Annotated in this window: 48 protein-coding genes; 31 read left to right on the plus strand and 17 right to left on the minus strand. The window is 71.0% G+C overall.

What is annotated here, in order from left to right; translation table 11 throughout:
* From AC1DV7_RS13125 to AC1DV7_RS13160, 8 genes are all read left to right on the plus strand, one after another.
* A partial coding sequence (locus tag AC1DV7_RS13125; RefSeq protein WP_477597578.1) for an NUDIX hydrolase occupies positions 1–871 on the plus strand: 871 nt, incomplete at its 5' end.
* 179 nt (positions 872–1,050) lie between these two features.
* Positions 1,051–1,716, plus strand: coding sequence for a peptidoglycan-binding protein (locus tag AC1DV7_RS13130; protein WP_477597579.1), 666 nt, complete (start codon positions 1,051–1,053; stop codon positions 1,714–1,716).
* A 21-nt stretch (positions 1,717–1,737) separates the two neighbouring features.
* The gene (locus AC1DV7_RS13135) at positions 1,738–4,134 is read left to right on the plus strand and encodes a zinc metalloprotease (protein WP_477597580.1); all 2,397 of its coding nucleotides are present in this window, start codon (positions 1,738–1,740) and stop codon (positions 4,132–4,134) included.
* A 38-nt stretch (positions 4,135–4,172) separates the two neighbouring features.
* Positions 4,173–5,063, plus strand: a complete 891-nt coding sequence (locus AC1DV7_RS13140; RefSeq protein ID WP_477597581.1) for a thioesterase family protein — start codon at positions 4,173–4,175, stop codon at positions 5,061–5,063.
* 90 nt (positions 5,064–5,153) lie between these two features.
* Positions 5,154–6,239 (plus strand): redox-regulated ATPase YchF, encoded by a 1,086-nt coding sequence (ychF, locus tag AC1DV7_RS13145; RefSeq protein WP_477597582.1) that lies wholly within the window; start codon positions 5,154–5,156, stop codon positions 6,237–6,239.
* 227 nt (positions 6,240–6,466) lie between these two features.
* Positions 6,467–7,003 (plus strand): hypothetical protein, encoded by a 537-nt coding sequence (locus tag AC1DV7_RS13150; protein WP_477597583.1) that lies wholly within the window; start codon positions 6,467–6,469, stop codon positions 7,001–7,003.
* Positions 7,004–7,168: 165 nt separating this feature from the next.
* On the plus strand, positions 7,169–7,924 hold the full coding sequence (locus tag AC1DV7_RS13155) for a DUF2510 domain-containing protein (protein ID WP_477597584.1): 756 nt from the start codon (positions 7,169–7,171) through the stop codon (positions 7,922–7,924).
* A gap of 28 nt (positions 7,925–7,952) precedes the next feature.
* The gene (locus tag AC1DV7_RS13160) at positions 7,953–8,327 is read left to right on the plus strand and encodes a hypothetical protein (RefSeq protein ID WP_477597585.1); all 375 of its coding nucleotides are present in this window, start codon (positions 7,953–7,955) and stop codon (positions 8,325–8,327) included.
* 14 nt (positions 8,328–8,341) lie between these two features.
* Here the strand turns inward: AC1DV7_RS13160 and AC1DV7_RS13165 are convergent, their stop codons facing one another.
* The gene (locus AC1DV7_RS13165; protein ID WP_477597586.1) at positions 8,342–8,635 is read right to left on the minus strand and encodes a DUF1905 domain-containing protein; all 294 of its coding nucleotides are present in this window, start codon (positions 8,633–8,635) and stop codon (positions 8,342–8,344) included.
* Positions 8,636–8,652: 17 nt separating this feature from the next.
* Here AC1DV7_RS13165 and AC1DV7_RS13170 point away from each other — a divergent pair, with 17 nt between their 5' ends.
* The gene (locus AC1DV7_RS13170) at positions 8,653–10,077 is read left to right on the plus strand and encodes a phytoene desaturase family protein (RefSeq protein ID WP_477597587.1); all 1,425 of its coding nucleotides are present in this window, start codon (positions 8,653–8,655) and stop codon (positions 10,075–10,077) included.
* A gap of 79 nt (positions 10,078–10,156) precedes the next feature.
* Here AC1DV7_RS13170 and AC1DV7_RS13175 read toward each other — a convergent pair whose 3' ends face one another.
* The 8 genes from AC1DV7_RS13175 to AC1DV7_RS13210 form a co-directional block, all read right to left on the minus strand.
* Positions 10,157–11,011, minus strand: a complete 855-nt coding sequence (locus AC1DV7_RS13175; RefSeq protein WP_477597588.1) for a trypsin-like serine protease — start codon at positions 11,009–11,011, stop codon at positions 10,157–10,159.
* 178 nt (positions 11,012–11,189) lie between these two features.
* Positions 11,190–11,918 (minus strand): VIT1/CCC1 transporter family protein, encoded by a 729-nt coding sequence (locus AC1DV7_RS13180; protein ID WP_477597589.1) that lies wholly within the window; start codon positions 11,916–11,918, stop codon positions 11,190–11,192.
* Complete coding sequence (locus AC1DV7_RS13185; RefSeq protein WP_477597590.1) at positions 11,911–12,216, minus strand: 4a-hydroxytetrahydrobiopterin dehydratase; 306 nt, start codon at positions 12,214–12,216, stop codon at positions 11,911–11,913. Before AC1DV7_RS13185 ends, AC1DV7_RS13180 begins: the two co-directional genes overlap by 8 nt.
* Positions 12,217–12,336: 120 nt before the next feature.
* Positions 12,337–13,518: an ABC transporter ATP-binding protein gene (locus tag AC1DV7_RS13190; protein ID WP_477597591.1), complete on the minus strand. Its 1,182-nt coding sequence runs from the start codon at positions 13,516–13,518 to the stop codon at positions 12,337–12,339.
* A complete protein-coding gene (locus tag AC1DV7_RS13195; RefSeq protein ID WP_477597592.1) occupies positions 13,515–14,537 on the minus strand; it encodes an ABC transporter ATP-binding protein in 1,023 nt (340 codons plus the stop codon). Before AC1DV7_RS13195 ends, AC1DV7_RS13190 begins: the two co-directional genes overlap by 4 nt.
* Positions 14,538–14,542: 5 nt before the next feature.
* Entirely contained in the window at positions 14,543–15,553 is a 1,011-nt protein-coding gene (locus AC1DV7_RS13200) for an ABC transporter permease (RefSeq protein WP_477597593.1), read from the minus strand.
* A gap of 4 nt (positions 15,554–15,557) precedes the next feature.
* Complete coding sequence (locus tag AC1DV7_RS13205) at positions 15,558–16,568, minus strand: ABC transporter permease (RefSeq protein ID WP_477597594.1); 1,011 nt, start codon at positions 16,566–16,568, stop codon at positions 15,558–15,560.
* A gap of 132 nt (positions 16,569–16,700) precedes the next feature.
* Positions 16,701–18,377 carry an ABC transporter substrate-binding protein gene (locus AC1DV7_RS13210; RefSeq protein ID WP_477597595.1) on the minus strand — a complete coding sequence of 559 codons (1,677 nt, stop codon included), beginning with the start codon at positions 18,375–18,377 and terminating at the stop codon, positions 16,701–16,703.
* Between the two features lie 184 nt (positions 18,378–18,561).
* On the opposite strand from AC1DV7_RS13210, the gene AC1DV7_RS13215 reads away from it, so the two are divergent.
* The 6 genes from AC1DV7_RS13215 to AC1DV7_RS13240 all read left to right on the plus strand — a co-directional run bounded on the left by AC1DV7_RS13215 (position 18,562) and on the right by AC1DV7_RS13240 (position 25,811).
* Positions 18,562–18,999, plus strand: a complete 438-nt coding sequence (locus tag AC1DV7_RS13215) for a (deoxy)nucleoside triphosphate pyrophosphohydrolase (protein WP_477597596.1) — start codon at positions 18,562–18,564, stop codon at positions 18,997–18,999.
* Positions 19,000–19,119: 120 nt separating this feature from the next.
* Entirely contained in the window at positions 19,120–21,003 is a 1,884-nt protein-coding gene (gene typA, locus AC1DV7_RS13220) for a translational GTPase TypA (RefSeq protein ID WP_477597597.1), read from the plus strand.
* Positions 21,004–21,016: 13 nt separating this feature from the next.
* The gene (locus tag AC1DV7_RS13225) at positions 21,017–22,735 is read left to right on the plus strand and encodes an ABC transporter substrate-binding protein (protein ID WP_477597598.1); all 1,719 of its coding nucleotides are present in this window, start codon (positions 21,017–21,019) and stop codon (positions 22,733–22,735) included.
* Entirely contained in the window at positions 22,732–23,631 is a 900-nt protein-coding gene (gene mshB, locus AC1DV7_RS13230) for an N-acetyl-1-D-myo-inositol-2-amino-2-deoxy-alpha-D-glucopyranoside deacetylase (RefSeq protein ID WP_477597599.1), read from the plus strand. The genes AC1DV7_RS13225 and mshB overlap by 4 nt, the downstream gene beginning before the upstream one ends.
* Positions 23,628–24,122: a flavin reductase family protein gene (locus tag AC1DV7_RS13235; RefSeq protein WP_477597600.1), complete on the plus strand. Its 495-nt coding sequence runs from the start codon at positions 23,628–23,630 to the stop codon at positions 24,120–24,122. The genes mshB and AC1DV7_RS13235 overlap by 4 nt, the downstream gene beginning before the upstream one ends.
* Before the next feature lie 12 nt (positions 24,123–24,134).
* Positions 24,135–25,811, plus strand: coding sequence for a VanW family protein (locus tag AC1DV7_RS13240; RefSeq protein ID WP_477597601.1), 1,677 nt, complete (start codon positions 24,135–24,137; stop codon positions 25,809–25,811).
* Between the two features lie 6 nt (positions 25,812–25,817).
* On the opposite strand, the gene AC1DV7_RS13245 is transcribed toward AC1DV7_RS13240, so the two are convergent.
* Both AC1DV7_RS13245 and AC1DV7_RS13250 read right to left on the minus strand, forming a co-directional pair.
* The gene (locus AC1DV7_RS13245; protein ID WP_477597602.1) at positions 25,818–26,231 is read right to left on the minus strand and encodes a VOC family protein; all 414 of its coding nucleotides are present in this window, start codon (positions 26,229–26,231) and stop codon (positions 25,818–25,820) included.
* A 34-nt stretch (positions 26,232–26,265) separates the two neighbouring features.
* The gene (locus AC1DV7_RS13250; protein WP_477597603.1) at positions 26,266–27,312 is read right to left on the minus strand and encodes a GNAT family N-acetyltransferase; all 1,047 of its coding nucleotides are present in this window, start codon (positions 27,310–27,312) and stop codon (positions 26,266–26,268) included.
* A gap of 21 nt (positions 27,313–27,333) precedes the next feature.
* Between AC1DV7_RS13250 and fdxA the strand changes: the two genes are divergently transcribed.
* The 3 genes from fdxA to AC1DV7_RS13265 all read left to right on the plus strand — a co-directional run bounded on the left by fdxA (position 27,334) and on the right by AC1DV7_RS13265 (position 30,301).
* A complete protein-coding gene (gene fdxA, locus AC1DV7_RS13255) occupies positions 27,334–27,660 on the plus strand; it encodes a ferredoxin (protein WP_299440694.1) in 327 nt (108 codons plus the stop codon).
* Positions 27,657–28,859, plus strand: coding sequence for a succinyldiaminopimelate transaminase (dapC, locus tag AC1DV7_RS13260; RefSeq protein WP_477597604.1), 1,203 nt, complete (start codon positions 27,657–27,659; stop codon positions 28,857–28,859). Before fdxA ends, dapC begins: the two co-directional genes overlap by 4 nt.
* Positions 28,860–28,993: 134 nt before the next feature.
* Positions 28,994–30,301 (plus strand): citrate synthase, encoded by a 1,308-nt coding sequence (locus AC1DV7_RS13265; RefSeq protein WP_477597605.1) that lies wholly within the window; start codon positions 28,994–28,996, stop codon positions 30,299–30,301.
* A 77-nt stretch (positions 30,302–30,378) separates the two neighbouring features.
* On the opposite strand, the gene AC1DV7_RS13270 is transcribed toward AC1DV7_RS13265, so the two are convergent.
* The 3 genes from AC1DV7_RS13270 to dapD form a co-directional block, all read right to left on the minus strand.
* Positions 30,379–31,278 carry an endonuclease domain-containing protein gene (locus AC1DV7_RS13270; protein ID WP_477597606.1) on the minus strand — a complete coding sequence of 300 codons (900 nt, stop codon included), beginning with the start codon at positions 31,276–31,278 and terminating at the stop codon, positions 30,379–30,381.
* A 164-nt stretch (positions 31,279–31,442) separates the two neighbouring features.
* Positions 31,443–32,255, minus strand: a complete 813-nt coding sequence (locus tag AC1DV7_RS13275) for a hypothetical protein (RefSeq protein WP_477597607.1) — start codon at positions 32,253–32,255, stop codon at positions 31,443–31,445.
* A 55-nt stretch (positions 32,256–32,310) separates the two neighbouring features.
* On the minus strand, positions 32,311–33,243 hold the full coding sequence (gene dapD, locus AC1DV7_RS13280; protein ID WP_477597608.1) for a 2,3,4,5-tetrahydropyridine-2,6-dicarboxylate N-succinyltransferase: 933 nt from the start codon (positions 33,241–33,243) through the stop codon (positions 32,311–32,313).
* 88 nt (positions 33,244–33,331) lie between these two features.
* Here dapD and dapE point away from each other — a divergent pair, with 88 nt between their 5' ends.
* The 8 genes from dapE to AC1DV7_RS13320 are packed head-to-tail and all read left to right on the plus strand — an operon-like array spanning position 33,332 to position 39,490.
* Positions 33,332–34,414, plus strand: coding sequence for a succinyl-diaminopimelate desuccinylase (dapE, locus tag AC1DV7_RS13285; RefSeq protein WP_477597609.1), 1,083 nt, complete (start codon positions 33,332–33,334; stop codon positions 34,412–34,414).
* Between the two features lie 47 nt (positions 34,415–34,461).
* Positions 34,462–35,256, plus strand: a complete 795-nt coding sequence (locus AC1DV7_RS13290; protein WP_477597610.1) for an LOG family protein — start codon at positions 34,462–34,464, stop codon at positions 35,254–35,256.
* A gap of 54 nt (positions 35,257–35,310) precedes the next feature.
* A complete protein-coding gene (locus tag AC1DV7_RS13295; RefSeq protein ID WP_477597611.1) occupies positions 35,311–35,565 on the plus strand; it encodes a hypothetical protein in 255 nt (84 codons plus the stop codon).
* Positions 35,566–35,603: 38 nt separating this feature from the next.
* The gene (locus AC1DV7_RS13300; RefSeq protein ID WP_477597612.1) at positions 35,604–35,990 is read left to right on the plus strand and encodes a DivIVA domain-containing protein; all 387 of its coding nucleotides are present in this window, start codon (positions 35,604–35,606) and stop codon (positions 35,988–35,990) included.
* A gap of 2 nt (positions 35,991–35,992) precedes the next feature.
* Positions 35,993–36,451: an SRPBCC family protein gene (locus AC1DV7_RS13305; protein WP_477597613.1), complete on the plus strand. Its 459-nt coding sequence runs from the start codon at positions 35,993–35,995 to the stop codon at positions 36,449–36,451.
* Positions 36,448–37,029 carry a DNA-3-methyladenine glycosylase I gene (locus tag AC1DV7_RS13310; protein WP_477597614.1) on the plus strand — a complete coding sequence of 194 codons (582 nt, stop codon included), beginning with the start codon at positions 36,448–36,450 and terminating at the stop codon, positions 37,027–37,029. Before AC1DV7_RS13305 ends, AC1DV7_RS13310 begins: the two co-directional genes overlap by 4 nt.
* Positions 37,026–38,216, plus strand: coding sequence for a hypothetical protein (locus AC1DV7_RS13315; protein WP_477597615.1), 1,191 nt, complete (start codon positions 37,026–37,028; stop codon positions 38,214–38,216). The genes AC1DV7_RS13310 and AC1DV7_RS13315 overlap by 4 nt, the downstream gene beginning before the upstream one ends.
* On the plus strand, positions 38,213–39,490 hold the full coding sequence (locus AC1DV7_RS13320; RefSeq protein WP_477597616.1) for a hypothetical protein: 1,278 nt from the start codon (positions 38,213–38,215) through the stop codon (positions 39,488–39,490). The genes AC1DV7_RS13315 and AC1DV7_RS13320 overlap by 4 nt, the downstream gene beginning before the upstream one ends.
* 10 nt (positions 39,491–39,500) lie before the next feature.
* Here the strand turns inward: AC1DV7_RS13320 and AC1DV7_RS13325 are convergent, their stop codons facing one another.
* Both AC1DV7_RS13325 and AC1DV7_RS13330 read right to left on the minus strand, forming a co-directional pair.
* A complete protein-coding gene (locus AC1DV7_RS13325) occupies positions 39,501–40,337 on the minus strand; it encodes an enoyl-CoA hydratase/isomerase family protein (protein ID WP_477597617.1) in 837 nt (278 codons plus the stop codon).
* 17 nt (positions 40,338–40,354) lie between these two features.
* Positions 40,355–41,128 (minus strand): PaaX family transcriptional regulator, encoded by a 774-nt coding sequence (locus AC1DV7_RS13330; RefSeq protein ID WP_477597618.1) that lies wholly within the window; start codon positions 41,126–41,128, stop codon positions 40,355–40,357.
* A gap of 177 nt (positions 41,129–41,305) precedes the next feature.
* Between AC1DV7_RS13330 and AC1DV7_RS13335 the strand changes: the two genes are divergently transcribed.
* The 3 genes from AC1DV7_RS13335 to AC1DV7_RS13345 all read left to right on the plus strand — a co-directional run bounded on the left by AC1DV7_RS13335 (position 41,306) and on the right by AC1DV7_RS13345 (position 43,469).
* Positions 41,306–41,479: a DUF3117 domain-containing protein gene (locus AC1DV7_RS13335; RefSeq protein WP_430214599.1), complete on the plus strand. Its 174-nt coding sequence runs from the start codon at positions 41,306–41,308 to the stop codon at positions 41,477–41,479.
* A gap of 116 nt (positions 41,480–41,595) precedes the next feature.
* The gene (locus AC1DV7_RS13340) at positions 41,596–43,116 is read left to right on the plus strand and encodes a leucyl aminopeptidase family protein (protein ID WP_477597619.1); all 1,521 of its coding nucleotides are present in this window, start codon (positions 41,596–41,598) and stop codon (positions 43,114–43,116) included.
* Positions 43,113–43,469, plus strand: coding sequence for a hypothetical protein (locus tag AC1DV7_RS13345; protein WP_477597620.1), 357 nt, complete (start codon positions 43,113–43,115; stop codon positions 43,467–43,469). Before AC1DV7_RS13340 ends, AC1DV7_RS13345 begins: the two co-directional genes overlap by 4 nt.
* Here the strand turns inward: AC1DV7_RS13345 and AC1DV7_RS13350 are convergent.
* Entirely contained in the window at positions 43,466–44,098 is a 633-nt protein-coding gene (locus AC1DV7_RS13350; RefSeq protein WP_477597621.1) for an O-methyltransferase, read from the minus strand. The two genes, AC1DV7_RS13345 and AC1DV7_RS13350, sit on opposite strands and share 4 nt — an antisense overlap.
* A gap of 148 nt (positions 44,099–44,246) precedes the next feature.
* Between AC1DV7_RS13350 and sigE the strand changes: the two genes are divergently transcribed.
* Positions 44,247–44,927, plus strand: a complete 681-nt coding sequence (gene sigE, locus AC1DV7_RS13355) for an RNA polymerase sigma factor SigE (RefSeq protein WP_477597622.1) — start codon at positions 44,247–44,249, stop codon at positions 44,925–44,927.
* The coding region (locus AC1DV7_RS13360) for an anti-sigma factor (protein WP_477597623.1) at positions 44,924–45,397 on the plus strand (474 nt) is incomplete at its 3' end. The genes sigE and AC1DV7_RS13360, both read left to right, overlap by 4 nt.

A 45,397-nucleotide genomic window follows, 5' to 3' on the forward strand; every position in this document is an offset into this window, starting at 1 on the left:
CGACGCCACCACCGGCGACGCCACCGCTGGCGACGCCACCGCTGACGACGCCCTCGCGTTCGAGGTCGTCTGGGAGGGCGAGCAGGTCGGCCGCGTCGAGCTGCTCGCGGACGACGACGGCGATGCCGACCTGCTGTGGGTCGTCGTGCCCGAGTACCTCGCGGTCGGCGTCGTCGAGCGAGCCCTGCGGCTGGTCGTGGGCTGGGGGTTCGAGTCCTTGGGGCTGCGGCGGATCGAGGCGAGGGTCGACGCCGACGACCGCGACGGCGTGCGCGCCGCGCTGCGCGCCGGGCTCGCCAAGGAGGGCGTCGCCCGGGGTGCCCTCGGGCTGCACGGCGACCGCACCGACGTCGTCGTGCTCGCTCGTCTCGCCGCCGACCCCGAGCCGCAGAGCCGCGAGGGCTTCATCGGGATGCTCAACTCCGCGCTGCCCACCAAGCGGGCCATCGCCCAGGGGATCCTGCGCGACGAGGAGGGGCGGGTCCTGCTCTGCGAGCTGACCTACAAGGCCGAGTGGGACCTGCCCGGAGGCGTCGTCGACCCGTCCGAGTCGCCGGCCCAGTGCGTCGTGCGTGAGGTGCGCGAGGAGCTGGCCGTGGACGTCGAGGTGCAAGGGCTGCTCGCGGTCAACTGGCTGCCGGCCTGGAGGGGGTGGTCCGACGCGGTCGTCTTCGTGTTCGACCTCGGTGTCGCCGACCCCGGCCTCGTGGCACGGACGACGTTGGAGCGCAGGGAGATCCGCGCTCTCCACTTCGTCGGCGAGGAGGACTGGGACCAGCGCGTGGCCCCCTACAACCAGCGGATGCTCGCCTTCCTCGCGGCACACACCGGCCCCACGGCATACCTCGAGGACGGGCTCCCAGCCCTCTGACCTCGGCTGGCCCCGTATGCCGCGGCACGGTCTCGGCCCCACCCGGCCAGCGCGGGCCGGGCGCGTCCCCCGCGCATCGTCGCAGGTCAGCGGGCAGCGCCGAGGTGCTCGCGCGGCCCGGGCCAGATAGGCTCACAAGGTCATAGAGCCGGGGAAACCGTACGAAAACGGAGTGCACCATGACTGACTCGAGCATGCCGAGGCTCACCGCCGAGGAGCTGGCCGCCGAGGGCGGCACCGCCCTGCCCGACAAGGAGGTCATCAGCATCCTCGACCTGAACGCCGACCTGGACATCGGCCTCGACGCCGCAGCACCCATCGACCTGGCTGTCGCGGCCAACGCCAACGTGGCGGCCCCCATCGACGCGGCCGTCGGCGCGAACATCCTCTCCGTGGGCTCCGAGGCCCAGGCCCTCGCCGACCAGGGTGTCGTCATCGACCAGGGCATCACCGGCGAGGCCGTGGCCGAGGGCAGCCAGGACTCGACCATCGACCAGGCCACCACCGAGGTGCCGCCGGCTGAGGCCCCCGCCGACGCTCCCGCGACGCCCACCGACGGAGCCATCGACCCCACGGCTCCTGTCACGGAAGGTGGCGCCCTCGACGGCAACCTGCTGAACGTCGACGTCGACCTCGCGGCCGACCTCGACCTCGCGGCGCCCATCGCCGGTGCCGTTGCGGCCAACGCCAACGTCGCGGCGCCGATCGACGCCGCGGTCGCGGCGAACATCGGTTCCATCGACTCCGACGCCGCGGCCCTCGCCCAGCAGGACGCGATCATCGTCCAGGACATCGACGCCGACGCGCACGCGACGACCGACCAGTCGTCGGACATCTCCCAGTAGCTGGTGCCAGGACCCGCTGACGTGACTCCTTTCGAGGGGCCCGGTGCTCCGGCCGTGCCCGGTTCCGCCCCGTCCGAGGCCACCGCACCCCCACCGCAGGGTGGGGGTGCGGTGCCCGCGCGCGCCGAGGGCGTGCAGCTGCTCGGGGCGGTGCCGGGGTCCGGCTACCGCGTCGCGCCTGCCCTCGTGCGGCGCGGCGACGGACAGACCATCCAGCTCACACCCCTGCTGTATGCCGTGCTGGACCAGGTGGACGGACGCCGGACCACGGCTGAGGTGGCCGAGGCGGTGGGTGAGTCCATCGGACGCGCCGTGTCGGCCGAGGACGTCGAGCTGCTGTGCGACACCAAGCTGCGCACCCTCGGTCTGCTGGTCAAGGCCGACGGGACCGACCCGGAGGTCCGCCGCTCGAACCCCCTGCTGGCCCTGCGGTTCAAGTACGTCGTCTCGGACCCGGAGGCGACCCGGCGCATCACGGCGCCCTTCAGCCTGCTGTTCGCGCCGGTCGTGGTGGTGGTCCTCGTGGCCGCGTTCCTCTGGGTGTGCGGGTGGGTGCTGCTGCACAAGGGCCTCGCGTCTGCGACCCACCAGGCGTTCGACCAGCCGGCCCTCCTCCTCGCGGTCTTCGCGCTGACCGTCGTGTCGGCCGGGTTCCACGAGTTCGGGCACGCCGCGGCCGCCCGCTACGGAGGGTCCACGCCCGGCGCGATGGGGACCGGTCTGTACCTCGTCTGGCCGGCGTTCTACACCGACGTCACCGACAGCTACCGGCTCGGTCGCGCGGGACGCGTCCGCACGGACCTCGGGGGCCTGTACTTCAACGCCGTCGTCGCCGTCGTGATGTTCGGGGTGTGGTGGGGCACGGGGTGGGACGCCATCCTGCTCATCATCGCCACCCAGGTCCTCCAGATGGTGCGCCAGCTCGCGCCGCTGGTGCGCTTCGACGGCTACCACGTCCTGGCCGACCTCACGGGCGTGCCCGATCTCTACCACCGCATCAAGCCGACCTTGCTCGGCCTGCTCCCCTCGCGCTGGAACCACCCGGAGACGACGGTGCTCAAGCCGTGGGCGAGGGCCGTGGTCACGGCGTGGGTGGTGCTGGTGGTCCCGCTGCTGCTGTTCTCCCTCGTGATGATGGTCCTCAGCTTTCCCCGGGTCGCCGGCACCGCCTGGGCATCCGTCGGTCGGCAGTGGGCGCGGCTCGAGACCCAGCTCGGCGACGGCGACCTGCTGGCAGTCGTCGTGCGGGTCCTGTCGATCGTCGCGATCGCCCTGCCGGTCCTGGGGGTGGTCTTCATCGTCAGCCGGGTCGTGCGGCAGGTCGTCGCAGGCACCTGGCGGGCCACGGACGGCCGACCGGTGCGCCGCGGCCTGGCCGGTGTCGTGGCGCTCGCAGTGGTGGCCGGGCTCGCCTGGTCATGGTGGCCCCACCCGGGGACCTACCGGCCCGTCCAGGCCTATGAGCGCGGCACGCTGGCCGACGCGGTCCCCACCTTGCTGCGGTCCGGCCTGCCTTCCGCACTGGAGGCTGGCCGTCAGGGTGCGGCCCGGGCGGTGTGGCCGGAGGGCGCCGCCCTCCCCACGGCCGAGGAGCCGCAGCTGGCCGTGGTCATGGTGCCTCGTGCCGATCGGGCCGGCGCCGGCAAGCCGACGATGCCGACCTGGGTCTTCCCGTTCAACCGTCCGCTGCCCCCCGGCGAGGGCGGCAACCAGGCGATGGCCGTCAACACCAAGGACGGCTCGACCCTCTATGACGTCGCGTTCGCCCTCGTCTGGGCGGACGGCGACACCGTGGCCAACACGAACGAGGCGTACGCCCTGGCCTCGTGCACCGGGTGCCAGACCGTGGCGGTGGCCTTCCAGGTCGTCCTCGTCGTCGGGGAGGCCAACGTCGTCGTGCCCGAGAACGTCGCAGCCGCCGTCAACTACAGCTGTGTCCAGTGCGTGACCGCAGCGCTCGCGACCCAGCTGGTGGTCACCCTCTCCGGCCCGTTGACCCCGCAGAGCACCGCGGAGCTCGCCACGCTGTGGCGCGAGATCTCTGAGTTCGGCGCGTCCCTCGAGGGCGTGCCGCTGAGCGAGCTGCAGGACCGTCTGAGCGACTACGAGCGACGGATCCTGGCCATCGTCCAGAAGGACCCGGCGTGGGTCGCGCCGGCTACGGGCGGCTCGTCCACCCCGACCGCGACGTCGACCTCCGGCGCTCCTGCCGGCACGGTGTCGCCCACCAGCGGCGCCGCTGCCACCACCGGGTCCGGGGCCTCCTCGTCGTCACCGGGGTCGTCCAGCTCGACGAGCAGCTCGTCGTCCGGTCAGGACGACTCGACCCCCACGGGCGGAACGGATGCCACGACAACGCCGTCGCCGACGGCGACGGCGACCCCCGAGGACGTGGCGCCGGCCACGGCCACGCCCTGACCGGCGGCCGCGCGGCATACCCTCCTGTGAGTTCAGGTATGCCGCGCAGCGCACGGATGGGAGCACGAATGGTCACCGGGGCCAGCGAGTTCGACGAGGGTTCAGCAGTCACGGCGCGGGCCGGCGAGGCCGGGGTGTATGACGCGGCGCTCGGCGAGGGGTGGCGCATCGGGGGAGGGGTCAACGGCGGCGTCCTGCTCGCCACCGTCGGCCGCGCCCTGTCGCAGGAGTTCGCGACGGCCGAGCGGACTGCCCATCCCGACCCGCTGGCCATCTCGGCCTACTACCTCACGCCGGGCGAGCCGGGCCCTGCCGTGGTCCGCACCGAGGTGGTGCGCCGCGGACGCTCGGTGTCGACCGGGCAGGCGTCCCTGCTCCAGCCCGGCGCGGACGGCGCGCAGGTCGAGCGGATGCGGGTGCTCGCCACGTACGGCGACCTGGCCACCATCGACGGCGATGCCTCGACGACCGCCAGCCCGCCGGAGCTGCCCCCGCCGGACCAGTGCGTCTCGTCGCGCGAGGCGCCCCCGAGCTTCCTCAAGCACGCGTCGCTGCTCGAACGGCTCGACCTGAGGCTCGACCCGGCCACCACGGGCTGGGCACTCGGCAAGCCGTCGGGCAACGGCACGATCCGGGGCTGGCTGCGGATGCAGGACGGTCGCGAGCCGGACGCGTTGCTGCTGCTGCTCGCGGTCGACGCCCTGCCACCGGTGGCGTTCGAGCTCGGGCTGCCGGGCTGGACCCCCACGCTGGAGCTGACGGCGCACGTGCGCTGCCGGCCGGCGCCGGGGTGGCTCCGGGTCAACCTCACCAGCCGGACCATGTCGGGCGGCTACCTCGAGGAGGATGCCGAGGTGTGGGACAGCGAGGGTCGGCTCGTGGCCCTGTCGCGGCAGCTCGCCCGGGCGACGGCACCGCAGCCCGGCTGACGCGGCACACGAGCACCCGTTCCCGGTCGACCCCTCGCGGGACGGCTCGTGGTCGGTCCGCCCGTGCAGCGCCGGTAGACTCTCGGCCTCGTGGCCCTCACTATCGGAATCGTCGGACTGCCCAATGTCGGCAAGTCCACGATGTTCAATGCCCTGACCAAGAACAACGTGCTCGCCGCGAACTACCCGTTCGCGACCATCGAGCCGAACGTCGGGGTCGTGCCCCTGCCCGACGCCCGCCTCGGCGCGCTCGCCGAGATCTTCGGGTCGGAGAAGATCCTGCCGGCGACCGTGTCGTTCGTCGACATCGCCGGCATCGTCCGCGGCGCCTCCGAGGGCGAGGGCCTGGGCAACAAGTTCCTCGCCAACATCCGTGAGGCCGACGCGATCTGCCAGGTCGTCCGGGCCTTCGAGGACGGCGACGTCGTGCACGTCGACGGCAAGGTCTCGCCGGCCTCCGACATCGAGACGATCCACACCGAGCTGATCCTTGCCGACCTACAGACCCTCGAGAAGGCCGTCCCGCGGCTGGAGAAGGAGGCGCGGATCAAGAAGGAGTCCAAGCCCCTGCTCGACAACGCGGTCGCGGCCCAGAAGGTCCTCGAGGAGGGCCACACCCTGTATGCCGCGGGGCGGGGTGCGGGGGTCGACCTCGACCTCGCGCGGGGCCTGGGCCTGCTCACGACCAAGCCCTTCATCTACGTGTTCAACCTCGACGAGGACCAGCTCGGTGACGCCGCGCTGCACGACTCGCTGCGCGCGTTGGTCGAGCCCGCCGATGCGGTCTTCCTCAACGCCAAGCTCGAGATGGACCTCATGGACATGGAGCCCGACGAGGCCATGGAGCTGCTCGAGTCGTTCGGTGCCACCGAGTCCGGCCTCGACCAGCTGGCCCGCACCGGCTTCCACACGCTCGGCCTGCAGACCTACCTCACGGCCGGTCCCAAGGAGTCCCGCGCCTGGACCATCGGCCGGGGCTGGACCGCACCGCAGGCGGCTGGGGTCATCCACACCGACTTCCAGCGCGGCTTCATCAAGGCCGAGATCGTCGGCTTCGACGACCTCGTCGAGGCCGGGTCGATGGCCGCGGCGAAGTCGGCCGGCAAGGTCCGCATCGAGGGCAAGGACTACGTCATGGCCGATGGCGACGTCGTCGAGTTCCGCTTCAACGTGTGATCGGTCATCACGACTCAACGTGTGATCGGTCATCACGACGGCTGGATCCATGGGTTGAAGCCGGTGGCGGTTTGTCGCATTGGTCGGGGTTGTTTCTCCCCCGATCGGTCAGATCTTGGCACGACCTTGACCCCTCGCTGACCAACTCCATACCTGAACGTCGAGTGCGGGACATGGTGTGCGCAGAAGGGTGACGCAGGGGTTGCCCTCAGACGAGGGGAAGCCTCATGTTCAAGAAGACCGCGGCCGCGACTGCGATGGGGGTCGGCCTTCTGCTGGCCGCAGCTGGCTCTGCCTCTGCCTACACCATGGACTCGGCCGGGCTCGGCTGGGTCGGCAAGGGAGAGGTCCAGAGCGCCTACGGCTGGAACAACAAGGCCATGCAGGACAACGTCGCCGGAGTGACGTTCGTCTACGACAGCACGAGCTCGTACGAGGTCGTCTGCGAGTTCGACAACCGTGGTGGCCACCACGTCATCACCAACACCAAGCACTCGTCGGTCAAGGCGACCGTCAGCAGTGAGTCCCGCAACAACAGCAACGGCAAACAGGGGCCGATGACGGGCTGGTACCTCACCGGCTTCGGCGCTGTCACCTCGACCGGCGCGGCTGTTCCGGCTGTCGGTGATGGATGTCCTGGCAACAGCGGTCTCGGGGCCATCACATCGGTGACGCAGACAGGCACCGGCAGCGGCGGGCTCTACGCGCTCTGGGGCGGCCAGAGCCGCCTGCTCACGCTCACGGTGGAGACGTCGACCCTCTGACGGAGCCGGTCTTCGATCGCAGCGGCAACAGTCCGCTGGCTTGGCCCGGGTTGTCGCTCGGGCCAAGCCAGGCGCCTGTCGGTGTCGCGCTCGGCGGGTGGGACGACGCTGCGGCTTCTGCGCAATCGGCCGCGCGGGTGGCCTGCTCGCTCCTACCCTCTCTGCATGAGCAGCGCAGCACCCGGGTGGTACCCGGTCGAGGGGGATCCCCGTCTTCGGTGGTGGGACGGCCAGGCTTGGACCGAGCACTTCCACGAGGGCCTGGGACCGAGTCCGACGCCGGCCGCGGCCCGGCCGGGCGTGGCCGTGTCGCCGTCCACCGGCAGTGGCGTCCCGGAGGACGCGATCTGGTCCGCGATCGGGAAGTCGCTCACGGGCGCCGGGGCCGGGCGGTACTGGCTGACTGCCGAGCACCTCGTCATCGATTCGAACGGCCGCGGAGGAGCCCAGCAGGTTCCGCTCGCCCTCGTGCAGGACGTGGAGGTCACCCAGACCATGACCCAGAAGGCGCGTGGCCTGTCCACCGTCAAGGTCCACGTCAACCAGGGCGGCGGCGTCGTGCTCTCCCTCGAAGACCTTCCGGAGGGCCGTATCGCGCGCGCCATCATCAGCCAGGCGGCCACCCGCCTGCGGATGGAGGGCCAGGGCCCGGCGGCCACCCCCACCCAAACCACCACCCCCACCCACGCCCCGGACAGCGGGTTGCAGGCAGCGGCCCAGGCACCAGCCCAGACCGCCGTCCCAGCGCCAGCCCAGGCACCGGTCCCCACGCAGGCACCGGAAACGGTCCAGCCCTGGGCCCACGCCCCCTCCGCCGAGCCCATGGAGCTGCTGCGCATGCTGGGGGAGCTGCGCGACGCCGGCCTCCTCACGGACGAGGAGCTCGCCACGAAGAAGGCCCAGGTCCTGGGCCGGCTCTAGCTGGACGCAGCCATCAGGGAGTAACCCCGTGACCCGTGGGTCGTTGGGCAGGGCGGAAGTGATGGCGATGGATTCCCTGGACCCCGAACGTGACGACCGGTTGTTCGAAGTGGAGTGTCAGCGGCGGGCGCTGGCCCTGGTGCGGGCGGCCCGTGTCCGCGACAAGGAAGCGCGTGCCGCGGCCCTGCAGGCGCTGATGGCGGACATGAGGATGAGCCCGCCGGGCGAGGACCGCGACCCTGCGGCGGACGCCGAGGTGGAGCGGCGGGTGTGGCGGACCATGCTGCAGCTGGCGGTGATGTGTGACGAGCTGGCGGAGCGGGCGATGGGCGCCGATGAGGTCGAGGCGTACCTGCAGCGCGGGTTCGACTTCGCGCTACGCCGCGAGCGGGACGCCTTGTAGCTCAGGCGCCGAGCTCAGGCGCCCACGTCGAGGGTGAGCCGCAGCTCCACGGTGTCACCTTCGTCGATGCCCTCGGCTCGTCTCACGGCGTCCTTGAGCGGGAGCAGGTACCCGCCGTCCTTGGGGAACAGCGACGTCGTGAACTCCGTCGAGCCGACCCGCCCGGTCACGGGGATGACGCCCCAGCCGTAGGTGAGCATCGACTTGTGGTCGTCGACGACGCCGGCCTCGTTCTCGGGCAGGGGCACGAAGTAGTAGGGCGCCGGGCCACGCCACTCGATGACGGAACCGCTGAACTCGAGGACCACCACGTCAGAATAGGGACGTGACGACGGCAGTGGTGGTTGGCAGCGGACCGAACGGTCTCGGCGCAGCGATCCGGCTTGCCCAAGCCGGGGTGGACGTCACGGTCGTCGAAGCCGACGATCGTCCCGGGGGCGGCACCCGCACGTCGGAGCGGACGCTGCCCGGCGTGCTGCACGACGACTGCTCCGCCTTCCACCCCATGGGTGTCTCGTCACCGTTCCTGCGCACCCTCGGGCTCGACCGGTTCGGCCTCGAGTGGCTGTGGCCGGAGCTCGACCTCGCGCACCCGCTCGACGACGGGCGCGCCGGCGTGATGTCGCGCGACCTCGACCGCACCCTGGCGTCCCTCGGCGCCGACGCGCAGTCCTGGCGTCGGCTGTTCGAGCCACTCGTCGAGCGTTACGACGCCCTGCTCGAGGAGGTCCTTCAGCCGGTCGCCCACGTGCCGAGCCACCCCCTGGTGCTGGCCAGGTTCGGTGTCGAGGCACTGCTCCCCGCGACCTGGACGGCGCGACGGTGGGAGGGCGCCCCGGCCAAGGCGTTGTTCCTGGGGGCTGCGGCCCACGCGTTCGGGCGGCTGGACACCCCCCTGAGCAGCTCGGTGGGGCTGATGCTCGTCGCGGGCGGGCACAGCGTGGGCTGGCCGGTGGCGCGCGGGGGGAGCCAGGCGATCTCGACCGCCATGGTCGCCCTGCTCGAGGAGCTGGGCGGCACGGTGCAGACCGGCATCCGAGTCGCCGAACTCGACCAGCTGCGCGACCTCACCGGAGCCGCTCCCGACCTCGTCCTGCTCGACACCTCACCGACCGACGTGCTCCAGATCGTGGGCGACCGGCTGCCCGCCGGCGTGCGGCGCGCCCTGTCGCGCTACCGGTACGGCCCTGCCGTGCACAAGGTGGACTTCGCCATCGAGGGCGACGTGCCCTGGCGCAACGACGACTGCCGCAAGGCCGGCACCCTGCACCTCGGCGGCAGCGCCGGCGAGGTCGCGGCCATCGAGAAGGCGGTGGTCCGGGGCCAGATGCCTGGCCGCCCGTTCGTCCTCGTCGGGCAGCAGTACCTCGCGGACCCCTCCCGCTCGGCCGGTTCGGTCAACCCCCTGTGGGCGTACGCGCACGTGCCCCATGGGTACACCGGTGATGCGACGCAGGAGGTCGTCGCCCAGATCGAGCGCTTCGCCCCCGGCTTCCGCGACCAGGTCGTCAGCACCGCCACGCGCGGCCCCGCCGAGCTGGCGGCCTACAACCGCAACTACGTCGGCGGCGACATCAGCTCGGGGGCCAACACCGTGCGCCAGCTCCTGCTGCGGCCGAGACCGGCCATCGACCCGTATGCCGTGGGCGTGCCGGGCGTGTACCTCTGCTCGTCCGCGACCCCGCCCGGAGGCGGCGTCCACGGCATGTGCGGAGTCAACGCCGCCGAGCGCGCGCTCGCGAGCCTCTGACGGTCGCACTGCTGCCGGACACAGCACAGCGGCGACGCCCCGAGTGGGTGCGCCGCCGCTGCGGTGGTGCTGTCCGGGCTCAGGCGTGACCGACGCCGAAGCCGGCGAGCCAGCTCTGCACGATCGGGATGTCGATGCGCTGCAGGCCACCGAGGTAGCGACAGTTCGACGTGTAGCCGTAGCTGGTGACGGTGACCTGGTAGCCGCTGTTGAAGGAGGGGCCGCCCGAGTCGCCGAAGCAGGTGCCGCCGCCGCCGCGGGGGTCGTTCTCGTTGCCGTTGACCTGCAGGACCTGGGGCGTGAGCTTCTGGCCGACCTCGTCGGTGAAGCGGCGCACGATCGGGTAGGACATCGGCGTCGGCTTCTGGGGGCCGGACTCCGCCTGGCGCACCTCGGTGCCGTAGCCGACCGCCGTGAAGAGCGTCTTGTTGAGGACGTTGGGCGTGTAGCGGTCGAGGAAGTTCGTCGGCGCGATGGTGACCGGGGTGATGCCGGTGACCGGGGCGTCGAGGACGATGACTCCCACGTCGTTCCAGTTCTTCAGGTCGGTGAAGTCGGAGTACTGCGGGTGGGTGTGGGCGGTGCCACTGCGGTAACCGCGCGCGGCCAGCTCTGCGGACGTGTAGCCGGCAGCGGTGTTCGCCGCCGTCGGGAGGTTGGACGGCGCCGCGTCGTCGATGAACGTGTCGAAGGTGACCAGCGTCTTGCCGAGCGTGCCCTGGGTGCAGTGCGCCGCGGTGACGAGCACGGTGGGCGAGACGAGGCTGGCCGTGCAGCGGAACCGGCCGTCGGCGTCGTAGAACGCGATCAGCGCGACGTTCGGGTGACGGTTGCCGTCGAGCTCACCTCCGGTGATGGCGGAGGCGGCGAGGGTCGTGCCCCCGACGAGGGCGGTGGTGAGGCCGAGGACGGCCAGTGCGCGACGAATTTTCATGCGGACTCCCTGCATCTGTCCAAAAAGCACCCCTGAGCGGGGCGCGACACGCAAAGTCAACCGTTGTCGCCACCCTGGTGTCTATGGGTCCGCGGCAGCCGGCGCTGCAGCCGGCTCGGCGACCGGTGGCCGTCGATGGCTACCACCGGCTAACGACGGGTAACACGGCAGTCCTTCGCTACAGCTGGGTGCCGACCAGCGCGCCAATCCCGTACGTCACGGCCATGGCCAGGATGCCGCCGAACACGTTGCGCACGATGGCGGGCCTCGGGGGCGCCTGGCCGAGCCGTGCGCTGCCCCAGCCAGTGAGCGCGAGCGCGGCGACCACGGCGAGCGCGGTCACCAGGACGCGCGACCCCACGGGTGGCAGGAGGATCGCGACGAGGGGGAGCAGCGCGCCCAGGGTGAACGACCCCATCGACGCCCACGCGGCGTGCCACGGGTTCGTCAGCTGGTCGGGGTCGATGCCCAGCTCGGCCTCGGCGTGCGCGCCGAGGGCGTCGTGCGCGGTCAGCTGCGTCGCGACCTCGAGGGCCAGCTCAGGGCTGAGCCCCTTGTCCTCGTAGATCGAGGCGAGCTCGGCGAGCTCCTCCTGCGGCATGTCCCTCAGCTCGCGCCGTTCCTTGGCCAGCAACGCCCGTTCGGTGTCGCGTTGGGTGCTGACAGAGACGTACTCACCGGCTGCCATGCTCATCGCGCCCGCGGCCAGTCCGGCGATGCCGGCCGTGGCGATGGCGCCGCGGTCGGTCGTGGCCGCGGCGACGCCGATGACGATGCCCGCAGTCGACACGATGCCGTCGTTGGCGCCGAGGACCGCGGCGCGCAGCCAGTTGAGCCGGGACCCGATGCCGGCGTCGTGCGCCTCGCCCTCGTGCGGCTGGGCGTCCGTGGAGACCACGTCAGCCACGGGTCGCCCCCAGCCGGGTGGCGGCCTGGTTGATGCGGTGGGCCAGCTCGACGTCGAGCTGGGTCAGCCCGCCCTCGGAGTGTGTTGACAGAGTGAAATGCACTGTGCGCCAACGGATGTCGATGTCGGGATGGTGGCTCATCTCCTCGGCCTCCAGGGCCACCTCGTCCACGAGCCGGATCGCTGCCGGGAAGTCCGGCGCCTCCAGGGTCGCCGTGAGCGAGTCGCCGCTGCGCTGCCACGCCGGCAGGTCTCGCAGCTGGCGGTCGATCTCCTCGTCAGTCAGCAGCCGGGTCATGGGACCACTGTGGCAAAGCGCTGCGGCAGTGTCACCGAAGGCCAGCCTCACCTGACCCCGGACAGCGGTATGCCGCGTGCGCGAGGTGCGCACGCGGCATACCGGCCGATCGGGGTGGGCTCAGGGCCCCCCGGGGTTGCTGCCGGGCGGCACGGGCATGGCCTCGGTGACGGTGGCCGGGCCCATGAAGTCCCCGGTGTCGCCGGAGGCGTGCTGGACCGTCAGCTGGGCCTTGACCTCGTGCGGCTTGAGCTCGCCCGACGCGATCTGCTCGGCCCAGTGGCACGCGACCCGATGACCCGCGGTGGACCCGRTGACGTCGACGACCCGCAGCTCGGGCCGTTCGGTGTCGCACTTGGTCTCCTGGCGCCACGGGCAGCGGGTGTGGAAGCGGCAGCCCTTCGGGGGGTTGGCAGGTGAGGGCAGGTCGCCGGTGAGCAGGATGCGCTCACGACGGTCCTCGATGAGCGGGTCGGGCACCGGAACGGCCGACATCAGCGCCCGCGTGTAAGGGTGCAGGGGCGTCTCGTACAGCTCCGAGGCGGGGGCCTCCTCGACGAGGGCCCCGAGGTACATGACCCCGATCCGGTCGCTGATGTGGCGCACCACCGCGAGGTCGTGGGCGACCACGAGGTAGGTCAGCCCGAACTCCTCCTGGAGGTCCTCGAGCAGGTTGATGACCTGCGCCTGCACCGACACGTCGAGCGCCGAGACGGGCTCGTCGGCCACGATCAGCTTGGGGTTGACCGACAGCGCCCGCGCGATGCCGATGCGCTGGCGCTGGCCACCGGAGAACTCGTGCGGGTACTTCTTGAGGGCTGCCGGCGGGAGGCCGACCGCCTTGAGCAGGTCACGCAACCGCTTGGAGGCCTGCTTCTCGTCCTTGGCGAGGCCGTGCGCCTTCATGCCCTCGAGCAGCAGCGACTCGACGGACTGCCGCGGGTCGAGGCTGCCCATGGGGTCCTGGAACACCATCTGGATGTCCTGGCGCTTGCGCCGCAGCTCCTCACCCTTGAGGGAGGCGATGTCGATCCCGTCGAACTCCACCGAACCCTCGGTGGGCGGCTCGAGGTTGAGGATCGCGCGACCGAGCGTGGACTTGCCGCAGCCGGACTCGCCGACCAGGCCGTAGGTCTCGCCCTTGCGGATCTGCAGGTCGACCCCGTCGACGGCCTGGACGTGGCCGATCGTCTTGTCGAAGATGACGCCGCGCTTGATGGGGAAGTGCACCTTGACGCCCTTGACGTCGACGAGGATCTCTCCGAACTGCTTGGCGGTGTCGATGCTGGTGCCGTCGCTCACCGGTTCACCTCCACGGGGTTGAAGCAACGCAGGGCCCGTGCGCCGTCCTCGTCGAGGCGGGGCGACTGGGTGGTGCAGACCGAGATGGGCTGGGAGCACCGCGGCGCGAAGGCGCACGCGTGGTCCCACGGCAGGTTGTCGGCCACCGACCCCGGGATCGGGGTGAGCTTCTCACCGCGCGACCCGTCGAGCCGGGGGATCGAGCCGAGCAGCCCGTGGGTGTAGGGGTGCCGGGGCTGGGCGAACAGCGGGTGGCGGTCGCCGCGCTCGACGATGCGACCGGCGTACATGACGTTGACACGGTCGACCAGACCGGCCACGACACCGAGGTCGTGGGTGATCATGATCATCGCCGTGCCGGTGTCCTGCACGAGGTCCTTGAGCAGGGCGAGGATCTGCGCCTGGATGGTCACGTCGAGCGCCGTGGTCGGCTCGTCGGCGATGAGCATCCGCGGCTCGGCGGCCAGGGCCATCGCGATGAGCGCTCGCTGGCGCATCCCGCCGGACAGCTGGTGCGGGTAGTCCTTGAGCCGGCGGACGGGGTCGGGGATGCCGACCTTGTCGAGCATCTCGCGCGCGATCGGGGTCGCGGCCTTGCGGGAGAGCCCGCGGTGGCGTTCGAGCACCTCGGTCACCTGCACGCCGATCGGGACGACCGGGTTCAGCGACGACAACGGGTCCTGGAAGATCATGCCGAGGTCGCGTCCGCGGCGGTCTCGCATCTGCTCGTCGGACAGGGCGAGCAGGTTGCTGCCGTTGTAGAGCACCTCGCCCTCGACGCGGACGCCGCGGCGGGGGAGCAGGCCCATGATCGCGAGGGACGTCACCGACTTCCCGCTGCCGGACTCTCCGACCAGGCCCACGGTCTGGCCGGGACGGACGTCGAAGCTGATGCCGTCGACGGCGACGAACGGCTCCTCACCCTGCCGGGTGAAGGTCACCGTCAGGTCGCGGACGGACAGCAGCGGCTCCTCGCTGTGGCCTCGGCGGGGGACGTTCTCGATGGTCTCGGTGGTCATGGTGCCTACCTCCGGCTCTTGGGGTCGAGGGCCTCGCGCAGCGACTCGCCCATCAGCGTGAAGCCGAGGGCGACGACGATGATGCACAGCGCGGGGTAGACGGCCAGGGTCGGGTGGTCGTAGATGAACCGCTGGGCGTCACCAAGCATCTGTCCCCACTCGGGCTTGCGGTCGTCGGGGTTGCCGAGGCCGAGGAAGGACAGTGCGGCGGCGTCGATGATCGAACCGGCCAGGACGAGGGTGGCCTGGACGATGACGGGTCCGAGCGAGTTCGGCAGCATGTGGCGGAACACGATCGCCGACCGCTTGACGCCGAGCGCCCGGGCGGCCAGTACGTGGTCGCTCGACCGCTGCGCGAGCATCGAGCCGCGCAGGAGGCGGGCGAAGATCGGGACCTGCACGGTGGCGATGGCGATGATGACGGTCCACTGGCTGGGCTGCGACGCGAGCGCGGCGATGCTCACCGCCAGCAGCAGCGACGGGATCGACAGCATGACGTCGACGATCCTCATGACGACGGAGTCGACCCACCCGCCGAAGGCGCCGGCGGTCAGGCCCAGCGTGAGGCCGCCCAGAAATCCGAAGAGGGTGGCGAGGATGCCGACGGTGAGCGTCTGGCGGCTGCCGACGATGAGCCTGGACAGGATGTCGCGGCCGACGTTGTCGGCACCCAGTGGGAAGCCCGGCTCGGGACCCGGGATGGGGTTGCTCTGCTGACGGACCTTGTCGAGCAGCAGGCCCGCCGCCGGGTCGTGTGGGGCGATGAGCGGCGCGAAGAGCGCCAGCAGGACGAACAGGACCGTGATGGCGGCGCCGAGCAGGAACACCGGGTTGCGCCGCAGACGCTTCCAGGCGCTGGCGATCAGCGAGACACCGGCGGAGTCCTCGATGTGGCCGGCGTCGTCGACCTTGACGTCGTCCACGAGGACGGCGCCCTGGCCGGCCGAGGTGGCGGCGAGGTCGTCGATGCGCTCCTTCTTGGACCGGGGGTTCAGGGGGTTCGGAACGTTGGGCACGCGGTCACCTCGTCCGGACTCGGGGGTCGATCACGGCATACGCGATGTCGACCAGCAGGTTGACGACCACGAAGGTGATCGCGAACATCAGCAGCAGCACCTGGAGCACCGCGTAGTCGCGCTTCTCGAAGGAGAGGGCCGTCGCCTCGCCGAGCCCACCGAAGGCGAACACCTTCTCGGTGAGCACCGCGCCGACGAGCAGGCCACCAGTCTGCAACCCGATCGTGGTGACCACGGGGAGCAGGGCGTTGCGCAGGATGTGCCGGCCACGGATGACCCTCGAGGTCAGGCCCTTGGACTCGGCCGTGCGCACGTAGTCCTCGTCGAGCACCTCCAGGACCGACGCTCGAGTGATCCGGAAGATCACCGCGAAGGGGATGGTCGCAAGGGCGATGCCAGGCAGGATCAGGTGCTTGACCGCATCCCACGCGGAGTCCCACTCGCGGGTGAGCAGGCCGTCGAGGATGAAGAACCCGGTGACGCGGGTGGCGTCGAGGCCGGGGTCCTGGCGGCCCGACACGGGCAGCCAGTGCAGCTTGATCGCGAAGATGTACTTCAGCAGGAAGGCGAGGAAGAAGACCGGGACGGCGATACCGATCAGGGACCCGACCACGGACGAGTTGTCGAACCACGAGGCGCGCCGTCGCGCCGCCCTGTAGCCCAGCGGGATGCCGAGGGCGATGGCGAGGACGATGGCGAACGTGCCCAGCTCGACGGTCGCGGGGAACCGCTGGAGGAAGAGCTGGAAGGCGTCAGTGCCGGGGAGCACGCCCGTGCTCGACCCGAACTGGCCCTTGACGGCTCGCTGGACGAACTCCCAGTACTGGACGTACAGCGGCTCGTCGAGCCCGAGGGACTTCTCGAGGGCGGCACGTCGAGCGGGGGTGGCCCTCTCGCCCAGGATCGCCGAGACGGTGCCGCCCGGCAGGCTGCGCAGCCACAAGAAGACCAGCAACGACAGGACGACCACCACCCCCACCATCTGGAGCAGCCTTCGCAGGATGAATCTCAGCACAGTGGGTCATTCTCCTCGCGTCGCGACGACTTTGGCCGACGGTCGTTTCTACACGACTGTGGCCGCCCCAGCGAGTCTGCTGGGGCGGCCACAGTCTTTTGACGGTGATCCGACGTCAGATTCGGGTCAGGGTCACTTGCCCACGGTCACGGACGAGAAGGTCTCGGCCGTCAGCGGGCTGGGGACCAGGCCCTTGACCTTGCCACTGACCACGAGGGCCGGCGGGGAGTGGCTGATCGCCAGACCCGGCAGGTCCTGCTCCATGATCTCCTGGTTCAGCTTCTCGTAGGCGGTGGCGCGCTGGCCCTCGTCCACGATGGCGTCCGCCGCGGCGAGGTCCGCCGAGAGCTTCGCGCCGTACGACGTCGCACTGGTGTGGAAGTCGTTCGTCTTCAGGCCACCGAAGAAGGTGCCGATGAAGTTGTCGGGCGAGTTGTAGTCACCGGTCCAGCCCAGCAGCCACGCGTCGTAGCCGCCGTTGTCGACGGTGTCGAGGTAGCCACCGTTCCAGGGCTTGGTGTTGACCTGGACCTTGATGCCGACCGCCTCGAGGTCCTTGCGCAGGGCCTCGTAGATCTTCTGCGGGGTCGGCATGTACGGGCGGGACACCTCGGACGGGTAGGCGAACAGCAGGGTCATGCCCTCGGCGCCGGCCTCCTTGAGCAGGCTCTTGGCCTTCTCGGGGTCGTACGAGTACGGCTTGAGGTCCTTGTTGTAGCCGGCCACGGTGTCGGGCATGAACTGCGTCGCCACCTGTGCGCCCTCGGGCAGCTGGGTCTTGACCAGCTGGTCACGGTTCAGGGCGTAGTAGAGAGCCTGGCGGACCTTGAGGTCCTTCAGCTTCGGGTTCTTGGCCGGGTTGAGACCCATGTAGAGGATGTTGAACGCGGGACGGACCAGGACCTGGTTGCCCGAGCTCTTCAGGCCGCCCCAGTCAGCCGGGTTCGGCAGGTCGTAGCCGTCGATGCTGCCGGCCTCGAGCTCCTGGCGACGGGTGGACTCGTCGGGGATGATCTTGAAGACGAGCTTCTTGGTCTTCGGCTTGTCGCCCCAGTAGCTGTCGTTCGACACGAGCGTGACCGTCTTGTTGGCCTCGTCGTACTTGTCCAGCTTGTACGGGCCGGTGCCGACCGGGTTCTTGGAGTAGGCCGGGTAGCCGAAGCCCTCGCCCTGCTTGGTGACGTTGTTGGCGTCACCGGCCTTGAGGGCCTTGGGCGACTGCATGGAGAACGAGTCCAGCGACAGGGCGGTGGGGAACTTCGACGTCGCGCGGCTGATCTTGACGACCGCGTGCGTCGGGTCCGTGGCCGAGCAGCCCTGGTAGAGCGCGTCGGCGCCGTCCTTCTTGAAGCCGCCCATGACGTCGGCCCAGTAGCCAGCGGGGCCACCGGCGGCGACCTCGTTCTGGTCGGACATGCGCTCGAAGTTGTAGCAGACGGCCTCGGCGTTGAACGCCTCGCCGTCCCAGAACTTCACGCCCTCGCGCAGGGTGAACGTCCACTCCTTGCCGTCGGCAGAGGCCTCCCACTTGGTGGCCAGCTCGGGCTGGATGTCGGCGGTGCCGGGCTTGATGCCGACCAGGCCCTCCATCATCTGACGGGTGATGCGGAACGTCTCACCGTCGGTGGCATAGAAGGGGTCGAAGACGTCGGGGGCGCCGGCAGCGCCGAAGGTGATGGTGTCCTTGGTGTCACCACTGCTTGCCGTCGAGCCGCTGCCGCTGTCCCGGTTGGACTGCGCGCAGGCGGTCAGGGTCAGGGCGAGCGCCGTCGCCAAGGCGACGGGAGCCGCCTTCCGCGTGAGCTTCATGTATTACCTCGCTTGATGTGCGATCTGTGGTCGGCCCGGTCGGGCGCCAGAATGGTGCGGGTGTTGCGGGTGTTGCGTCCGGAGAGGGAGGGCGTGCGCAAACCTTCTACGGTTGGTCACGGACCCTAGCGAGAAGTGCGGTGCGCAGACCGCAGCGCCGCGGAAATTAACAAAAGTGAGACACATGGCCGAAAGCCCCGATGTCGAGCTCCGGGAAGTGGTCGGGGCTGCTGTCGTCGACGACCTGGACCACCCGACCCTGCTGCTGGCCGCCCGGCGGACCGAGCCGCCGGCGCTGGCCGGGGGCTGGGAGCTGCCCGGCGGCAAGGTCGACGAGGGTGAGGGCCTGCACGAGGCGCTGCACCGCGAGCTGGTCGAGGAGCTCGGCGTCGAGGTGCGCCTGGGTGAGCTGTTGCCGGGCCCGCTGCCGGGCGGCCGGTGGCCGCTGGGCGACCGGTTCGCGATGACGGTGTGGTTCGCCGTGGTCACCTCGGGTGAGCCGGCGCCGATCGAGGACCACGACCAGCTGCGCTGGCTCGCTGCCCACGAGCTGTATGACGTGCCGTGGCTCCCGGCGGACCTCCCGATCGTGGACGCGATCGCCACCCACGTCCGCGAGTGAGCGCACCTGGCGCCAAACTGCCGTGGATGAAGCAGATCGGGCTCACTCGCACGGCACCGAGCCTGCCGGGGCAGGTGGCCGTGGTCAGGGGGAGCACAAAACCCTGAGACAATGGTGCTCATGCCCATGAAGACCCGCGGTGACATCCGCAATGTCGCCATCGTTGCCCACGTCGACCACGGAAAGACCACGCTGGTCGACAAGATGCTCTGGCAGGCCGGCGCGTTCGGCGAGCACCAGCACGTCGACGAGCGAGCCATGGACTCCGGCGACCTGGAGCGCGAGAAGGGCATCACGATCCTCGCCAAGAACACCGCGATCCACTACGCCGGCAAGGCCGCGGCGGACGCGGGACTGGCTGACGGCGCGACGATCAACATCATCGACACCCCGGGTCACGCCGACTTCGGCGGCGAGGTCGAGCGCGGCCTGTCCATGGTCGACGGCGTGGTGCTCCTGGTCGACGCGTCCGAGGGCCCGCTGCCCCAGACCCGCTTCGTGCTGCGCAAGGCGCTCGCCGCCAAGATGCCCGTCGTCCTGTGCATCAACAAGGTCGACCGCCCCGACTCGCGCATCGCCGAGGTCGTCGACGAGGTCTACGAGCTGTTCCTCGACCTCGACGCCGACGAGCACCAGATCGAGTTCCCCATCGTCTACGCCTCCGCCAAGAACGGTCGAGCGTCGATGACCCGCCCCGAGAACGGCGGCCTGCCGGACGGCGACAACCTCGAGGCCCTCTTCGAGACGATCCTGTCGACCATCCCGGCGCCGACCTACGACGACGAGGCCCCGCTGCAGGCCCACGTCACCAACCTCGACGCGTCGAACTTCCTCGGTCGCCTCGCCCTGCTGCGCGTGCACAACGGCACCATCAAGAAGGGCCAGTTCGTCGCCTGGTGCAAGGTCGACGGCTCCGTCGAGCGCGTCAAGATCACCGAGCTGCTGATGACCGAGGCGCTCGAGCGCAAGCCGGCCGAGTCAGCCGGCCCCGGTGACATCATCGCCATCGCCGGCATCCCGGAGATCATGATCGGCGAGACGCTTGCCGACGCCGAGAACCCCATCCCCCTGCCGGTCATCACGGTCGACGAGCCGGCCATCTCGATGACGATCGGCACCAACACGAGCCCGATGGTCGGCCGTGTCCGCGGCTCCAAGGTCACCGCCCGCATGGTCAAGGACCGCCTCGACAAGGAGCTCGTCGGCAACGTCTCGCTCCGTGTCCTGACCACCGAGCGCCCCGACGCCTGGGAGGTCCAGGGTCGTGGCGAGCTCGCGCTGGCCATCCTCGTCGAGCAGATGCGCCGCGAGGGCTACGAGCTCACCGTCGGCAAGCCGCAGGTGGTCACCCGCGAGGTCGACGGCAAGACGCACGAGCCGGTCGAGCGCCTGACCATCGACACCCCCGAGGAGTTCCTCGGCCCGATCACGCAGATCCTCGCCGCCCGCAAGGGGCGCATGGAGCAGATGACCAACCACGGCACCGGCTGGATCCGCATGGAGTTCCTCGTGCCGTCGCGCGGCCTCATCGGGTTCCGCACCGAGTTCCTCACCGAGACCCGTGGCACCGGCATCGCCCACCACGTGTTCGAGGACTACGAGCCCTGGTTCGGCACCATCACGACCCGCACGAGCGGCTCGCTCGTGTCGGACCGCACCGGTGTGGTCACGGCTTACGCGATGGTCAACCTCCAGGAGCGCGGCACGCTGTTCGTCGAGCCGACGACCGAGGTCTACGAGGGCATGATCATCGGCGAGAACTCCCGCGCCGACGACATGGACGTCAACATCACCAAGGAGAAGAAGCTCACCAACGTGCGCGCCTCCTCCTCGGACAACTTCGAGAAGATCGTGCCGCCGCGCAAGCTCAGCCTCGAGCAGTCGCTCGAGTTCTGCCGCGAGGACGAGTGCGTCGAGGTCACGCCCGAGGCCGTGCGCATCCGCAAGGTCGAGCTCGACCAGACCGTGCGCGCCCGCAGCGCGGCCCGGRCGCGCAACGCCTGAGAGGCTGTCTCCCATGGGAGCCCTGTCGCGTCGCGCTGCCCGCGCGACCGTGCCGATCGGCGCGGTCGCGGGGCTGCTCCTCGCGGCCGGGTGCGATGCCAAGCTGCCCACACCCGGCGACGACGCTGCCGACACCGGGCAGCTGACCGTGCTGAGCCTCGGCCCCGTGGCCACCTGGGACCCGCAGCGGATGAACGCCGCCACGGACGCGGCGTTCGCGGGACGCGTGTTCCTGCGTACGCTCACGGCGTTCCCCTCAGGCAGCGACTCTGGGTCCGCCGCCCCGGTGGGAGACCTCGCGACCGACGCGGGGACGCCCGACGAGTCGCTGCGCACGTGGTCGTTCACGCTCCGCGACGGCGTCACCTGGCAGGACGGCTCACCGGTCACGTGCGACGACCTCCGCCACGGCATCTCGCGGTCGTTCGCCGAGCCGTTCGCCTCGGAGGGCCTCAACTACCCGCTTGCGTACCTCGACATCCCGAGGACCACCAAGGGGGTGTCGACCTACCACGGGCCCGACGACAAGGACCAGAAGGCGTTCGACAAGGCGGTCGCCTGCGACGGCACGAAGGTCACCTTCCGGCTGTCGGTCCCGTCGGCTGACTTCAACCAGATCGTCTCCCTGCCGGTCTTCGCGCCGGTCAAGGCCTCGACCGACGAGGGCGCCGACGGCAAGTACGCCGTCATGTCCAGCGGCCCCTACCAGCTCAAGGGCGCGTGGGACCCGAGCGCAGGCGGCACCTTCGTCCGAAACCCCAAGTGGGACAAGGGGTCCGACCCCATCCGCAAGGCGGAACCGTCCACGGTCAAGTACGTCGAGGGGGTCGAGTCGCAGAACGCCGTCCAGCAGGTCCTCGAGGACTCCAAGCAGCACCGGCACTCGGTGACGCTGGACTCGGCACCCCCGGTCATGCAGCAGCACATCCTCTCCGTCCCTGAGCTCAAGAAGCGGTCAGTCAACCCGCGCTCGGCGCGTGTCGACTACCTGGCGCCCAACCTGCTGAGCCCGGTGATGGCCAAGCCGGGCGTCCGCACGGCGCTCGCCCAGGCCACGAACCGGGTCGGGTACGTCACGGCACTCGGGGGCCCGAGCGCGGCCGACGCGGCATACTCCCTGGTGAGCCCGGGCGTCCCCGGGAGCTCGACCGACGACCGGCTGAAGTCCGGTGACTCGGGCAATGCAGCGGCCGCCCGCGCCACCCTGCAGGCGGCCAAGGTCGCCCTGCCGGTCAAGATCACCGTCGCGTACCGCACGACAACCACGTCCGACAAGGCCATGGCCGCGCTGCAGAACGGCTGGGAGGACGCCGGCTTCGCGGTGACGCTCAAGCCGCTCGACGAGGACTACTTCACGTCGATCGCCAAGCCCGACAAGTCGGTCGACGTCTACTGGGCGAACTGGACCCCGGCCTATCCTTCGCCCGACTCGGTCCTGCCCCCGCTGTTCGACAGCCGCACCAACCTCCTGCCTGACAGCACCGGTCGCGACTACGGCTCCTTCCGCGACGACGAGGTCGACGCCGAGCTGACGCGCCTGGCGGGTCTGGCCGACCCGGCCGAGCGGGCCAAGGGCTGGCAGGCGCTCGACGAGCAGCTCATCGACAAGGGCGCCTACATCGCCCTCGCCCAGCACCGTTCGATGTACGTCGCCGGCTCCGGGGTCACGGGGCTCGCCGCGCTCGAGGCATGGGGCGGCTACGTCGACCTGGCCGGGATCGGCCTCTCGTGACCGCGCGCCGGGCGCCGCTGCTGACGGTCCACGCCCACCCTGACGACGAGACGCTCACGACCGGGCTGGCCATGGCGCATCACGTCCGTGCCGGGCACCCCGTCCACGTCCTCACCTGCACCCTCGGTGAGGAGGGCGAGGTGATCCCACCGGCGCTCGCGCACCTCGACGCCGCACACGACGACACGCTCGGCGCCTTCCGTCGGGAGGAGCTGAGAGCGGCCATGGACGTGCTGGGCGTGACCCACGAGGTGCTCGGTGCCGACGAGCAGTCCGGGGTCGCCTCGCGCTACCGCGACTCGGGCATGGCCGGCACCCCCAGCGCCGCCAACCCGGCGGCCTTCGTCAACGCCGACCTCGCGCAGGCCGCGGCGCTCGTCGCCGCCGTCATCCGCCGGGTCCGACCGGGCGCCGTCGTCACCTACGACGAGCAGGGGGGCTACGGCCACCCCGACCACATCCAGACCCACCGGGTCACCTGCGCGGCCGTCGCCTCGCTGCCCGCCGCCGAGCGCCCCCCGCTGTATGCCGTTCTGACGCCTGCCTCGTGGGCGCGTGAGGACCGTGCGTGGCTGGCCGAGCAGGAGCTCGACCCCGGCTGGAGCCTGCCGGACCCCGACGGCGACTACCCGCCCTCGGTCGTCGACGACCGCCTGGTGACCCATGAGGTCGTCGACCCCGACCTGGTGCCCGTGCAGGCCCAGGCGCTGCGCCGGCACGCCACCCAGGTCACCGTGTCCCCGGACGGCCTCAGCTACGCGCTCTCCAACGACATCGCGGCACGGCTGCCCGGCCGCGAGGGCTTCGCCCTGCTCGACCCGACCACCGGTGGGCTCGCCGCGGTGGACGGCTGGAGCAGGCGGACCACGGTCCTCGTGGATGGGGCCGCGGAGTGAGTGGCGACGTCACGCCTGACGGGTTCCGCACGGCCATGGGCAGGTTCGCGACCGGGGTCAGCGTCCTCACGACGTTCTCCGGCGGCCACGACCACGCGATGACGGCCAATGCCCTTGCCTCGGTCTCGATGGACCCGATGCTGGTGCTGGTCTGTGTCGAGATCGACGCACGGTTCCACGACGCGATCACCGAGTCCGGGGTGTGGGGGATCAGCGTCCTGTCCTCCAGCCAGCGGTCCACCGCGGAGTGGCTGTCGACCCAGGGACGCCCGCTGCACGGCCAGCTCGACCGGATCGGCCACAGGCGGGGGCCGGTGACAGGGGTCGCCCTGCTCGACGACACGTTGGCCACGATCGAGTGCCGTACGACCGGGATCCACGCCGCCGGTGACCACAGCATCGTGGTCGGCGAAGTAGTGTCACTGCAGACCAACGACCATCCCGGCGACGCGCTGCTGTACTACCGCAGCCGTTACGCCACCCTGGACTGACGGGAGCACGCCGTGAGTGAACGACGTTCCGCCGCCCTGCGACTCGGGATCTCCCTCGTGGTCCTCGCCGCGGGCTACCTCGGGATGGCGTGGTTCCTCGGCCGTCACGTGCCCGCGAGCACCACCGTCTCGGGTGTCCCCATCGGGGGCATGTCACCCGCGTCGGCCCAGAAGACCCTAGAGCGGGCACTGGCCGACAAGGCCAAGCAGAAGGTCGTTCTCAAGAGTGGTGACAAGACCGTCGAGATCGACCCTGCCGCCGCCGGTCTCGCGCTCGACCTGCCGGGCACCGTCGAGGGGCTGAGCGGGTTCTCCGTCAACCCCGTCGACCTCTGGCACGGCCTCACCGGTGGCGACGACCAACCCCTCGAGACCACGGTCGACCGCGGCAAGCTCGAGGCCGAGCTGGGTCGGGTCGAGGGCACGCTCGACACCGAGGTGGTCCAGGGCGGCATCACCTTCCCGGGTGGCAAGGTGCAGGTCACCGAGCCGGTCGACGGCGCCAAGCTCCAGGTCGGGCGCACCGCCGACGTGGTGGCTCGGCGCTGGCCCTCGGCCACCCCGGTGCAGCCGTCGTTCGAGGCGACACCCAGCGCGGTGTCCTCGCAGGAGGTCGGCCGGGCCAACACCGAGTTCGCCACTCCGGCGATGTCGGGGCCGGTCACCGTGGTCGTCGGCTCCAAGTCGTTCCCCGTCGCGCCTGCGGCGTTCGCGCCCGCAATCACCATGAAGGCAGACGCCGGCAAGCTGTCGCCGGTCATCGACGACGCCAAGCTCGTCGCCGCGGTGCGCAGGGCCGCGTCGGGTGCCGGGCTCGAGGCCAAGGCCCGCGACGCCAAGATCACCTTCAGCGGTGGCAAGGCCGTGGTCGTCCCGTCGGCTGCCGGCGTGACGCTCGACGAGAAGTCCGTCGTGGCCACCTTCGTCCCGGCGCTCACCGCGACCCCGCGCACGGCCACCGTCACGACGACGGTCGTCCAACCCAAGCTCACGACCGCCGCGGCCGAGAAGATCAAGCCCCGCGAGGTCATCTCGACGTTCACGACCTACTTCCCGTACAACCCGCCGCGGACGGAGAACATCGCCCGGGCGGCGCGCACCATCAACGGCAGCTACGTCGCCCCGGGTGACTCGTTCAGCCTCAACGCCGCGCTGGGCCAGCGCACCGGCGCCAAGGGCTACAACGAGGCCCCGGTCATCGTCGACGGCCGGCTGACCAAGGACTACGGCGGTGGCATCTCACAGCTGTCGACCACGTTGTTCAACGCGATCTTCTTCTCGGGCGCCCGGATCGAGGAGCACCACCCGCACAGCTTCTACATCTCTCGCTATCCCGAGGGGCGCGAGGCCACCATCTCCTGGCCGGACGTCGACAACCGGTTCACGAACGACACCGGCTACGGCATCCTCATCCAGGCCTTCGTCTCGGGGAACGGCGTGACGGTGACCTTCCACGGCACCAAAGTCTGGGACATCGAGGCCAGCAAGGGTCCCCGCCGCAACGTCGTGCAGCCCAAGACCATCGTCGACGGCAAGCCCGGCTGCGTGACGCAGTCGCCCAGCACCGGCTTCGACGTGACGGTGACCCGCATCTTCAAGAAGGGTGGCTCGGTGGCCAAGACGTCGAGCTTCAACACCCACTACATCCCCGAGGACAAGGTCACCTGCACCCACCCCAAGGCCAGCTGACGGCGGTCACCGCACCAGGTGGGCGTAGGGGTCGGGTCGCTCGGTCTCGCTGCGCAGCACGCAGAACTCGTTGCCCTCGGGGTCGGCGAGCGTCGCCCAGCCCGTGCCGGGGCCGCGGTGGTCGCGCAGGTCGTGGACGAGGGTCGCCCCCGCGGCCAGCAGCCGGTCGACCTCCTCGTTCATCGACCCGTCCGTCGGCCAGAGGTCGAAGTGCACGCGGTTCTTGACCGTCTTGCCCTCGGGCACCTCGATGAACAGCACCCGCTGTCGTCCGTCCGGGGAGAAGATCATGCACTCCTCGTGGCCCGGCAGGTTCGGGTCACGCGGGTCCTCGGAGAACGCGAGGACGCCACACCACCAGACCGACTGCTCGTAGGCGTTGCGGGAGTCGACGGTGGTGTGGGAGATCCGGGAGGTCATGGCGCCCAGCCTGTCGGGCGGTGGCGTCGGGGCGCTACCGGGTTTCGGCGGGCGCCGTGAGGTAGGCGTACGACGAGTGGGTGGCGAAGCCCAGCCGCCGGTAGAGCCTGATCGCGCCGTCGTTGTCGTGCTCCACCTGGAGGTGCACGAGGGCGAGTCCCTCGGCGTGCGCCGCCCCGGCCAGCTGTGCGGTGAGGTGGGCGGCCAGACCTCGACCCCGGTATGCCGGGTCGGTCCAGACCGACCCCAGACCCGCCCACCCGTGGGCGATCCCCAGTCGTCCCAACGCGATCGGTGTCGTGCCTGCGGCGTCGGCCGCGCGTAGGCCGAGCTGCTGGGACAGCCCTCCGCCCGGGGTGATCCGCCCGAAGATCGTGCGCGGGCTGTCCGAGAGCACGCCGCGCACCACGTCCGGCGGTGCGCCCCGACCTCGTCGGTAGCCCGACAACCACTGCGCCGTCAGGGTGTCGTCGAGGACGCACGCGGGTCCGCCGGGGTCGGTCGCCGCGATGGCCTCGGTGCGGGCGGTCAGGGCCAGCGTGCGGCTCCCCTCGGTGTAGCCGCGGTCCAGCAGCTCGACGCCGAGCGCGTCGTCGGCCGGGTCGAAACCCTCGGGCCCCGCGAGGGCGAACTTCGCTGGGAGGCCGCGCGCGGCATACCAGTGCTCCACCTCGTCGACCGCCCGCGCGAGCGGCAGGCCGGGGTCGCCCACCGGCACGACGGAGTTGCCGCGCTGGGTGAAGCCCTGCGAGGCGCGCAGCAGCCACCCACCCAGGGTGTCGCGCTCGAGGGCACCCCACGACGGCGCCATTACGCGCTGCAGGTCCTCGATGCTGATGGCGAGGTGCGCGGCGCCGCGGCGGTGCGGCTTGGGCGGCACCCCCTTGGCGGCCACGACGCGGTTCCGCTCGATCGTGACCGAGCCCCGGCTCGTCTCCACGACGACCCGGTCGGGGTCCACCCCGACGAGGGTGCCGACGGCGTCCGTGAGGGTGGCGCCGGTGGCCGCGTCGGCGCTCTCCAGCCGCCACCTGACCACCACCCGAGACCCGAGGGGGAGGTTGCTGACGTCGGCCGACATGAGCCGCATAGTATGTCCGACATGACGTACGTGATCGCCCAGCCTTGCGTGGACCTCAAGGACAAGGCCTGCATCGAGGAATGTCCGGTCGACTGCATCTACGAAGGTGAGCGCTCCCTCTACATCCACCCCGACGAGTGCGTCGACTGCGGTGCGTGCGAGCCGGTCTGCCCGGTCGAGGCGATCTACTACGAGGACGACGTCCCCGAGCAGTGGGCCGACTACTACAAGGCCAACGTCGAGTTCTTCGACGACCTCGGCAGCCCCGGTGGCGCCGCCAAGCTGGGCGTCATCCCCAAGGACCACCCGATCATCGCCGACCTGCCCCCGCAGGAGCACGACGAGTGACGAGCCTGCGGGCTCTGCCTGACTTTCCCTGGGACTCGCTCGCTCCGTACAAGGAGCGGGCGAGTGCTGTTCCCGGTGGCATCGTCGACCTCTCCGTGGGCACGCCGGTCGACCCGACGCCGGACGTCGTCCAGCAGGCGCTGCGGGCTGCGTCCGATGCCCCCGGCTACCCCCAGACCTACGGCACGCCGGCACTGCGCGAGGCGGTGGCGACTTGGTTCGCCCGTCGTCGCGGGGTGCCGGACGTCGACCCCGACGGGGTGCTGCCGACCGTGGGCAGCAAGGAGCTGGTCGCGTGGCTGCCGACCCTGCTGGGGCTCGGGCCGGGCGACGTCGTGGGCTTCCCCGGCGTGGCCTACCCGACGTATGACGTGGGCGCCCGCCTCGCCGGCGCGACCCCGCAGGTCGTCGACGGGCTCGCCGCACTGGGGCCACTGACCCCGTCGACGACGCCGAAGCTGTTGTGGCTCAACAGTCCCAGCAACCCGACCGGTCGCGTGCTGGGTGTCGAGCACCTGCGCAAGGTCGTCGCCTGGGCCCGGCAGCACGGCGTCGTGGTGGCGAGCGACGAGTGCTACGCGGAGCTCGACTGGCGCTCCGCGGGCGCCGGTGCCGGCGACGACGGGGCCGGGCCCGAGGGCCCCGGTGCCGGGGACGGCAGGTCCGGCGACGGCGGGGGCGACCCCGCGCTCCCGACGACGCCGAGCATCCTCGACCCGCGCGTCACCGAGGGCAGCCACGAGGGCCTGCTCGCCGTCTACTCACTCAGCAAGCAGTCCAACCTGGCCGGCTACCGCGCGGCCTTCGTGGCCGGTGACGTCGCGCTCGTCGAGCAGCTCCTCGAGGTGCGCAAGCACGCCGGGATGATCGTCCCCTGGCCTGTGCAGCAGGCGCTGGTGGTAGCCCTGGCCGACGACGCCCACGTGGTGGAGCAGAAGGCACGCTACGCGGCGCGCCGCACCATGCTCCGCGCAGCCGTGGAGGGCTTCGGCCTGCGCGTCGACCACTCCGACGCGGGGCTCTACCTCTGGGCCACGAGGGGAGAGGACTGCTGGGTGACCGTCGAGGCGCTGGCCGCACGCGGCATACTCGTCGCCCCCGGATCCTTCTACGGCGCAGCGGGACGCGAGCACGTGCGCATCGCCCTCACGGCCACCGACGAGCGCATCGCCACGGCCGCCGAGCGTCTCGCGCAGTAGCCATCCCGATTGCCGCCCCACGCACGAGTTGGGGTAGCGTCGCAGTGCGCGGGGAGCGCCCCACCATGACCCGGTCGATGACGGGGTCATGACCCCGGTGAGGGTGCCCGCAAGACGTGGAGGATGGATTTCGCATGAGTGACGCAACCGCTGGCGCAACGGCCGGTGCCACCCTGAAGGCCGGTGACAAGACCCTCGACTTCCCGCTGATCAAGGCGACCGAGGGCAACCACGGCTACGACATCAGCAAGCTGATGAAGGAAACCGGCAACACGACGCTCGACATCGGCTTCGTCAACACCGCGTCCTGCAACAGCGCCGTCACCTACATCGACGGCGACGAGGGCATCCTGCGGTACCGCGGGTACCCCATCGAGCAGCTGGCTGAGAAGTCGAGCTTCCTTGAGGTGTCGTACCTGCTCATCTACGGCGAGCTGCCCACCGCGACGCAGCTCGAGGAGTTCGACCAGAAGATCCGCCGCCACACGCTGCTGCACGAGGACCTCAAGGCGTTCTTCGGTGGCTTCCCGCGTGACGCGCACCCGATGCCGGTGCTGTCGTCCGCGGTCTCGGCGCTGGGCACCTTCTACCAGGACAGCCTCGACCCGTTCGACAGGGAGCAGGTCGAGATCTCGACCGTGCGCCTGATGGCCAAGCTGCCGACGATCGCGGCCTACGCCTACAAGAAGTCCGTCGGCCAGCCGTTCCTCTACCCCGACAACTCGCTGTCGCTGCCGGAGAACTTCCTGCGGATGACCTTCGGCTTCCCGGCCGAGCCCTACGACCTCGACCCCGACGTCGTCAAGGCGCTCGACCTGCTGCTCATCCTGCACGCCGACCACGAGCAGAACTGCTCGACGTCGACGGTGCGGCTGGTCGGCTCGGCCCAGGCCAACCTGTTCAACTCGGTGTCGGCCGGCATCCACGCGCTGTCCGGCCCGCTGCACGGCGGGGCCAACTCGGCGGTGCTCGAGATGCTCGACGGCATCTACCAGAACGGTGGTGACGTCGACACCTTCGTCAAGAAGGTCAAGAACAAGGAGGACGGCGTCAAGCTGATGGGCTTCGGCCACCGGGTCTACAAGAACTACGACCCGCGTGCCGCGATCATCAAGAAGACCGCCGACACCATCCTGCGCAAGGACGGCGTCTCCGACCCGATGCTCGACATCGCCCTGCAGCTCGAGCAGCGTGCCCTCGAGGACGACTACTTCGTGGAGCGCAAGCTCTACCCGAACGTCGACTTCTACACCGGCCTGATCTACAAGGCGATGGGTTTCCCGACCAAGATGTTCACGGTGCTCTTCGCGCTGGGTCGGCTGCCCGGCTGGATCGCCCAGTGGCGCGAGATGATCGAGGACCCGCAGACCAAGATCGGCCGCCCGCGCCAGATCTACACCGGCTACACGGAGCGGGACTACATCTCCCTCGACGCCCGCTGACGCTCAGCCCCCCAGACCGCCGAGTGAGCGCGATGTGCTTCTCCTGACACCAGGAAAAGCACAGCGCGCTCACTCGTCTACGCGACCAGAGTGGACAGCAGGGTGACCAGCTCGCGTCGCAGCCTCGCGTCCCAAAGGTCGCTGCTGGTGATGCGAATGACCCGCCAGCCCAAGCCCTCGAGGAGCCGTGTGCGCGCGATGTCGTGCTGCCACTGGCGGCGGTCGGTGCGGTGATGGTCGCCCTCGTACTCCACTACGACCTTCGCTGCGCGCCACAGGAAGTCGACACGGGCGATGAAGTGACCGTCCTCGGCGTGGACGCTCGCGTTGAGCTCGGGCTCCGGCAGTCCGCTGCGGTGGAAGACCAGCCTGGCCGTCGTCTCCATCGCCGAACCGCTGCCGACCCTCAGCAGGGGCAGGGCTCGCTGGAGCTTCGTGTTCCCGCGCCGTCCGGACCCGTCGCGGACCAGACGCTCGAGATCGCCGAGCAGTCCCGGAGTGCGGGACAGGAAGGCGTCACCGGCGATCACGAGGTCATCGACGGCCATGAGAGCGAGGCTGGCCAGGTCGGCCCACGTCCACGCGGGTCCCGTCACGGGGACACGTCGGAGCCGCTCCGTGTCCCGGCGTTCGAGCCCGCGATGACCTATGACCTCGGGACGACGCACCTGTGACGAGCCCGTCGGGCGCATCACGTGAAAGGGCTCGTCCGGCTGCCATGTCGTCGGCAGCGGGAGGTTCCAGAGCCGCGCGGCCGTGAGATGGGAGAACGCGAACGGCGCCGGGAGCACGAGGGCGGCATCGGCCGCGGCGTCGGCTACGTGGGCGGCTGCCTGGTGCACGCGCAGGCCCGTGAGCGGGCTGGCGAGGTCGGACGCCCTCAGCCGATGCGGGGGAACCCGGCTGTGCCGGGCGTCACGCACCGAGAAGCTGGTGTTCCGCAGTCGATCCGGGAGCGGGCGTCGAGGCTGCGGCACGCAACTGAGGATGCCGCGGCTGGTTCACGATGCCGGATAGTTTTCCACAGCCTCCAGCGAGTGAGCGCCATGTGCGCATCCCGAGCCGGGAAGACGCACATCGCGCTCACTCGCGAGACGCGGAGGGGGGAGGCGGGAGGAAGATCGGCAGGGCGGAGGGGCGGTCAGGGGAAGGTGATCGTGACCGTCGTGGCTGGGGTCGCCTTGACGGACTGCCACTCCCAGCCCGACGAGTCGCGCGTGCGGGCCCACTGCTTCGACCCGACGCGCACGGTAGTGGCGCCGAACTGGTCGGCCTTCGCCACCGCCCACGAGCCGACGCCCCAGGCCCGTCGCTCGTTGGGCGCGTTCACCGTGAGGGTGCGGCCGGACAGGGTGGCCGTGGCGCCGTACTCGGTCTTGAGCGCGGTCTTGAGGGCCGCCGGGTCACCGCTCTGTGCGTCGTTCAGCCGGCACCCGAGTCCCCCCGGCGAGTGGCCCGAGATGGTGGAGGCGAGCAGCCGCCCCTCCTGCTCGTGGTCGGCGTACGCGTCCGGGTAGGCGCTCTTCTGCACCTCCTGGGCGATCTTCGTGATCTCCATGGACTCGTAGCCCTCGACCTTGACCAGCGCGTCATAGAAGGCGTTGGTCGCGTAGACCGGGTCCAGGATCTGCTTGACCGTGCCCCAGCCCTGGCTCGGCCGCTGCTGGAACAGCCCGACCGAGTCTCGGTCGCCGTAGGTCAGGTTGCGCAGCTTGGACTCCTGGATGGCCGTGGCGATCGCGATCGTGGCGGCTCGGGCGGGCAGCCCCCGCTTCTCGGCGATGGCCACCATGGTGGCCGCGTATGCCGTCTGGCTGGGGTCGAAGTCCACGCTCGATCCCAGCGCCGTCGCCTGGCAGCGCGGGCCGCCGAGGTTGTGCAGGAACCCGCGAGTGCCGATGACGCCGGCCACGACCAGGCCGATCGCGAACAACAGCAGCACCACACGAGTCACGAACCTGCGTCTCCGGGAGGGCGGTCGCTCCTCGGCGAGGACGACGCCCCCGCGCCTAGTCGTTGGCATGCAGAGCCGAGTTGAGCACGATGCCGTGTCCGTCACGGGCGCGCGCCTCGACCGTGCCGGTGACCGAGTTGCGCAGGAACAGCAGCGAGTCCTGGCCGGACAGCTCGCGAGCCTTGACCACCTGGCCGTCGGGCAGGGTCACCTTGGTGCCGGCAGTGAGGTACAGGCCCGCCTCGAGGACGCAGTCGTCACCGAGGGCGATGCCGAGCCCGGACTCGGCGCCGAGCAGGCACCGCTCACCGATGCTGACCCGCTCGGTGCCGCCGCCCGAAAGGGTGCCCATCGTCGAGGCGCCACCACCGATGTCCGACCCGTCACCGACGACGACGCCCTGGCTGATGCGTCCCTCGACCATCGAGTGGCCCAGGGTGCCGGCGTTGAAGTTCACGAAACCCTCGTGCATCACCGTGGTGCCCGAGGCCAGGTGGGCACCGAGACGCACGCGGTCGGCGTCACCGATGCGCACTCCGGCGGGCACGACGTAGTCGGTCATCCGGGGGAACTTGTCGACGCCGAGGACCTGGACGGGTCCGCGGGCCTGCATCGCGGCGCGGGTCAGCTCGAAGCCGTCGACCGCGCAGGGCCCTTGGGTCGTCCAGACGACGTTGACCAGCACGCCGAAGAGCCCTTCGAGGTTGATCGTGTTGGGCGCGACGAGGGTGTGCGAGAGCAGGTGCAGGCGCAGGTAGGCATCGGCCGGGTCGGCCGGTGCGGCGTCGAGGTCGACCTCGGTGGTGACGACCTCGCGACGGACCGAGCGCACGTCGTCCTTGCCCGTGAGGGCCTCCAGCGCAGTCGGGACGACCGAGTCCGACGGGCGCGCCCCCAGGGTGGGCTGCGGGTACCAGGTGTCGAGGACCGCGCCACTGTCGTGGATGGTCGCGAGTCCGTGGCCCCAGGCGGTGCGTGCGCTGCTCATGGGGCCAGCCTACGAGACCGGGTCGAGTGCCCGGGACGAGCCCGGAGGCCGGTCTCGGGCACAGGACAGGGTGGATACAGTGATCGACATGGCGAACCCCACGACCCCGGCCCTCGACCTGTCCGCCGACATCGTCACGCTGACTGCCGCCCTGTGCGACATCGAGTCCGTCAGCCTGGACGAGGCGGACGTGTGCGACGCGATCGAGGCTGCCCTCGCCCCCCTGAGTCACCTCGAGCTGACCCGGATCGGCAACACGCTCGTGGCGCGCACCGACCTCGGTCGCGCCGAGCGCGTGGTCCTTGCCGGGCACATCGACACCGTGCCGCTGACCAAGAACCCCAGGAACCTGCCGACCCGGCGCGAGGGTGACGACCTCGTCGGGCGTGGCACGGTCGACATGAAGGGCGGCGTGGCGGTGCAGCTCAAGGCCGCCCTGGTCGCGGAGCCCAGTCGCGACCTCACGTTCGTCTTCTACGAGGGCGAGGAGATCGACAGCCAGCACAACGGTCTGCTGCACATCCAGCAGCAGCGCCCCGACCTCATCGAGGACGCCGACTTCGCGGTGCTGCTCGAGCCCACGGCCGCCCAGGTCGAGGGCGGCTGCAAGGGCACCCTGCGGGTCGACGTGACGGTCCGCGGCATCGCGGCGCACTCCGCCCGGCCGTGGAACGGCAAGAACGCGATCCACGAGGCCAACGCGGTCCTCGGCCGGCTCACGGCATACGAGACCTCCACGGTGACCGTCGACGGACTGGACTACCACGAGGCCATGAACGCCACGGGCATCCGTGGCGGCATCGCCGGCAACGTCATCCCCGACGAGTGCGTCGTGACCGTCAACTACCGCTACGCCCCGGACAAGAGCGCCGACGAGGCCCTCATCCACGTCAAGGACCTGTTCGAGGGGTTCGACATCGTCTGCCTCGACAACGCCCCCGGAGCCCGCCCTGGCCTCGACCTGCCTGCGGCCAAGGCGTTCGTCGACGCCCTCGCCGTCCCGGTGATCGCCAAGGAGGGGTGGACCGACGTGGCCCGCTTCTCGGACATGGGCATCGCCGCCGTCAACTTCGGCCCGGGCGACCCCAACCTCGCCCACCACGACGACGAGCGCTGCCCCGTCGCGCAGCTCGAGGCCGCCGAGGCCGCCCTGCTCCGCTGGTTGGCCTGACCGCGTCCCGCGCTCGCCGGCCTGACCTCCTCGCGTAGGTTGGGCGGGTGAACGAGACGCAGGCCGACGACACGCAGACCGCTGGTGCGACCGAGCACGAGTACGACTACCACACGGGTCCGGTGACGCTGCGGGGCTCGCGAGTGCCCGGCACCACGACGGACCAACGCCTGCTCGACAGCCACGGACCCAGTGACTGGCTGCACACGGACCCGTGGCGCGTCATGCGCATCCAGAGCGAGTTCGTCGAGGGCTTCGGCGCGCTGGCCGAGCTCGGGCCGGCCGTGAGCGTCTTCGGCTCGGCCCGGACCAAGCCCGAGAGCGCCTTCTACGAGATGGCCGCCCAAGTGGGTCGTCGCCTCGTCGAGGAGGGGTATGCCGTGATCACCGGCGGTGGCCCCGGCGCCATGGAGGGCGCGAACAAGGGAGCACGGGAGGCCGGGGGAGCCTCCGTCGGGCTCGGGATCGAGCTGCCCTTCGAGCAGGGGCTCAACGAGCACGTCAACCTCGGTGTGAACTTTCGCTACTTCTTTGCGCGCAAGACGATGTTCGTGAAGTACTCGCAGGGCTTCATCGTCCTGCCGGGTGGCTTCGGCACCCTCGACGAGCTCTTCGAGGCCGTCACGCTCGTCCAGACCCAGAAGGTCACCTCCTTCCCGATCGTCCTCATGGGCACCGAGTACTGGGGTGGGTTGTTCGACTGGCTGCGCGGGCCCGTCCTCGAGGCAGGCACGGTCAGCCCCAAGGACATCGACCTGCTCCACCTCACCGACGACGTCGACGAGGCCGTCAGGCTGATCCGGGCGGCCGACGAGAACGTCGCGCCCACGCGACCGGAGTAGCCGGGGTTCCAACGGGGGATGGACGCCGCCTCGTCCCAGCGGTGATGATGGGCCATGACCATCTCACCGCTCCCGCGACACGGGGACGTGATCGTGGGCCGGGACGTCGCAGGTCGCACGCTGCGGGTCTCCGGGCACCCGGAGAGCGGTCGGGTGGTGCTGTCGATCTGGCAGGACACGGTCTGCCGGGCCACGATCCGGCTGCTGGCCGAGGACGTGCCGCAGCTGGTCGAGATGCTCTCGCGCTCGGCGGTCGAGACGGCCGCGGACGACCGCCACGCCGACCCGCACCTCGACCAGACGGGCTGAATAGGTCGCGCTCAGGTGTTCGTGCGACGATCTGACGCGTGATCTGGGTCCTGTTCATCGTCGTCGCCGTGCTGGTCATCGGGGCTTTTGCCGCCCTGCTGGCCGGGCGGATCGGCTACGACCCCATGGCCGCTGCGACGACGAGCGCGCATGACCCACGCCTCCATGAGGAGTTCCACGCGCACGACGTGACGGCTGTGCGGTTCGACACCGCGCTGCGCGGCTACCGCATGGACCAGGTCGACGTCGTGCTCGACCAGCTCCGTGACCGGATCGCCCAGCTCGAGGCCGACCACACTGGTGCGCCGGCGGCGGACCCGGTTCTGGACGCGCCGTCCGACCGGCTCCGGGACCAGCCGTCGGACCCGTTTCGCGACTCGACGTCGGACGCGTTCCGGGGCTCGGCGACGGACCCCGAGCGCTGACCATGGCCGCGCTCCACCTCGTCCGTGAGACGACCGCGCCGCCCCGGGCGGTGTGGGACGTGCTCACCGACTTCACCGGGTACGGGCGCTGGATGCCCCTGACCCGCGTGCAGGTCGACCCCGGTGAGCCGCGAGTCGGGTGGGGCTTCGCCGGTGTCAGCGGCGTCGGGCCGCTCGCGTTCTCCGACTCCATGCTGGTCACCCGCTGGGACCCGCCGCACCCGGGCGACCCTGCCGCCTCGTTCCGCGTCGTCAAGACCGGGCGCCTGCTCGGCGGGTGGGCCGACGTCAGCCTCACTGCGACGGCGTCCGGCACCCGGGTCGACTGGCGCGAGGAGTTCTCCGTGCGCCCGATCTCGTTCCTGGACGACACCGCCCCGGTGCGGGCCGCCGGCCGGGCGCTCTACGCCCGGGCCCTCGACGCGATGATCGCCGCCGCCGAGGCGGACGCAGACCGATGAGCGGTCTCCAGGTCGGTGCCGACGGCATCGCCCGCTGCGCCTGGGCAGGGAGCACCCCCGACTACCTGCTCTACCACGACACCGAGTGGGGCGTACCCGTCCACGGCGAGACCGCGCTCTACGAACGGCTGACGCTCGAGGCCTTCCAGTCCGGCCTCTCGTGGCTGACGATCCTGCGCAAGCGGAACGCCTTCCGGGCGGCCTTCGCGGGCTTCGACGCCGAGGTGGTGGCCGCCTTCGACGACAGCGACCGGGCCCTGCTCATGGCTGACGCCGGCATCGTCCGCAACCGCCTCAAGGTCGACGCCGCGATCCGCAACGCGGCTGCGGTGGTGGCTCTGCGCGAGCACGGCGGGCTCGACGAGCTCGTGTGGTCGCACGCGCCGACCGACCACGTGCCGCCGCGGAGCACCGCCGACTTCAGGGCCACCTCGCCCGAGTCGGTGGCGCTCGCCAAGGCGCTCAAGAAGGCCGGCTTCGTCTTCGTCGGCCCCACGACGATGTATGCCGCGATGCAGGCGTGCGGGCTCGTCGACGACCACCTGGCCGGTTGCCATCGCGCCGGCGGTCAGCGGTGACCCGGCGCCTCGGCGTGCGGGTCGCGCTCGTCTACCTGGCGTTGCGGGCCGTCTCGGCCGTGATGCTGGTGCTCGCCAGCCGAGACCAGGCCGTCATGCTCGACTGGACCGGGCCGACGGTCGAGCCCCTCGACATGACGGTGCTGTGGGACGGCAGCTGGTACCGCGAGGTCGCGCAGCACGGCTACCCCGTGCCACTGCCGCTCGACGCCAGCGGGAACGTGAGACAGAACGCCTGGGCCTTCTATCCGCTGTTCCCGCTGGCGGCCCGGTTCCTGATGGACGTGAGCGGTCTCGGCTTCCCGGTCGTGGCGAGCACCCTGTCCCTGGTCTGCGGTCTCGGCGCCGCGCTGCTGATGGGCGGGCTGCTTGCCGAGCGGGTCGGCCCCCGGGTCGCCCTCGCGACGGTGGCCGTGTGGGGCGCCTTCCCCGCGGCCGTGTCGATGCAGCTCGCCTACTCCGAGGCCATGGCCATGCTGGTGCTGTGCGGCCTGCTCTGGGCGGTGGTGCGTCGGTCGTGGTGGCTCGCGGCCGCGCTGGCGCTGCTGCTCGGGATCACCAGACCCATCGCGGCCCCAGTGGTCGTCGTCATCGCCGTCGCGCTGTGGCTTCGGTGGCGCCACAGGGACGACGACCCCATCCCGCGCGCGGAGTACGCCGCCGGTGCGGTTGCCCTGGCGGCCTCGGGCGCCGCAGCCCTCCTCTGGCCGGCGATCGCGTGGGAGGCCACCGGTTCACGCACCGCGTACACCGACACGATGGCGGCGTGGCGGGTCGGGGCTGAGATCACCCCGCTCAAACCGTGGATCGGCATGTCCGAGTGGGTGTTCCGCGACTTCGACAACGCCTCGACCCTGGGACCCATCGCGCTCGCGGGGCTGGTGCTGACCATCCTCGTGCTCACCCTCGGGCCGTGGGCCCGCGCCCTCGGACCCGAGCTGCGCACCTGGTGCCTGGCCTACCCGGCATACCTCGCGGTGGTCCTCGACCCCTTCACCAGCATCTTCCGCTACGCGCTGCCCTTGTTCCCCCTGTTCGCCGTCGTCCTCGGGGGCGGCTGGGCGGCGCGCAGCCCGCGCTGGCTGCGTACCAGGGTGGCCGTGCTCGTGGGCATCGGCCTCGTCGGACAGGCCCTGTGGGTGTGGAAGCTCCTCGTGTTCGTGCCGCCCTCGGACTACCCGCCGTGAGCGCGCGCCTCGACCTGGCCGGCGTCCGGTCCTCCGCTGGGCGCAGCGCGCTCGCCGGTCGCGCCCTGCGCCACCCGGTCATCTTCCTGCTCGGTGTCTATGCGCTGACCCGGGTGTTGGCCCTGCTGGCGATGGTCGTGTCGGCCACGTGGTTCCAGTCGCCGGCCGGCGTCGGCCACCTCGACCCGGGCCTGGGCGACATCCTCGGCTCGTGGGACGGCGTCTGGTACGAGCGGATCGCCGAGCACGGCTACCCGATCCCCCTGCCGGCCGACCCCGAGACCGGGCTGCTCACCTACAGCGCCTGGGCCTTCTACCCCGCGTTCCCGATGCTCGTGCGCGCCCTGATGTGGACCGGTATGCCGTTCCTCGTCGCCGCGGTGACGCTCAACATCGTCCTCGGTGGGCTCGCCGTCCTGCTGGTGTGGCGGTGCCTGCACTTCGCGATGCACGCCTCACCACAGCCGGCCCGCGAACGACTCGCCCTCGTCGCCGCGGCCCTGTGGTGCCTGTACCCGGCCACGGGGATCATGGTGATGCCGTACACCGAGGCGCTGGCGGCCCTGCTCATCGCCGCGTCCCTGCTGCTGCTCATGCAGCGCCGCTACCTGTTGGTGGCGGTCGTCGCGATCGCGCTCGGCTTCACCCGGGCGGCGGCGCCCGCCATCGCCTGCGCCGTCCTCGTGCACCTCGTCCTGCGCTGGCGCGAGGACCGGGCCGCGGGGGCCGCTCCGTTGCGGGGTCATCGCCTGTCCGCCATCGTCATGATCGCCGCCACGGCGGTCTCGACGCTGGCCTGGCCCGTCGTCGTGGGCGTGACCAGTGGGCTGCCGATGGCGTTCTTCGACGTGCAGGCGGCCTGGGGGCAGAAGCCCGAGTCGGGGCCGTTCGTGCTGTGGCTGGCCTGGGCGTGGGATGCGCACGGGGTGGTCGGGGTCGCCATCCTCGTCTCGCTCGTCGCGACGTACGTCGCCCTGATCCTCGGCCGCCACGGTCGCTGGCTGGCGATCGAGCTGCGCGTGTGGGCGCTGGCGTACCCGCTCTACCTGCTCGCCGTGGTGCGCCCGATCACGAGCATGTGGCGGTTCCTGCTGCTCGACTTCCCCATCGCCGCCCTCGTGGCGTCGGTGGCCATGCGCACGTCGACCGGGGCGCGGGTGGTCAACCACTGGCGACGACGCGTCGGCGTCGTCGCACTCGTCCTCGTCGGGGGCATGCTGTGGTTCACCTGCACCCTGCTCACCTTCGTGCCGTGGGACGCCACGCCTCCGTGACGTCGACCGCTCACTCGCCGGTGAAGACGGGTGCTTCCTTGGCGAGGAACGCGGCGACAGCGGCGTGGTGGTCGGCGCTGGCACCCGTGAGGGCCATCAGCTCGGCCTCGTGGGCCAAGGAGGCACCCAGGTCGTGCCCGGCGCTGAACGCCACGGCGCGCCGGATGGAGCCGTAGGCCAGGGTCGGTCCCGCGGCAAAGGTCTGGGCGACCTCGTCGACGGCGCTCTGGAAGTCCTCTGCTGCAACGGTTCTCGTCACCAGGCCCAGCTCGAGGCACTCGGCTGCGGGCACGGTGCGGGGGAGCAGCAGCAGCTCCTTGGCCTTGGCCGGCCCGACGATGCGAGGCAGCCACCACGAGGATCCCGAGTCGCACGACAACGCGATGCCGGCGAAGGCCAGGTTGATCCCGGCCGTGTCGACCATGATGCGGACGTCGGCGGCCATCGCGAAGGCGGCGCCGGCCCCGGCCGCCACGCCGTTGACGGCAGCGACCACGGGCTTGTTCATGGTCGCCAACAGCTCGACGATCGGGTTGTAGTGACGGGGGACCGTCTCCCACAGCGACTGGTCGTTGCTCTGCAGCAGGCCGACGTGCTCGCGCAGGTCCTGGCCGACGCAGAAGGCCCGGCCCGACCCGGTGAGGACGACGCACCGCACCGTGGCATCCTCGGCGACCTCGGTCAGCGCTGCGAGGAGTGCCTCCTTGGTGGCCACGTCCAGGGAGTTCATCGCCTCAGGGCGGTTGAGCCGCACCGTGGCCACACCACCGTCGCGCTCGACCACCACGGGGGCGGAGGCGGGGGCGGACGCGGAGGCAGGGGCGCTGGGGGAGGTCTGCTCGGTCATGGCTCCATCATGGTCGGTCACCCGTGGGCCGTGCCGCCGACCCAGGCATCGACCCAGGCCCGTGCGCCGGGCAGCAGGTCCTGTGCCTCGCGGTCGAAGCGCTGCGCCGCGCTGTGCCCCGGCCAGTGCTCGGGCAGCGCCTCAGCGGGGAGCCCCGGGTCGGTGAACAGGAACAGGCGCCAGGCGTGGACGAGCTCGGTCCGGGCCACGAAGGCCTCCTCGGGGGAGCCCGACACGGCCGTGCGGGGCGCCGCGGCGAACATCCGGTAGGCGGCTGCCAGCCCGTCGAGGTCCCACACCCGCGCGGCGAGGGCGGCCGGGTCGTCGTCGGTGGTGCTCGTGAACCCCCGCCAGGTCACCCCTGCCGCTGCCAGGGCGGGGCCGACCTCGCGGCTGGCTCGGGGGGCGATCCAGGTGTCGCCGGCCAGCTGTCCGTAGCCGAGGAAGCCGAGCGCCTGCGCGCAGCGCGCCCGCGCGTTGCGGTCGCCCGAGCGCTCGAGCACCACGAGGTGCCAGCGCCCGTCCCACGCCAGCGGCTCGGTGCGGTAGATCCGGCTGTGCGCCTCGCGCAGGCGTTCGCGCCCACGGGCGCTCACGGCATACCCGCGGACCCCGCGCTCGACCGGCTCCAGCCAGCCCTCGCGCACGATCCGGGACACCGCCGTCCGGACCGCGGGCGCCGAGATGCCCAGCGATCCCAGCAGCCCGACCGAGGCCGAGATGGGCGCCCAGCCACCGCGGTCGAGCAGGTGGTCGCCGTAGAGGTCGAAGAGCGCGGAGCGGGCGTGCACGGGTGCAGTCTCGCCGATCGCGGTGCGACAGTGCGGGAGGTCGTCGCGAGGGGCGATTTCTCCTGTGAGCGGGTTCACGAGATAATGGAGCAAATCTGGCGCGTCCGGGATGAGCAAAGCACTGGCGTGGACCCGCGTGCCCAGCAGATTTCCACGCCGTACGGAAGGGACACACTCATGGCGGCTATGAAGCCGAGGACTGGCGACGGCCCGCTCGAGGTGACCAAGGAAGGTCGCGGCATCGTGCTGCGCATGCCGCTCGAGGGCGGTGGCCGCCTCGTGGTCGAGATGACGCCTGACGAGGTGCGCGCCCTGGGTGAGGCGATCGACAACTGCGACGGGCTCAAGTGACCCGCTGAAGCATTCGTCCAGGACCCCCATCGGCTGTCGCCGGTGGGGGTCCTGGCGTTGGTGGCCGGTCGGTGGCCGTATGCCGTGTGCTCGGCAGCGTGGGTAGGGTCGGCACCGTGCCTGCACCCGACATCCTGAACCCGGCCGCCAGCGCGTGGACGGTCCGCGCGGACGGCCTCGCTGACGCCCTGGCTGACCTCGACCCCCTGGACCTGCTGCTGGCCCTGCCCGTCCCGGCGACCGGCCTGGCCGAGTCGGGGGCGGTCGCGGACGCGCTGGCCCTCGTCGGTCTGGACGCGACCCAGGTGGGCGCCAGCCACGAGCCGAAGTCCAAGGCGGGGTCCGTGACCCGGATCCCGCTCGTGCCGGGCGAGCGGGCAGCCCGGACGGTGCTGCTCGTGGGTGTCGGCGACGGGTCGGCGACTGATCTGCGGGAGGCAGGCGCGGCTCTCGGTCGCGCCGGTCGCGGCCACGGGTCGCTGGTCACGACGGTCGGCTCTGGCTCCGCCCGCGTGAGCCAGGCGGCCTTCGTCGAGGGCCTGGCCCTCGGCGGCTACTCGTCACCCCGCTGGCTCGGGAAGCAGACGCCCCCTGACGGGCCGGCGGCGGAGGTGGTCCTCAGCGGAGCCTTCGACGAGCAGGTCGCCCAGCACGCGGTGGTGCGCGCCCGTGCCGCCATGCTCGCCCGCAATCTCGCCACCGTCCCCTCCAACACCAAGAACCCCGCGTGGATGGCGGCGCAGGCCCGCACCCTCGGCCGCCGCCACGACCTCGAGGTCACGGTCTGGTCGGAGCGCGACCTGGCCCGCGACGGCTTCGGCGGGTTGCTCGCGGTCGGCTCGGGCTCGGCCACGCCACCGCGGCTCGTCCAGCTCGACTACGTGCCTGCCGCAGCCACGGCAAAGACGCCGCGAATCGTGCTGGTGGGCAAGGGAATCACCTTCGACACGGGAGGCTTGGACATCAAGCCCGCCGAGGGCATGCTCGCCATGAAGACCGACATGAGCGGCTCGGCGATCGTCCTCGCCGTGCTGGCCGCCTGCCGCGACCTCGGGGTGCAGGTGAGGGTGACCGGGTTGCTCGCGCTGGCCGAGAACGCCGTCGGTGGGGCGTCCTACCGTCCCTCCGACGTCATCACCCAGTACGGCGGCACCACCGTCGAGATCGGCAACACCGACGCCGAGGGGCGGCTGGTCATGGCCGATGCGCTGGCCTTCGCCGACCTCACCCTCGACCCGACGGTCCTGCTGGACATCGCCACCCTGACCGGCGCCGCCCGCGTCGCACTGGGCCGGTCGATGGCACCCGTCTACGCCACGGACGACGCGCTCACCACCGCGTTGGTGCGGGCCGGCGAGGCGACCGGCGAGCTCCTGTGGCCGTTCCCGCTCGTCGAGGACTACCGGGCCGCCATCGACAGCCCGGTTGCGGATGTCAACCACATCGCGGGCGGTTCTGCGGGCGGCGGGTCGATCACGGCAGCATTGTTCCTGCGCGAGTTCGTGGGCACACGTCGCTGGGCGCACCTCGACATCGCCGGGGTGGGACGCTCCGACGTCGACCGTGGACTCCTCACCAAGGGCGGGACGGGCTTCGGCGCCCGCCTGCTGCTCACCTGGCTCGAGGAGATGGCATGAACGCGGGATACGGCTTGTCGGTGCGCTGGTCGCTCGAGGAGGCACCTCCGGGCGTGGCCACCAAGCTGCGTGACTACGTCGTGGGCACGTCGATGGCCAAGTTCATGTTCCTCGACGGCCTGGCGTTCAAGACCTGGCGGATGGTCGAGGGCCAGTGGTTCGAGGGCACCTACGTCTTCGACCAGGCGGTCTACCGCGACGACTTCGCGGCCGAGTTCTCCAGGACCGCGGCCGAGTCGGCAGGCTCCGCGATCATCGGGTCGGCGCCCGTGACGGTCGAGGCCTTCGAGGTCGTCGCCATCGCCGAGGGGCCGGCGGGGTTCCGCCGCGGCCCCGGCCCCGGGACCGCCTAGCGCTTGACCGCGGCCAGGACCCCGTCGCCGACCGGCAGCAGTGCCGGCACGAGTCGCTCGTCGTCGCGCAGCTGTTTGCCCAGGTCGCGCAGGGTGACCGTCTCACTGTCGCGGGCGGCCGGGTCGGCGACCTTGTCGTGCCACAGCATGTTGTCGATGACGAGCACGCCGCCGGAGCGCAGCAGCCGGATCGCGTGGTCGACGTAAGCGGGGTACTCGCTCTTGTCGCCGTCCACCACCACCATGTCGTAGGCGCCGTCGGTCATCCGCGGCAGCACGTCGAGGGCCCGACCGCTGATGACGCGGGTGCGCTGGTGCGCGACGCCGGCCTCGGCGTACGCCTTCTTGGCGGCGCTCTGGTGCTCGGGCTCGACGTCGATCGTCGTCAGGATGCCGTCGTCCGGCATGCCCTGGAGCATCCACAGACCCGAGGTGCCCGCGCCGGTGCCGATCTCGACGACCGACTTGGCCTTGACGCTGGCCGCGAGGAGGCGCAACAGGACACCGGCGCCGTTGCCGACCGGGACCGCCCCGAGCTCCTCGCCACGTCGGCGGGCGCCCTCGATCACCTCGTTCTCGGTGACGAACTCCTCGGCGTACGCCCAGCTGGCGGGCTTCTGTGCACTCATGCGCAAACCCTACTGCCGCGAGCACGGCGAACCGGGCACGCGGCATACAGGAAACGCTCAGGTTGTTGGGGAACCATGACGGGCATCCGGTCGTCTTGACGGATGCATGCACCGCGCCGGACCCGGCGCGCAATCGGAGGTGAGGGACGTGACCGCGACCGACACGATCGGCACGGCTCGTGATGGACAGGGGGACGTCCGCCAGGCCGGCGGCGAACCGACGCCGTGGGTCCCGCCCACGTGGGAGGAGATCGTCGAGCAGCACTCGGCGCGCGTCTACCGGCTGGCCTACCGCCTCACGGGCAACCCGCACGACGCCGAGGACCTCACGCACGACGTCTTCATCCGGGTGTTCCGGTCCCTGCACTCCTACCAGCCCGGCACCTTCGAGGGCTGGCTGCACCGCATCACGACCAACGTCTTCCTCGACAAGATGCGTCGCAAGCAGCGGATCCGCTTCGACGCGCTGTCCGACGAGTCCGCCGCCCGGCTGGCCAGCCGTGAGATGGGACCCGAGGGCACCTTCGACGCGACCCACTTCGACGACGACGTCCAGCGCGCCCTCGACGCCCTGTCACCCGACTTCCGCGCAGCCGTCGTCCTCTGTGACATCGAGGGGCTGTCCTACGAGGAGATCGCCGCGACCCTCGGCGTCAAGCTCGGGACCGTGCGCTCGCGGATCCACCGCGGTCGCGCCCAGCTGCGCGAGGCCCTCGCCCACCGCGACCCGGCCCTGGGTCGCCCCGCCCTCGACGCCGACCGCACCGCCCCGGCCTCCACAAAGCGCCGCCTCCCGGTGATCGGCCGCGCCGTCCCGGGATCGCGATGAGCCGCCTGCTCTGGTCCGGTGTGCCCAGCGCCCTCCCCGGCACGGGTCGCGGCCGCTGCCTCGGCGCCGAGCTGACGGCGTACGCCGACCGCGCCATGGACTCGGCCATCCTGCTGCACTGGGACCGCCACCTGGTGTCGTGCGCCTGCTGCCGTGGTGCCGTGGCCGAGGAGCGCCGCGTGCTGGAGTCGCTGCGCGCGCCTCGGGCCCAGGCGGTGCCCGGTGACCTGCGGGGCATGCTCCTGGCGCTGGCCTCCGACCCCCAGGTGTGGGGGTCCTGTGACCGCGACGGCACGACCCGCACCGACCACCTGACGCCTCCACGCTCGCAGGGCGTGCCCGTGCCGCCCGTGCCCATGGCGCCCGTGCGCGTCGTCGACCGCGGCACTCCCGCCATGCACCGCTCGGCACGTCGCGCCACGGTGTTCGCGGGGCTCGCCGCCGGGGCCACGGCCGCGGCCGCCTGGAGC

It is taken from the genome of Pedococcus sp. P2_E4, assembly GCF_056403935.1.

Bases quoted from the DNA above. Each gene is read 5' to 3' on its own strand.
- AC1DV7_RS13345 (WP_477597620.1), top strand. From the start codon at position 43,113: ATGAACGCGGGATACGGCTTGTCGGTGCGCTGGTCGCTCGAGGAGGCA.
- AC1DV7_RS13245 (WP_477597602.1), bottom strand. From the start codon at position 26,231: ATGACCTCCCGGATCTCCCACACCACCGTCGACTCCCGCAACGCCTAC.
- AC1DV7_RS13210 (WP_477597595.1), bottom strand. From the start codon at position 18,377: ATGAAGCTCACGCGGAAGGCGGCTCCCGTCGCCTTGGCGACGGCGCTC.
- AC1DV7_RS13155 (WP_477597584.1), top strand. From the start codon at position 7,169: ATGAGCAGCGCAGCACCCGGGTGGTACCCGGTCGAGGGGGATCCCCGT.
- AC1DV7_RS13185 (WP_477597590.1), bottom strand. From the start codon at position 12,216: ATGACCCGGCTGCTGACTGACGAGGAGATCGACCGCCAGCTGCGAGAC.
- AC1DV7_RS13195 (WP_477597592.1), bottom strand. From the start codon at position 14,537: ATGACCACCGAGACCATCGAGAACGTCCCCCGCCGAGGCCACAGCGAG.
- AC1DV7_RS13305 (WP_477597613.1), top strand. From the start codon at position 35,993: ATGGCCGCGCTCCACCTCGTCCGTGAGACGACCGCGCCGCCCCGGGCG.
- AC1DV7_RS13225 (WP_477597598.1), top strand. From the start codon at position 21,017: ATGGGAGCCCTGTCGCGTCGCGCTGCCCGCGCGACCGTGCCGATCGGC.
- AC1DV7_RS13130 (WP_477597579.1), top strand. From the start codon at position 1,051: ATGACTGACTCGAGCATGCCGAGGCTCACCGCCGAGGAGCTGGCCGCC.
- AC1DV7_RS13295 (WP_477597611.1), top strand. From the start codon at position 35,311: ATGACCATCTCACCGCTCCCGCGACACGGGGACGTGATCGTGGGCCGG.
- AC1DV7_RS13265 (WP_477597605.1), top strand. From the start codon at position 28,994: ATGAGTGACGCAACCGCTGGCGCAACGGCCGGTGCCACCCTGAAGGCC.
- AC1DV7_RS13310 (WP_477597614.1), top strand. From the start codon at position 36,448: ATGAGCGGTCTCCAGGTCGGTGCCGACGGCATCGCCCGCTGCGCCTGG.
- dapD (WP_477597608.1), bottom strand. From the start codon at position 33,243: ATGAGCAGCGCACGCACCGCCTGGGGCCACGGACTCGCGACCATCCAC.
- AC1DV7_RS13175 (WP_477597588.1), bottom strand. From the start codon at position 11,011: ATGAAAATTCGTCGCGCACTGGCCGTCCTCGGCCTCACCACCGCCCTC.
- AC1DV7_RS13215 (WP_477597596.1), top strand. From the start codon at position 18,562: ATGGCCGAAAGCCCCGATGTCGAGCTCCGGGAAGTGGTCGGGGCTGCT.
- AC1DV7_RS13325 (WP_477597617.1), bottom strand. From the start codon at position 40,337: ATGACCGAGCAGACCTCCCCCAGCGCCCCTGCCTCCGCGTCCGCCCCC.
- fdxA (WP_299440694.1), top strand. From the start codon at position 27,334: ATGACGTACGTGATCGCCCAGCCTTGCGTGGACCTCAAGGACAAGGCC.
- AC1DV7_RS13150 (WP_477597583.1), top strand. From the start codon at position 6,467: ATGTTCAAGAAGACCGCGGCCGCGACTGCGATGGGGGTCGGCCTTCTG.
- AC1DV7_RS13250 (WP_477597603.1), bottom strand. From the start codon at position 27,312: ATGTCGGCCGACGTCAGCAACCTCCCCCTCGGGTCTCGGGTGGTGGTC.
- AC1DV7_RS13140 (WP_477597581.1), top strand. From the start codon at position 4,173: ATGCCGCGCAGCGCACGGATGGGAGCACGAATGGTCACCGGGGCCAGC.
- dapE (WP_477597609.1), top strand. From the start codon at position 33,332: ATGGCGAACCCCACGACCCCGGCCCTCGACCTGTCCGCCGACATCGTC.
- AC1DV7_RS13350 (WP_477597621.1), bottom strand. From the start codon at position 44,098: ATGAGTGCACAGAAGCCCGCCAGCTGGGCGTACGCCGAGGAGTTCGTC.
- AC1DV7_RS13335 (WP_430214599.1), top strand. From the start codon at position 41,306: ATGGCGGCTATGAAGCCGAGGACTGGCGACGGCCCGCTCGAGGTGACC.